We start from the raw sequence: 57,549 nt of genomic DNA on the forward strand, positions 1-57,549 counted from the left end.
TGAGAACTCAACAGTGTGTTAAAAGCCAGTGCATGATGCACAACCCCGTCATTTATGACGGATTCCTTTTTGGTTGGGATTCAAATCATCTTATGGAGAGTTTGATCCTGGCTCAGGACGAACGCTGGCGGCGTGCTTAACACATGCAAGTCGAGCGGAAAGGCCCTTCGGGGTACTCGAGCGGCGAACGGGTGAGTAACACGTGAGTAACCTGCCCCTGACTCTGGGATAAGCCCGGGAAACTGGGTCTAATACCGGATACGACCTGCTCCGGCATCGGATGCGGGTGGAAAGTTTTTCGGTCGGGGATGGGCTCGCGGCCTATCAGCTTGTTGGTGGGGTAGTGGCCTACCAAGGCGACGACGGGTAGCCGGCCTGAGAGGGCGACCGGCCACACTGGGACTGAGACACGGCCCAGACTCCTACGGGAGGCAGCAGTGGGGAATATTGCGCAATGGGCGGAAGCCTGACGCAGCGACGCCGCGTGGGGGATGACGGCCTTCGGGTTGTAAACCTCTTTCAGCAGGGACGAAGTTGACGTGTACCTGCAGAAGAAGCGCCGGCTAACTACGTGCCAGCAGCCGCGGTAATACGTAGGGCGCAAGCGTTGTCCGGAATTATTGGGCGTAAAGAGCTCGTAGGTGGCTGGTCGCGTCTGCCGTGAAAGCCCGCAGCTTAACTGCGGGTCTGCGGTGGATACGGGCCGGCTAGAGGTAGGCAGGGGCAAGTGGAATTCCTGGTGTAGCGGTGAAATGCGCAGATATCAGGAGGAACACCGGTGGCGAAGGCGGCTTGCTGGGCCTTACCTGACGCTGAGGAGCGAAAGCGTGGGGAGCGAACAGGATTAGATACCCTGGTAGTCCACGCTGTAAACGTTGGGCGCTAGGTGTGGGACCCTTCCACGGGTTCCGTGCCGGAGCTAACGCATTAAGCGCCCCGCCTGGGGAGTACGGCCGCAAGGCTAAAACTCAAAGGAATTGACGGGGGCCCGCACAAGCGGCGGAGCATGTTGCTTAATTCGACGCAACGCGAAGAACCTTACCAAGGTTTGACATCACCCGGAAACGTGCAGAGATGTGCGCCTCTTCGGACTGGGTGACAGGTGGTGCATGGCTGTCGTCAGCTCGTGTCGTGAGATGTTGGGTTAAGTCCCGCAACGAGCGCAACCCTTGTTCCATGTTGCCAGCACGCTCCTTCGGGGGTGGTGGGGACTCATGGGAGACTGCCGGGGTCAACTCGGAGGAAGGTGGGGATGACGTCAAGTCATCATGCCCCTTATGTCTTGGGCTGCAAACATGCTACAATGGCCGGTACAGAGGGCTGCTAAACCGCGAGGTGGAGCGAATCCCTAAAAGCCGGTCTCAGTTCGGATTGGGGTCTGCAACTCGACCCCATGAAGTCGGAGTCGCTAGTAATCGCAGATCAGCAACGCTGCGGTGAATACGTTCCCGGGCCTTGTACACACCGCCCGTCACGTCACGAAAGTCGGCAACACCCGAAGCCCGTGGCCCAACCACCTCGTGTGGGGGGAGCGGTCGAAGGTGGGGCTGGCGATTGGGACGAAGTCGTAACAAGGTAGCCGTACCGGAAGGTGCGGCTGGATCACCTCCTTTCTAAGGAGCACTCTCACCCGTCACCACCGTACGTGTGGTGGGGTGACAGCTCACTAGTGGAGCACTGGCTACTCAACCGGTCCCGGTTGTCACCGTGCTAGTACCGCCCGCATCCTCTTCGTGAGGGGTGGGAGTGGGAGCGTGCGGGGGAGGGCCGAGACTGGTTGGACACACTGTTGGGTCCTGAGGGAACGGACTTCGGCAGGCTCGCCCCGGCATGGGGTGGGCTCGCTGGTCTGTGAGACCTCGGCACAGGACCGGAGGGCTCGTCACAGGTGTGGCGGGTGATCTGGTTGCTGTTTGTTGTTTGAGATTTGCATAGTGGACGCGAGCATCTTTGTGGCCAAGTTTTTAAGGGCACACGGTGGATGCCTTGGCATCAGGAGCCGATGAAGGACGTGGGAGGCTGCGTTAAGCCTCGGGGAGTCGCCAACCAGACGTTGATCCGGGGATGTCCGAATGGGGAAACCTAGCACCAGTCATGTGGTGTTGCCTCCGCCTGAATGTATAGGGCGGTTGGTGGTAACGCGGGGAAGTGAAACATCTCAGTACCCGTAGGAAGAGAAAACAAGAGTGATTCCGTGAGTAGTGGTGAGCGAAAGCGGAGGAGGCCAAACCGGGCGTGTGTGATAGCCGGCAGGCGTTGCATGTCCGGGGTTGTGGGACCTTCTTGAAGGAGTCTGCCGATTCGATCGAGCAGTGAGAAATCGATGGGGTAGTCGAAAGCTCTGGGAAGGGCTGCCGTAGACCGTGAGAGCCGGGTAGGCGAAACCTTGTCGACTGCTGGAGGGGATCCCAAGTAGCACGGGGCCCGAGAAATCCTGTGTGAATCTGCCAGGACCACCTGGTAAGCCTAAATACTCCCTGATGACCGATAGTGCACGAGTACCGTGAGGGAAAGGTGAAAAGTGCCCCGGTGAGGGGTCGTGAAAGAGTACCTGAAACCGTGTGCCTACAAGCCGTAGGAGCTTACAGCAGCTTGCTGTTGTGTGATGTGACTGCGTGCCTTTTGAAGAATGAGCCTGCGAGTTATGGTGTGTGGCGAGGTTAACCCGTGTGGGGGAGCCGTAGCGAAAGCGAGTCTGAAGAGGGCGTTTGAGTCGCATGCTGTAGACCCGAAGCGAAGTGATCTACGCATGGGCAGGTTGAAGCTCAGGTAAGACTGGGTGGAGGACCGAACCCACCAGGGTTGAAAACCTGGGGGATGATCTGTGTGTAGGGGTGAAAGGCCAATCAAACTTCGTGATAGCTGGTTCTCCCCGAAATGCATTTAGGTGCAGCGTTGCGTGTTTCTTGCCGGAGGTAGAGCACTGGATGGCCGATGGGCCCGACAAGGTTACTGACGTCAGCCAAACTCCGAATGCCGGTAAGTGAGAGCGTGGCAGTGAGACTGCGGGCGATAAGGTTCGTAGTCGAGAGGGAAACAGCCCAGATCACCGACTAAGGCCCCTAAGCGTGTGCTAAGTGGGAAAGGATGTGGAGTCGCAGAGACAACCAGGAGGTTGGCTTAGAAGCAGCCACCCTTGAAAGAGTGCGTAATAGCTCACTGGTCAAGTGATTCTGCGCCGACAATGTAGCGGGGCTCAAGCACACCGCCGAAGTCGTGGCACTGATGGGACGTGAGTCTTGTTGGTGGGTAGGGGAGCGTCGTGCTGCCGGTGAAGCCGCCGAGTGATCGAGTGGTGGAGGCTGTGCGAGTGAGAATGCAGGCATGAGTAGCGAATCGAGGGTGAGAAACCCTCGCGCCGGATGACCAAGGGTTCCTGGGGCAGGTTAATCCGCCCAGGGTAAGTCGGGACCTAAGGCGAGGCCGACAGGCGTAGTCGATGGACAACGGGTTGATATTCCCGTACCCGCTTCAATGCGCCCATATCGAACCCATTGATACTAAGAGTCCTTAAGTCAGCCGGCCCTTCGGGGCGGGTGTTAGGCTGAACGCTCGGCCTGAGGTGGTAGTAGGTAAGCGATGGGGTGACGCAGGAAGGTAGTCCAGCCCAGGCGATGGTTGTCCTGGGGTAAGCATGTAGGGAGTGGGGTAGGCAAATCCGCCCCGCGCATATCCTGAGATGTGATGCCGAGCCGATTGTGGCGAAGTGGATGATCCTATGCTGCCGAGAAAAGCCTCTAGTGAGTGTTGTGGCGGCCCGTACCCTAAACCGACTCAGGTGGTCAGGTAGAGAATACCAAGGCGATCGGGTGAACTGTGGTTAAGGAACTCGGCAAATTGCCCCCGTAACTTCGGGAGAAGGGGGACCTCTGCTGGTGAACATCCTTGCGGTGGGAGCTGGTGGGGGTCGCAGTGGCCAGGGGGAAGCGACTGTTTACTAAAAACACAGGTCCGTGCGAAGTCGTAAGACGATGTATACGGACTGACGCCTGCCCGGTGCCGGAACGTTAAGGGGACCGCTTAGCCGGCTTTCGAGTTGGCGAAGGTGAGAACTTAAGCGCCGGTAAACGGCGGTGGTAACTATAACCATCCTAAGGTAGCGAAATTCCTTGTCGGGTAAGTTCCGACCTGCACGAATGGCGTAACGACTTCCCCGCTGTCTCAACCGCAGACCCGGCGAAATTGCACTACGAGTAAAGATGCTCGTTTCGCGCAGCAGGACGGAAAGACCCCGGGACCTTCACTACAGCTTGACATTGGTGTTTGGAGCGTCTTGTGTAGGATAGGTGGGAGACTGGGAAGCTCGGACGCTAGTTCGGGTGGAGTCATTGGTGAAATACCACTCTGGTCGTTTTGAATGTCTAACTCTGGTCCGTGATCCGGATCGGGGACAGTGTCTGGTGGGTAGTTTAACTGGGGCGGTTGCCTCCTAAAGGGTAACGGAGGCGCCCAAAGGTTCCCTCAGCCTGGTTGGCAATCAGGTGTTGAGTGTAAGTGCACAAGGGAGCTTGACTGTGAGACTGACGGGTCGAGCAGGAGCGAAAGCTGGGACTAGTGATCCGGCATCGGCGTGTGGAAGCGGTGTCGCTCAACGGCTAAAAGGTACCCCGGGGATAACAGGCTGATCTTCCCCAAGAGTCCATATCGACGGGATGGTTTGGCACCTCGATGTCGGCTCGTCGCATCCTGGGGCTGGAGTAGGTCCCAAGGGTTGGGCTGTTCGCCCATTAAAGCGGTACGCGAGCTGGGTTTAGAACGTCGCGAGACAGTTCGGTCCCTATCCGCTGCGCGCGCAGGAGACTTGAAAGGGGCTGTCCCTAGTACGAGAGGACCGGGACGGACGAACCTCTGGTGTGCCAGTTGTATCGCCAGGTGCATGGCTGGTTGGCTACGTTCGGGAGGGATAACCGCTGAAAGCATCTAAGCGGGAAGCTTGCCTTGAGATGAGGTCTCCCACCCTGTGAGGGGGTAAGGCTCCCGGGAGATGACCGGGTTGATAGGCCGGAGGTGGAAGCGCGGTAACGTGTGGAGCTGACCGGTACTAATAGGCCGAGGACTTGACCACAAAGCTTTGTTTTTCTTGCTCGCGTCCACTAGGCAATTCTGAGACTGCAAACAGTGTTCCTGTTTGTGTGTTTCGGAGGGTTACGGCGGTTATGGCGGGAAGGAAACACCCGGTTACATTCCGAACCCGGAAGTTAAGCTTCTCTGCGCCGATGGTACTGCACTCGGGAGGGTGTGGGAGAGTAGGTCACCGCCGGACAATCTTTAGTTGGGGAGGCCCCGAGCATTGCGCTCGGGGCCTTTCCGCGTTTCCGGGGATGTTTCGACTTCAGGGTCCACGGCGCGATTCTGGCTCTCAAGGCCAGGCCGCTCGGTGATGTCCCGTACGGAGAGCGGTGTGGCCGGGCGGGGTGTGAGTAAGCGGTCGTGGTGGTCAGTAGGGTTGAGGGGTGGACTTTCGTGCGGTTGAACGCGCGATCCTGGATCGGGGCGTCGAGTGGGATTTCGAGCCGACGCTCGACAGGATCGCGGCCCTTCTGGATCTGCTCGGCTCGCCGCAGCGGGCCTACCCGGTCATACACATCGCCGGCACGAACGGCAAGACCAGCACGGCGAGGCTGATCGAGAGCCTGCTGCGTGAGCGCAACCTGCGGGTGGGTCGTTTCACCAGCCCTCACCTGGTGTCGATGCGCGAGCGGATCACGGTCGACGGCGAGCCGCTCAGCGAGGAGCGCTTCGTCCAGGTCTACGAGGAGATCGCGCCCTTCGTGGAGCTGACCGACGCGCAAGGCGAGCGGCGCATCCAGTTCTTCGAGCTGCTCACCGCCATGGCGTTCGCGGCGTTCGCCGACACGCCGGTCGACGTGGCCGTGGTGGAGACGGGGATGGGCGGGTCCTGGGACGCGACGAACGTCGCCGACGGCACCGTGGCCGTCGTCACGCCGATCTCGCTCGACCACACCGACAGGCTGGGCCCCGACATCCCGAGCATCGCGCAGGAGAAGGCCGGGATCATCAAGCCGGGCGCCACCGCCATTTTCGCGCAGCAGGAGCTGGCCGCGGCCGAGGTGCTGATGCGGCGGGCGGCCGACGTGGGCGCGGTGGTCGCGCGTGAGGGCCTGGAGTTCGGGGTGCTCGGCCGCGAGATCGCCGTCGGCGGGCAGCTGGTCACGTTCCGCGGGCTCAAGGGCGTGTACGACGACGTCTACCTCCCGCTCCACGGCGCCTATCAGGCCGGTAACGCCGCCTGCGCGCTGGCCGCGGTCGAGGCGCTGACCGGCGGTGACGACCCGCTCGACGTGGAGCTGGTGCGTGCGGCGTTCGCGCAGGCGTCCTCGCCCGGGAGGATGGAGGTGGTGCGGCGCAACCCGACGGTGGTGCTGGACGCCGCGCACAACCCGGGCGGCATGGAGGCCACGCTCGACGCGATCCACGAGGCGTTCGACTTCCCCAAGCTCGTCGGCGTCGTGGCGGTCATGGCGGACAAGGACGTCGAAGGGCTGCTCGACCTTTTGGAGCCCGTGCTCGACGAGGTCGTCGTCACCCGTAACTCCTCGCCGCGTTCGCTCCCGGCCGCCGAGCTGGGGGCGCTGGCGGAGTCCGTCTTCGGCGAAGGGCGGGTGCGGGTCACCGAACGCCTCGACGACGCCATCGACCAGGCCATCGGCGTCGCCGACGCGGACGGTGAGTTCGCCGGCACCGGTGTGCTGATCACCGGGTCGGTGGTCACGGTGGGGGACGCGCGGTTCCTGTTGAAGGCGGAGGGGGCGTGATGGGCGTGCTCGATTTCCAGGTGACGCCCGGGATGCGGCGGCTGGGCGCGAGCGTGCTGGGCATGGAGGCGATCGTCGTCGCGCTCTTCACCCCTGTCGCGATCACCGTCGGCGGGGTGGCCCCGGCGCTCGCGGTGACGGCCGGGATCGGTGTGGCCGTGCTCTGCGTCGTCGCCACGGGGCTGCTCAGGAAGCCGATCGGTTACGTGCTCGGGAGCGTGGCGCAGGTGCTGGCGATCTGCACCGGGTTCCTGGTGACGACCATGTTCTTCCTCGGGGCGATCTTCGCCGCGCTGTGGATCACTGCGATATTCGTCGCTCGCCGTGTCGAGGGCGTGACTTCCCGCTAAAGTCGGGATTCATGGCCGTCCCCTCAATTCAGCGGTCCCCTGAGGCCGCGCCACCCGCCGCTTCCGCGTGGGTGTCCGACACTCTGCTCGGCCTGCTCATCGTGGTCGCGCTGCCGGTGGCGATCGTCGCCATCCCCAACACCGTGTCCGTGGTCGCGGACCTGTTGCCCGCCGGGATCGACCGGGTCGGGCTCGTGCGCGCGCACGGGCTGGCCCTGCCGGCGATGATGCTGACCGTCCCGCTCGCCGCCCTGGCGCTGCGCCGGGTGAAGGCCGCGCCCGTGCTCGTCGCCGGGCTGGCGCTGCTGGCCGTCGCCGACGCGGCGGGCGGTTACGCGGGCTCGTCCGTCATGGTCGGGGTGCTGCGCGTGGCCCACGGCGTCGGCGCCGGGCTGCTCGTCCCCGCCACGCTGGTCGCGGCCTGGGCCCGGTCGCGCCGGCTGCGCGGCCTGTGGGCCGGCGTGCTGGCCCTGAGTCTGCTGGGCGCGCAGGCGCTGGCGCTCTGGCCGCTGGCGGGCGCGACGGACTGGCGGATCACGCTGCAGCCCTATCCGCTGCTCAGCGGCGTGGCGCTGGCGCTGGCCGCCGTCTACTTCGTGCTCTGGCTGGTGCGCGGGCGGACGTCCCTGCCGCCCGCCGAGCCGGGGGAGCGCCACCGCGTTCTCCTCGCGGCCGCGCTGGCCGCGGGCGTGGCCGCCGTGGCCATCGGCGCGGCGAGCGCGGACTGGAGCGCCCTGCTGATGATCGCGCCGGCGGCGCTCGCCGTCGTGGGGTCGCTGGCGCTGGCGTCCATCGGCACGCGCGAGAGCCGTACGCTCGCGTACGCGCTGGTGGCGGTCGGAGTGGTGGTGCTGCCCACGGTCGCCCAGGTGACGTTCGCGGAGATGGGCGGCATGGGAGGGCCGGGGCTGAAGGGGCTGTGGATCCCGTTCTGCGTCGCCGGGGTCGCGGCGGTCGTCGCGGCGGTCGCGGTCCGCGGGTCGGCCGCGTCCGGCCAGTGGCTCACCCAGGTGGGGCTTCTCTCCATGGTGGCCGGGCTGTCCGCGGTGCGGCTGGTGGTGCCGTCGGCGGAGGGGCTGGTGCTGGCGGTGCCGTTCACCCTGCTCGCGGTCGGCGCGTCCGTGGCGCTCACGGCGGCGCTCTCCGAGGCGGGGGTGGGCGCGGGCCTGTTCGGGCTGGCGCTGTGCTTCCCCGGCGTGCTGGCGGGCTATCTCCTCGGTACGGGGATGCAGAAGGCGCTGCTCGACCAGGGTTCGAGGCAGCAGTTCGTCGACAGTTACGTCGGCGTCCTGCATCTGTGGGCGCTGGTCGCGGGCTTCCTGGTGGTGACGGTCATCGTCCTGGTGTCCGTCATGTCGCGCCGGGATCCGGCGGCGAAGGACGGGAGGGACGCGGTCCCCGACGGCGACCGGGACGGTGACGAGGAGGGTGACCCGGACGGTGACGAGGACGGGGAGACGCCGTCCGACCCGGAGAAGACGGGCTGGGGCGTGCCGCCGGTGCCGCCGCCCGCGCAGTCGCCGGAGAGCCGAGCCTGAGAGTCGAGCCTGAGAGTCGAGCCTGAGCACCCGAGCCTGAGCCGGTCGGGGAAGGGTGACCGGTTCGGGGCGGTAAGCTGTGCGGCAGCTTCGCGTGGCCTGTGCGGCGGAGCGTCCCGGGCCAGGCCGTGCTCGTAGCGCTGCTCGTAGCCCGCATCCGCGACCCCTGTTCGAAGGAGAACTCCAAGTGTCCGAGCGCACTCTTGTCCTGATCAAGCCCGATGGGGTGAAGCGCGGCCTGATCGGTGACGTGATCGCCCGCATGGAGCGCAAGGGTCTCAAGGTCGTGGCGATGGACCTGCGCACCCTCGACGGCGAGACCGCCAAGGCCCACTACGCCGAGCACTCCGAGAGGCCGTTCTTCGGCGAGCTCGTCGAGTTCATCACCTCCGGGCCGCTGGTGGCGATGGTGGTCGAGGGTCACCGCGCCGTCGAGGCGTTCCGCTCGCTGGCGGGGCTCACCGACCCGGTGAAGTCGCCTCCCGGCACGATCCGCGGCGACCACGCGCTGGAGATCGGCGAGAACGTGGTCCACGGCTCCGACTCGCCCGAGTCGGCGGCTCGGGAGATCAAGATCTTCTTCCCGGACCGGTTCTAGGCTTTCCACGCGCATCTGGTGCCCGCAGGCTCGACGCCTCGCGGGCACTCCGCGTTTCCGGACCTACCCGAGGGCGCGGATGGTAGCGCGCAATCCCGGCAAAATCGCGGTGCGCGGAGTGGCTTGAGATTTTTGTGGGGCGCACGGGCTCAGTACGGGAGCTGGTGGGTACGTCACGTTACGATTCGAATTCAGTCCGTAGTCCTTGCGGCATTGGATTGGGTCTTGACTCCGTAGTCCTATGCGAACGTCGCGGGAAGGCTCCGTTCCCCATGGGTAGCAAGCTCGCCTTTCTCGGCCGCGACATGGCGGTCGATCTCGGCACCGCCAACACGCTGGTGTACGTGCGCGGCCGCGGCATCGTGCTCAGCGAGCCGTCAGTCGTGGCCATCAACACCGCCACCGAGAAGATCGTCGCTGTGGGCGTCGAGGCCAAACGCATGATCGGGCGCACGCCCGGCAACATCGTGGCGGTCCGTCCGCTCAAGGACGGGGTGATCGCGGACTTCGAGGTCACTGAGCGCATGTTGCGCTATTTCATCCAACGGGCCCAGAAACGCCGCCACCTGGCCAAACCTCGCATCATCATCGCGGTGCCCAGCGGCATCACCGGCGTCGAGCAGCGGGCCGTCAAGGAGGCGGGCTACCAGGCAGGGGCGCGCAAGGTCTACATCGTCGAGGAGCCGATGGCGGCGGCGATCGGGGCAGGCCTGCCGGTCCACGAGCCCACCGGCAACATGGTCGTCGACATCGGCGGCGGCACCACCGAGGTGGCGATCATCTCCATGGGCGGCGTGGTCACCAGCAGGTCCATCAGAGTCGGCGGCGACGAGCTGGACCAGGCGGTGATCACGTACGTGAAGAAGGAGTTCTCGCTCATGCTCGGCGAGCGCACCGCCGAGGAGATCAAGATGACGGTCGGCTCCGCCTGGGCCGACGGCGACGAGGCGCACGCCGAAGTCCGCGGCCGTGACCTGGTCAGCGGCATGCCGAAGACGATCATCGTGTCGGCCGAGGAGATCCGCAAGGCCATCGAGGAGCCGGTCAACGCCATCGCCGACGCGGTCCGGTCCACGCTCGACCAGTGCCCGCCGGAGCTGTCCGGCGACCTGATGGACCGGGGCCTCGCCCTGACCGGCGGCGGCGCGCTGCTCAAGGGCCTGGACGAACGGCTCAGGCATGAGACGGGCATGCCCGTGCACCTGGTGGACAACGCGCTCGACTCGGTCGCGCTCGGCTCGGGGCGGTGCGTGGAGGACTTCGACGCGCTGCAGCAGGTGCTGGTCCCGGAGTCGCGACGCTGATGAGGGACTCGCGCCAGGCACGGCTGATCCTGGGAACGCTCCTGACGGTGGCGCTGGTCATCCTGACCGTCGACCACCGCATGGGGGAGAGCTCGCCGCTGCGGCCGCTGCGCGCGGCCGGGTCGTGGGCCTTCGGCACGGCGGAGCGGGCGGGGGCGGCGGTGATCCGGCCGGTGACCGGGTTCGTCGAGGCCCTGGCCGCCGCGCCGAGCGCCCAGGAGGACCTGGCCAGGCTCCGCGAGGAGAACGCGAGGCTCCGGTCCGACCTGGCCGCCGGCAGGGTCGACGCCGAGCGGTCCACACAGCTCAAGCGCATGCTCGGGCTGGCCTCGGTCGGCGGCTACAAGGTGGTGCCGGCCAACGTGATCGCCCGGCGTGGCCAGCCGGGGTTCGAGGAGGCGGTCGAGATCGACGCCGGCGCCGACGACGGGGTGCGGGCGGACATGACCGTGCTCAACGGCGACGGGCTGATCGGCCGGGTGGTGCACGCCGGCCCGCGCACGTCGAGCGTGATGCTGCTGAGCGACCCCGCCTCGGCGGCCGGGGCGCGCATGGAGAAGGGCAGGGAGATCGGCGTGGTGCACGGCGTGGGCGAGCACGGCCGGCTGCTGCGCTTCCAGCTCCTCGACGCGACGGCGCCGGTGACGCGGGGCACCCGCCTGGTCAGCTTCGGCTCCCACCGCGGCGCGCCGTACGTGCCGGGGGTGCCCATCGGGGTGGTCGAGCAGGTGGAGACGGCGGCGGGCGAGCTGACGAGGACCGCGTACGCGCGGCCGTACGCCGACCTGACCGCGCTGGACGTGGTCGGCGTGGTGGTGCGGCCGCCGGCGCGTGACCCGAGAGACGCCGTGCTGCCGCGCAGGGAGGGGACGGAATGACCGCTGTCGTGGCGGTGCTGGCGGCGCTGCTGGTGCAGTTCATGCTGGTGAACCGGCTGCCGCTGCCCGCGGGCGGAGCGCCCGACCTGGTGCTGCTGGCCGTCGTGGGGGCCGCGATGGCGCGCGGGCCCGCGGCCGGGGCGGCGCTCGGCTTCGGCGCGGGGCTGCTGGTCGACCTCGCGCCGCCGACCGCGCACGTGGCGGGGCTGTACGCGTTCGTGTTCGCGCTGGTGGGCTATCTGGCGGGGCGGGGCGTGGGCAACCGGGTCGTCACCGTCGTGCTGTGCGTGCTGCTCGCCCCGCTGCTGGCGGCGGCGGTGAGCGGGCTGCTGTCCGACCCGAGGGTCACGGTCACGACCCTCACCCAGCAGGTGCCGGTCACGGTGGCCTGCACGCTCGTCATCGCCCCCGTGGTCGTCTGGCTGGCCTCGCGAGGGACGAGGGAGAGGTACGCGCTGTGAACCGCATGCGGACCCGGCTGCTCGTCGTGCAGGTCCTCGTGCTGCTGTTGCTCGCCGCGCTCGCCGTGCGGCTCTGGCAGGTGCAGGTCGTACGCGGCCCGGAGTTCGTCAACCGGGCCACCGAGACCCGCACCAGGACCGTCATCGTGCCCGCGGTGCGCGGGCAGATCCTCGACTCCTCGGGCCGCCCGCTGGTGCGCAACAAGTCCCGGCTGGTCGTCTCGGTCGACCGGACCCGGCTGATGCGCATGCGCGACAGCGGGGCCAAGGTGCTGGGCCGGCTGTCGGAGGTGCTCAGCCGGCCTGTCGCCCAGTTGCAGAAACGGATCACGCCGTGCGGTCCCGGCGTGCCCAAGCCGTGCTGGACCGGCTCCCCGTACCAGCCGGTGCCGCTCGACGAGAAGGTCGACACCCGCGAGGCGCTGCAGATCCTGGAGCAGCAGGAGAAGTTCCCCGCCGTGTCGGCGGAGATCGAGGCCATCAGGGAGTACCCGCTGGCCGACGCCGGGGCGCAGATGCTCGGCTACCTGTCCCCGGTGACCGAGGCGGAGCTGGAGAAGAGGGTCGGGCTGAAGGCCACGTTCTCGGGCGTCGACCTGGCCGGGCGTGACGGCCTGGAGTACGTCTACGACCACGAGCTGCGCGGCAAGGCGGGCATCCGCCGGGTGCAGGTCGACCGGATGGGCAAGCCGCTCGGGGTGGAGAAGGAGGTGCCGTCCGTGCCCGGCCACCACCTGGTGACCAGCATCGACGGGCGCATCCAGGCCATCACCGAGGCGGCGCTGCGCCGGGCGATGAAGGCCGCGCCGGGCGCCGACGGGGGCGCGGCCGTGGTGCTCGACGCGCGCACCTCCCGGGTGCTCGCGATGTCCAGCGCGCCCGGCTACAACCCGTCGGTGTGGGCGGGCGGCATCTCCGAGCGCACCTACCGCCACCTGCTGTCGGAGAAGTCCGGCAAGCCGCTGACGTCACGGGTGATCAACGGGCAGTTCGCGCCGGGCTCGACGTTCAAGGTGTCGTCCGTGGCCGCGATGCTGCGGGCCGGCTACCCGCTCGGCGGCACGTACAGCTGCCCCGGCTCGGTCATGATCGGCGACCGTGCCTTCAACGGCTTCCGCGGCATCCCCCTGGGCACGCTCACCCTCCACACGGCGCTGGTGAAGTCGTGCGACACGATCTTCTACAAGGCCGCGTACGAGCAGTACCTGAAGGACGGCGGGCGGACGCCGAAGAAGCACGTCCAGGAGGTGTTCGCCAACACCGCCAGGAAGTTCGGCTTCGGCGCCCCGACCGGCGTCGACCTGCCGGGCGAGTCGGCCGGGCGGATCCCCGACCGCCGCTGGAAGAAGGAGACCTGGGCGCTGACCAGCGGCGAGAACTGCAAGCGGGCGCAGACCGGCTACCCCGAGGTCAAGGACGGCGCCCGGGCGGCGTTCCTCAAGCGGCTGGCGCACGAGAACTGCGCCGAGGGGTTCATCCTGCGGCCCGGCGACTCGGCCAACTTCAGCATCGGCCAGGGCGACGTGCTGGTGACGCCGCTGCAGCTGGCTCGCGCGTACGCGGCGCTCGCCACCGACGGCAAGCTGCGCAGCCCGCGCATCGGCTGGGCGCTGGTGCGGCCGGACGGCAAGGTGGTCCACACCGTGCCGGTGCCGGTCGTCGGCGAGCTCCCGGTGACGGACAAGGAGCGGCGCTACATCAAGAACGCGCTCAGCCAGGTCCCCTCCGACGGCACCGCGGCGGGGGCCTTCGCCGGGTTCCCCATGGACCGGTGGCCCGTCGGCGGCAAGACGGGTACGGCCGAGGTGTGGGGCAAGAAGGACACCTCCTGGTTCGCCTCGTTCGCGCCCACGCGCAACCCGCGGTTCGTCGTGGCCGTCATGGTTTCCCAGGGTGGTTTCGGCGCGTCGGCCGCCGCTCCCGCCGCCCGTGAGATCTACGAGGGCATCTTCGGCGTCAAGCGGCCCGCCGCGGCGCCGGAAGGCAAGCCGGTGTCGGAGCTGCCGGTCTTCCGGCCCGACGGGACGGTGGTGCCGGGATGACCGGTGGCGCGATGGCGCCCGGGCGGCGCTCGTTCACCCGGCGCGTGTTCGGTCCCGAATCGGCGGTGTGGCGGCTGGACGTGGTGATGCTGGTCGCCGTCCTCGCGCTGGTCGTCATCGGCTCCCTGCTCGTCTGGTCGTCCACCCGTACGTGGGCGCCCGGGTCGACGGGGCTGCTGTGGAAGCACCTGCTCAACCAGGTGATCGGGCTGGCGCTGTGCGGCGCGGTGGCCATGACGGACTACCGCGCGGTGCGGGCCTACGCGCCGATGGTGTACCTGGTCTCGCTCGTCGGCCTCGGCCTCGTGCTGAGCCCGCTGGGCGCCACCATCAACGGGTCCCACTCGTGGATCCTGCTCGGCGGCGGGTTCGCGGTGCAGCCGTCGGAGTTCGCCAAGGTGGGCCTGGTGCTGATGACCGCGATGCTGCTGGCCCAGCCGGCGGAGGGCACCGACCGGCCGCGCGGGCTGGACGTGCTGCTGGCGCTGGTGGCCGCCGGGATCACGCTGGTGCTGGTGATGCTCCAGCCCGACCTCGGCACCGCGCTCGTGCTGGCCGCCGTCACCGCGGCGGCGCTGATCATCGCCGGGGTGCGCAAGCGGCTGATCGTGCTGCTCACGCTCGTCGGCGCCGCCGGGATCTTCTGCGTCTTCTTCTTCGAGATGCTGGAGCCGTACCAGGTGGCCCGGTTCACCGCGTTCGTCGACCCGAGCGTGGACCCGCGCGGCGTCGGCTACAACAGCACCCAGTCGCTCATCGCGATCGGCTCGGGCCAGCTGTTCGGCAAGGGGCTGCTGGGCGGCGGCCAGACCACCGGCAGGTTCGTGCCTGAGCAGCACACCGACTTCATCTTCACCGTGGCCGGCGAGGAGTTCGGCTTCCTCGGCTCGGTCACCGTCGTGGCGCTGCTGGGGCTGGTGCTGCTGCGCGGGCTGTGGATCGCGCGGCACTGCACCGACCGGTTCGGCACGCTGATGGCGGGCACGATCGTGTGCTGGTTCACCTTCCAGATGTTCGTGAACGTGGGCATGACGATCGGCATCATGCCGATCACCGGCCTGCCGCTGCCGTTCGTCTCCTACGGCGGCACCTCCACCTTCGCCAACCTCATCGGGGTCGGGCTGCTGCAGGCCATCCACGTGAGGCAGCGTGCGTTCGGCTGAACGGCCGCGCGCCGCTACCCTGGGTCGTATGACTGCGGAGTCGATTTTCCCTCGCCTGGAACCGCTGCTGCCCAAGGTGCAGAAGCCGATCCAGTACGTCGGGGGTGAGCTCAACTCGACGGTCAAGGAGTGGGACTCCGCCGACGTGCGCTGGGCGCTGATGTACCCCGACGCCTACGAGGTGGGGCTGCCCAACCAGGGCGTGGCCATCCTGTACGAGATCCTCAACGAGCTGCCCGCCACCCTGGCCGAGCGCACCTACGCGGTCTGGCCGGACCTGGAGGCGCTCATGCGCGCCGAGGGCGTGCCGCAGTTCACCGTCGACGCCCACCGGCCGGTGCGCGCGTTCGACGTGTTCGGCGTCTCGTTCTCGACCGAGCTCGGCTACACCAACATGCTGACCGCGCTCGACCTGGCCGGAATCCCGCTGGTCGCCGCCGAGCGCGGCGACGACGACCCGATCGTGCTCGCGGGCGGTCACGCCGCCTTCAACCCCGAGCCGATCGCCGACTTCCTCGACGCGGCCGTGCTCGGCGACGGCGAGCAGATCGCGATCGCCATCACCGAGGTCGTCCGGGAGTGGAAGGCCGAGGGCCGGCCCGGCGGGCGCGACGAGCTGCTCATGCGGCTGGCCGAGTCCGGCGGCGTCTACGTGCCCAAGTTCTACGACGTCGACCACCACCCCGACGGCCGCATCAAGCGGGTCGCGCCCAACCGGCCCGACGTGCCGTGGCGGGTCCACAAGCACACCGTCATGGACCTCGACGAGTGGCCCTACCCGAAGAAGCCGCTGGTGCCGCTGGCCGAGACGGTCCACGAGCGGTTCAGCGTGGAGATCTTCCGCGGCTGCACGCGCGGCTGCCGCTTCTGCCAGGCAGGCATGATCACCCGGCCGGTGCGGGAGCGGTCGATCACCACGATCGGCGCCATGGTCGAGCACGGCGTCAAGGAGTCCGGCTTCAACGAGGTCGGGCTGCTGTCGTTGTCGTCCGCCGACCACAGCGAGATCGGCGACCTGGCCAAGGGCCTGGCCGACCGCTACGAGGGCACCAACACCTCGCTGTCGCTGCCCTCGACCCGGGTCGACGCGTTCAACATCGACCTGGCCAACGAGTTCTCCCGCAACGGGCGGCGCTCCGGCCTCACCTTCGCCCCCGAGGGCGGCTCCGAGCGCATGCGCAAGGTGATCAACAAGATGGTCACCGAGGAGGACCTCATCCGCACCGTCACCACCGCCTACTCCCAGGGCTGGCGGCAGGTGAAGCTCTACTTCATGTGCGGGCTGCCCACCGAGACCGACGAGGACGTGCTGGGCATCGCCGACCTGGCCAAGAAGGTCATCAAGGCGGGCCGCGAGGCCACCGGCTCGCGCGACATCCGCTGCACCGTCTCCATCGGCGGCTTCGTGCCCAAGCCGCACACCCCGTTCCAGTGGGCCGGCCAGGCCGACCACGAGACCGTCGACCGGCGGCTCAAGGCGCTGCGCGACGCGCTGCGCGGCGACAGGGAGTACGCCCGGGCCGTCGGCTTCCGCTACCACGACGGCAAGCCGTCCATCGTGGAGGGCCTGCTGTCGCGCGGCGACCGCCGGGTCGGCGCCGTCATCCGCGCCGTCTGGGAGGACGGCGGCCGCTTCGACGGCTGGAGCGAGCACTTCTCCTACGAGCGGTGGATGTCCGCCGCCGAGCGGGTCGGCGTCGACGTCGACTGGTACACGACCCGCGAGCGCGAGGAGAACGAGGTCCTGCCGTGGGACCACCTCGACGCCGGGCTCGACCGCGAGTGGCTGTGGCAGGACTGGCAGGAGGCCGTCTCCGGCGGCGAGGTCGAGGACTGCCGCTGGACCCCGTGCTACGACTGCGGCGTCTGCCCCACCATGGGCACCGAGATCCAGATCGGGCCGACGGGCCGCAAGCTCCTTCCCCTCACGGTCGTCTGACGACGCACCGGGTGCGCGGCCGGTGTCTCGCCGTACATGCTCCTGTACACGCGGGTGCCCGGGCGGCTTATCCTGTGAGAAGAAACTCTGACAAGGGAAGGACGACAAGGCTCTGAAACCTGTTCCCGACGGGCCACCGCCCGCGCCGACGGCACAGCGCCTGCGTGTGCGCTACGCCAAGCGCGGACGTCTGCGCTTCACCAGCCACCGCGACATCTCGCGGGCCGTCGAGCGTGCGGTCCGCCGTGCCGGCATTCCGGTGGCCTACAGCGCGGGCTTCTCGCCACATCCGAAGATCTCCTACGCGGGAGCGGCGCCGACAGGCGTCGCCAGCGAGGCCGAATACCTCGAGATCGGCGTCACGACGCCGTGCGACCCCCGGCAGGTCAAGATCGACCTCGACGGGTCGCTGCCGCCGGGCCTGGACGTGCTCGACGTCGTCGAGGCCGGCCCCGGGGCGCTGGCCGACCGCCTGGAGATCTCCGAGTGGGAGGTGCGACTGCCCGGTGCCGACCGCGAGCACGCCGACACGGCCGTGCAGAAGTTCCTCGCGGCCGGTCACGTGGAGGTCGAGCGCCTCACCAAGAAGGGGCTGCGCCGCTTCGACGCGCGCGAGGCCGTGCTGAGGCTCACGGTGCTGGAGGGAACAGACAGAACAGCAGCTCAGGTGCCCGGACAGTCGTGTGTCATACTGCGCATGGTTGTTCGGCACATGACGCCTGCCGTTCGACCCGACGATGTGCTCACAGGGCTGCGCCTTGTGGCCGACTTCGCGCCGCCGGTTCCCCCCGAGGTGACCAGGCTGGCGCAGGGGCCGCTCGACGCCAGCACCGGTGCGCTTGCCGACCCGCTCGACCTGGACCGCGACACGACGCGCGGCGGCGAGGCGGGACCGGCGGGTGAGCACGTCGCCGGTTAAGGGGAGCGCCCCACGGGGCGTGACCGGCAGACAGGACTTGGCGCCACGCCTCCGGGTGTGGCGGACAACGAGACACGAGAGCTCCCGTGCGGCGCGGCGACGCGCCCGGGGGCTGACGGGAGAGCGCCCGCATGCTCGACGAGAACGAGCCCAACGCCGGGGCCAACGGCCCTGACGGGGAGACAACAGAACAGACCCGGGTGACCAGGCGCCGCGGCGCTGCCAAGAGGCCGGCGGGTCCCCCGCCGGAGATCCCGGAGAACGGGCCGTCCGCCCCGGTCACCGTCGTGGCGGCGCAGGCCGCGCCGTCGGTGACGGAGGGGCGGTCGCTGCCCACCGTGGCGGCGCAGCGCGCGGCCGGCGAGCCTGACGAGTCCGTCCTCGCCGCGGCTCCGGTGAGCCCGGCAGAGGAGGCGGCGGCCGTCGCCGTCGAGGAGGCCAAGCCGAAGCGCGCCACGCGGACCCGGTCGGCCGCCACGACGTCCCGCCGACGCAAGAAGACCGCCGAGGAGGCGGAGACCGGCGTCTCCGAGGCCCCGGGGACCGCAGGCGTGCCCGGTGCCTCCGAGGCCCCGGGTGCCCCGGACGCGGCCTCCGGCGTTCCCGGAGTGTCCGAGTCCCAGAAGAGGGCTCCCGAAACGGCGGGCGCGGCTTCCGGGGCCGACGGGACCCTGGAAACGGCCGAGGCGGCACGTGACGGCGCCGGAGCGGCGGCCGTCGCCGCCCCGGGCACGGCGGAGGCGGCCGGGTCGCCGGCCCCCGCCGAGCCGGAGGCGCCCGCCAAGCGGCGGCGGTCCCGTAAGAAGGCGGAGGAGAGCGAGGCCGGGCAGCCCGCCACCGGGACGGAGGGCGCGGTCGCGCCCGCCGCCCCCGACCGGGCCGTGGCCGCGCAGGTGGCCGCCGGGGCGGGAGAGGCCGCGGCCGGGCGCGACGGTTCCGCCGACGAGCAGGAGGAGATCCTGGAGATCCTGCCCGAGGACGAGCCGCTCGACGACGAGCCCGCCGGGGAGGACCTCGACGAGGACGACATCAAGGTCAACCTGCTGGCCGACCCGTTCGGGCTGAGCGCCCGCCGCGGGGGCGACGCCGCGGGCACCGCCTTCCGCCGCCCGGCGGCCATCTTCGCGCCGCTGTTCCAGGCGCCCGACCCGGCGCAGGCGCAGCCCGTACGGCCGGTCGAGCCTGAGCCCGTGGCGGAGGCCGCGGACGAGGCGGACGAGGCGGACGACGAGATCGTCGTGGAGAGCGCCGAGGACGACGCCGACGCCTCCGACGAGCAGGAGGAGCCCGGCGGCCGGCGCCGTCGCCGCAGGCGCGGCGGGCGCGGGCGCGGCAAGGCGCGCGAGCGTGACGAGAACGAGGACGGCGACGAGGGCGACGACCAGGACGAGTCCGACGAGGACGGCGAGGAGGAAGGGCAGGCCGAGGAGTCGCAGGAGGACGAGTCCTCCTCCACCTCGCGCCGCCGCCGTCGCCGCCGCCGTCGCGGCGCCGACGAAGACGCCCCCGAGCCGACGCCCGACGACCCGCCGAACACGGTGGTGCGCATCCGCGCGCCCCGCTCCGGCAGGGCCGCCGCCCACGACACCTCCGCCGACGGCGTGCAGAGCGTGCGCGGCTCCACCCGGCTCGAAGCCAAGAAGCAGCGCCGGCGCGAGGGCCGCGAGCTGGGCCGCAGGCGTCCGCCGATCATCACCGAGTCGGAGTTCCTGGCCCGCCGCGAGTCCGTCGACCGGATGATGGTGGTGCGCCGCCAGGGCGACCGCACGCAGATCGCGGTGCTGGAGGACGGCGTCCTCGTCGAGCACTACGTCAACCGCGAGGCCAGCCAGTCCTACGTCGGCAACGTCTACCTCGGCAAGGTGCAGAACGTGCTGCCGTCGATGGAGGCGGCGTTCGTCGACATCGGCAAGGGCCGCAACGCCGTGCTGTACGCGGGCGAGGTCAACTTCGACACCGCCGGCATGGAGGGGCAGCCCAAGCGGATCGAGTCGGCGCTGAAGTCGGGCCAGTCGGTGCTGGTGCAGGTCACCAAGGACCCGATCGGCCACAAGGGCGCCCGGCTGACCTCGCAGATCAGCCTGCCCGGCCGCTACCTGGTGTACGTCCCGGACGGGTCGATGACCGGCATCAGCCGCAAGCTTCCCGACAAGGAGCGCACCCGGCTCAAGAGCATCCTGAAGAAGGTCATGCCGGAGAACGCCGGGGTGATCGTGCGCACCGCCGCCGAGGGCGCCTCGGAGGAGGAGCTGGCCCGCGACGTGGCCCGCCTGTCGGCGCAGTGGGAGAACATCCAGAAGAAGGCCAAGTCGGCCAGCCCGCCCGAGCTGCTGTCGGCCGAGCCCGACCTGACCATCCGGGTGGTGCGCGACGTCTTCAACGAGGACTTCAGCTCGCTGGTCGTGCAGGGTGGCGATGCCTGGGAGACGGTCGACGAGTACGTCAAGTACGTCGCCCCGCACCTGACCGAGCGGCTGACGAAGTGGGACGGCGACCAGGGCGACGTGTTCGCGTCGTACCGGATCGACGAGCAGCTCGGCAAGGCCATGGAGCGCAAGGTGTGGCTGCCGAGCGGCGGCTCGCTGGTGATCGACCGGACCGAGGCGATGACGGTCGTCGACGTCAACACCGGCAAGTTCACCGGCCAGGGCGGCAACCTGGAGGAGACCGTCACCCGCAACAACCTGGAGGCGGCCGAGGAGATCGTGCGCCAGCTCCGGTTGCGCGACATCGGCGGCATCATCGTCATCGACTTCATCGACATGGTGCTGGAGTCCAACCGCGACCTGGTGCTGCGGCGCATGCTGGAGTGCCTGGCCCGCGACCGGACCAAGCACCAGGTGGCCGAGGTGACCTCCCTGGGGCTGGTGCAGATGACCCGCAAGCGGGTCGGTCAGGGCCTGCTGGAGGCGTTCTCGACGCCGTGCGAGTGCTGCAACGGGCGCGGCCTGATCGTCTCCACCGAGCCGGTCGAGGGCAAGCCGGAGCCGCGCGGCACGCAGGGCAAGATGGCGGTCGAGAAGGCCGTCACCGACAAGGTCTCCGCCGCGAAGGACGCGACGAACCGTGATACGGTGACCGGTGCGCTCGACGACGTCCCGCAGGAGGACGACCAGGCCGGCCAATCTTCCGGCAGGGGGCGGCGACGCTCCCGCCGAGCCAAGTCCGCCGAGTGACCGCTCGGCGGGCGATCCGATGAATCGTCCGGTTCGCCAGGGGCACGGATCATCCGGTACCCTTGTGGATCGGTGCGTCAGGTGGCGTGCCCTGTTGGCGCGCCCCTCGGTTCGTCGGGTTCGGATGAGCCGGATGTCGGGCGCAGCATTCGGAGTCAGTGGTCGTCCCCTCGGGGCGGCCGGTGCATCGACAACAGCTAGTCAGTAGAAGGGTTCCGCGGTGTACGCGATCGTTCGTTGCGGCGGCAGGCAGCAGAAGGTCTCCGTCGGTGACGTCCTCGAGGTGGACAAGGTCGCCGGCGAGGTCGGCTCTTCGGTTTCGCTGCCGACGGTGCTCGTCGTCAACGACGGCGATGTGACCACGGAGGCGGGCCGGTTCACGGTCAGCGCCGAGATCCTCGGTGAGACCAAGGGTCCCAAGATCCGCATTCTCAAGTACAAGAACAAGACCGGTTACAAGAAGCGCCAGGGTCACCGTCAGCGGTACACCCAGGTGAAGATCACCGGTATCGACCAGGCCTGATCGGGAGTTTGAGAGATGGCACACAAGAAGGGCGCGTCGTCCACCCGCAACGGCCGCGACTCCAACGCCCAGCGCCTGGGCGTCAAGCGCTTCGGCGGCCAGCTGGTCAACGCCGGCGAGATCATCGTCCGTCAGCGCGGCACCCACTTCCACCCCGGTGACAACGTGGGCCGGGGCGGCGACGACACGCTGTTCGCGCTGACCGCCGGTCACGTGCAGTTCGGCACCAAGCGCGGCCGCCGCGCCGTGAGCATCGTCCCCGTCGCGGAGTAAATCTCCGGCGAAACGGGTTGTGACAAGGGGTGGATCGCCTGCCGATCCACCCCTTGTCCGTTGTACGAGACCTTCCCGCCGCTGGACGGCCGTGGCGGGAGGGCGGTCCGCGAGGGCCGGAGTTCGATGAAGTGCCCGTGAGCGGGCCTGTGGAGGAGAAGAGCTGAATGCCGGACTTCGTGGACCAGGTGATCCTGCATGTCAGGGCCGGTGACGGGGGGAACGGCTGCGCCTCCATCCACCGGGAGAAGTTCAAGCCGCTCGGCGGCCCCGACGGGGGCAACGGCGGGCGCGGCGGCGACGTGATCCTCGAAGTGGATCCCAACACCGCCACCCTGCTCGACTACCATCGCCGCCCGCACCGCAAGGCCGACAACGGCAAGCAGGGGCAGGGCTCCAACCGCGACGGCGCCAACGGGGCGGACGTGGTGCTGCCCGTGCCGAACGGCACCGTGGTCAAGGACGCCGCGACGGGCGAGGTGCTCATCGACCTCATCGGCGCCGGCACCCGCTACGTGATCGCCGCCGGCGGGCACGGCGGGCTCGGCAACGCGGCGCTGGCCAGCACCAGGCGCAAGGCGCCGGGGTTCGCGCTGCTCGGTGAGCCGGGCGACGCGCTGGACGTGATGCTGGAGCTGAAGAGCGTCGCCGACGTGGCGCTGGTCGGCTTCCCCAGCGCCGGCAAGTCGTCGCTGATCGCCGCGCTCAGCGCGGCCAAGCCGAAGATCGCCGACTATCCGTTCACCACGCTCATCCCCAACCTGGGCGTGGTCACCGCGGGCGACACCGTGTTCACCGTGGCCGACGTGCCCGGTCTGATCCCCGGCGCGTCCGAGGGCAAGGGGCTCGGCCACGAGTTCCTGCGCCACGTCGAGCGGTGCGACATGCTCGTGCACGTCATCGACTGCGCCACGATGGAGCCGGGCCGCGACCCCGTCACCGACTACGAGGTGATCGAGGCGGAGCTGCACGCCTACGGCAAGCTGGAGGGCCGCCCGCGCATGGTCGTGCTCAACAAGGCCGACGTGCCCGACGCCCGCGACCTGGCCGACCTCGTACGCCCCGACTTCGAGGAGCGCGGGCTGCAGGTGTTCACCGTGTCGGCGGCGACCCACGAGGGGCTGCGCGAGCTCACGTACGCGATGGGCGAGTGGGTGGCGGCCGCCCGCGCCGCCAAGCCCGTCGAGGAGCCGACCAGGCTCGTCATCAGGCCCAGGCAGTTCGGCGAGGCCGGGTTCAAGGTCCGCAGGGTCAACGACGACCTGTTCCAGGTGACGGGCGAGAAGCCCGAGCGGTGGATCAGGCAGACCGACTTCACCAACGACGAGGCCGTCGGCTACCTGGCCGACCGGCTGGAGCGGCTCGGCGTGGAGGAAGAGCTCGCCAAGGCCGGCGCCAAGGCCGGGGCCGAGGTGGTGATCGGGCCGATGGAGGGCGGCTACGTCTTCGACTGGCAGCCGACGCTCAACGCCGAGGCGGTCCGTCAGGGGCCGCGCGGCACCGACAGCCGTCTCGGATGAACCGTTCCGCGGGCTCGGATAGGGTTTGGACGTGCGGGAACAGATCTGCTCAGCGTCGAAGGTCGTCGTCAAGGTGGGCTCGTCGTCGCTGACGACGCCGCAGGGCACGATCGACGTGGACCGGGTCGACGCGCTCGTGGACGTGCTCGCCGCGCGCCGCCGGGGCGGCACCCAGATCGTGCTGGTGTCCTCGGGCGCCATCGCGGCGGGCCTGGGCCCGCTGGGGCTGCCCGCCAGGCCGCGCGACCTGGCCACGCAGCAGGCGGCGGCCTCCGTCGGGCAGGGCGTGCTGGTCGCCCGCTACACCTCCTCCTTCGCCCGCTACGGGCTGCGCGTCGGCCAGGTCCTGCTGACCGCCGACGACATGATGCGGCGCACCCACCACGTCAACGCCCAGCGCACCCTCGACCGGCTGCTGGAGCTGGGCATCGTGCCCATCGTCAACGAGAACGACACCGTCGCCACCGACGAGATCCGCTTCGGCGACAACGACCGGCTGGCCGCGCTGGTCAGCCACCTCATCCGGGCCGACGCGCTCATCCTGCTGTCGGACGTGGACGCGCTCTACGACGGCCCGCCCAGCAGTCCGGGGGCGCGCCGGCTCGCCGAGATCCGCGGGCCGGAGGACCTGGTCGGCGTCCAGCTCGGCAGGGGCGGCGCGGTCGGCACCGGCGGCATGATCACGAAGGTCCAGGCGGCCAGGATCGCCACCGGCGCGGGGGTGCCGGTCGTGTTGACCGCCGCCGCCCACGCCGCGCACGCGCTGGCCGGGGACGACGTCGGCACCTTCTTCCACCCCCAGGGCCGCCATCCCGGCACCCGCCTGCTGTGGCTGGCCCACGCCACCACCGGGCGCGGCCGGCTCCACCTGGACGCCGGCGCCGTCGAGGCCGTCGTCACCCGGCGCAAGTCGCTGCTCCCCGCCGGGGTGACGTCCGTCGAGGGCGAGTTCGCCGCGGGCGACCCCGTCGACCTGTGCGGACCGCGCGGCCGGGTGGTGGCGCGCGGGCTGGTCAACTTCGACGCGGGGGAGATCCCCGACCTGCTCGGGCGCTCGACCCGTGAGCTGGCCAGCGAGCTCGGCCCGGAGTACGAACGCGAACTGATCCACCGTGACGACATCGTCATACTGGAGTCCCACACCTGATCCGCGACGAGGAGCACGTGATGTCCGAAGAGTTCCTGAAGGTCGCCCACGCGGCGCGAGAGGCCGCCGCCGAGCTGGCCCCCCTGCCGCGGGCGCCGAAGGATCGGGCCCTGCGCGCCGTCGCCGACGCCCTGGTCGCCCACGCCGCCGAGATCGTCGAGGCCAACGCCCAGGACGTCGAGCAGGCCAGGACGCGGGGCACCGCCGACGCCATGATCGACCGGCTGCGCCTGGACGCCGGGCGGGTGGCCGCCATCGCCGAGGCGGTGCGCCAGGTCGCCGACCTGCCCGACCCGGTGGGCGAGGTGGTGCGCGGCTCCACCCTGCCCAACGGGCTGGAGCTGCGCCAGCTCAGGGTGCCGCTCGGCGTCATCGGCATCATCTACGAGGGCCGGCCCAACGTCACCGTCGACGCCGCCGCGCTCTGCCTCAAGAGCGGCAACGCGGTGCTGCTGCGCGGCTCCTCCAGCGCCTACCACTCCAACACCGCCCTGGTGCGGGTGATGCAGGAGGCGCTGGCCGCCACCGAGGTGCCGTCCGGGGCCGTGCAGCTCGTGCCGGGACTCACCCGCGACTCGGTCAAGGAGCTGATGCGCGCCCGCGGGCTGGTCGACGTGCTCATCCCGCGCGGGGGCGCGTCGCTGATCAACTCCGTGGTGGAGGAGTCCACGGTGCCGGTCATCGAGACCGGGGTGGGCAACTGCCACGTGTACGTCGACGCGGACGCCGACCTCGGCCTGGCCGTGGAGATCCTGGTCAACGCCAAGGCGCAGCGGCCGTCGGTGTGCAACGCGGCGGAGACGTTCCTGGTGCACGCCGACGCGGCCGACGCGTTCGTGCCCAGGGCGCTGGAGGCGCTGCGGGCGGCCGGGGTGACCGTCCACGGCGACGAGCGGGTGGCCCGTTACGGCGAGGTGGTGCCCGCGACCGAGGACGACTTCACCGCCGAGTACCTCTCGCTCGACATCGCCGCGGCGGTCGTCGACTCGCTGGAGGACGCCGTGGCCCACATCCGGCGCTACGGGTCCGGCCACACCGACGCCATCGTGACCCGGTCCCAGCGGGCGGCCCGGCGGTTCGTGGCGCTGGTCGACTCGGCGGCGGTGGCGGTCAACGCCTCCACCCGCTTCACCGACGGCGGCGAGTTCGGGTTCGGCGCGGAGATCGGCATCTCCACGCAGAAGCTGCACGCGCGCGGCCCGATGGGCCTGCCCGAGCTGACCTCCACCAAGTGGGTCTACACCGGCGAGGGCCACCTGCGCACCGCCGAGGGCACGGTCATCGCCGGGTCAGGATAGTGACGGGATCGGGTCGCGGGCGGCGTGTCGGCCGCCCGGGCCCGTCGTGGGCCGCCTTGACTGGCGCTCATGGAGATCGTGATCGCACTCGCGTTCGTGGCCGGCGTGCTGTTCGGCGCCGACCGGCTGATGCTCTGGCTGGAGCGCCGCGGCCACGTCAACTGGCGCAGGAAGGGACGCAAGCACCTGCGTCACCACTCCCGGGCGGAGCTCGACCAGCTGCTGTCGTGAACACACCATCCGGATAATTGTTCGGCGTGCCTCAGGCGTCGACAGGGGTCACAGCGCTAGGGTTGTGTCCCTTATGGGCGCGCCGAGCGGGGAGGGACGGTGAGCAAGCTCGGCAAGGTCGGGCCGTACACCTTGCTCGAGCGGCTCGGCCGGGGCGGTATGGGCGAGGTCTACCTCGCCAGCGCCCGCCGTGGCGACCGCGTCGCGGTCAAGGTCCTGCACGACCTGACCGAGGACGACTCCGCCCGCGTCCGGCTCGAACGCGAGGTGCGGGCCCTGCGCCGGGTGGAGAGCCCGTACGTGGCGCGGGTGCTCGACGCCGACCTGTCCTGTGACCGCCCCTACCTGGTCATGGAGCACATCGAGGGCGCCACCCTGCTGGAACGGGTCCGCCAGGACGGCGCGCTCGACCTGGCGGAGCTGGTGATGCTCGCCCAGGGCATCGCCGTCGCGCTGTCCATCATCCACGCCGCCGGGGTGGTGCACCGCGACCTCAAGCCGGGCAACATCATCATGGGCGCCGCCGGGCCGGTGCTCATCGACTTCGGCATCGCCCAGGTGCACGACGCCACCCGCCTCACCATGACCGGCACCTTCCTCGGCACCCCCGGCTACACCGCCCCCGAGATCTTCGCCGACGAGCAGGTGGACTCACCGGCCGACGTGCACGCCTGGGCGGCGACAGTGGCGTTCGCGGCGACCGGGCGGCCCGCCTTCGGGCGGGGGACCGCCGAGGCGCAGATGTACGCGGTGCTCAACGGGCAGGCCGACCTCAAGGGCGTGCCGGTGGAGCTGCTGCCGCTGGTGCGGGCCGCGCTGCACCGGGAGCCGGGCAAGCGGCCCACGGCGGCGCTGCTCGCGGACCGGCTGGCGCGGCTGGCCAAGGCGAACGGGTTCGGCGACCCTGACGGCGGTGAGCCGGTCGACGACGCGCGCGCCGACGGCGGCGTTTCCGCGCCCCGTGGCCGCGCCTCCGAGCCGGGGCGCGGCCGGGCGGGCGACACGCCGCCGCCGCGCTCCCGCGCCGCCGAGGGGGCGCGTGGGCGCGCCGGAGAGGTGCCCGCGCCGCGCGGGCGGCCGGGTGACGGTGCCCCGGCTCGGTCCCGTACGGGTGAGGGAGTGGCGTCGCGGGGTGAGGGTGCGCGCGGGCGGTCGAATGACGGCGTGCCGCCGCGGTCCCGTACGGGTGAGGGGGTGGCGTCGCGGGGTGAGGGTGTGCGCGGGCGGCCGGGTGACAGTGTGCCGCCGCGGTCCCGTACCGGAGAGGGGGCGGTGTCGCGGGGTGAGGGTGTGCGCGGGCGGCCGGGTGACAGTGTGCCGCCGCGGTCCCGTACGGCTGAGCCCGCGTCGCGGGGTGAGGGCGCGCGGGGACGCGCCGGAGAGGTGCCCGCGCCGCGCGGACGGGCGGGAGACGAGGCGACGGGCCGCGCGCGGGGCGAAGGGACGGCAGGGCGCGGGCGCGGCGACGTCGCGGCGGCGGCCGGGACCGGCGGCCCCGCCGGGCGGGGCAGCACCGGACGCGGAAGGGCCGCGGAAAGCGCGGCAGGGCGCGGGCGCGGTGAGGGCGCGGTGCGCGGGAGAGTCGCGGAAGGGGCGGCAGGGCGCGGGCGCGGTGAGGGGGCGGTGCGGGCCAGGGCGCAGACCGCGGCGCGGGTCCGCACCAGGGCGGCCGGCGCGGCCAGGACCGCCAAGGGCGCCGCGAGCAGGGCCGACGGGGCGACCACGCTGCCGGCGGGCAACACGGCGCTGCTGCTGCTCGCCGTCCTGGCGGTGCCGTGCGTGGTGGCGTCGGTGATGTGGCCGATCGCGTCCATCGTCATCACGGCCGCGTTGGTGGTGCTGACCAGGGCGCTGTGGATGAGCCACTACCTGGTCCGCAACCGCGCGGAAGGGTGGCTGCGGGCCGTGGTGCGGACGGTCACGTTCCCGTTCGCGCTGACCGGGGCGCTGGTGAGCGCCGCCGTCTGGCCGGGGGCGCCCGTCGTCGTCGCGGCCGGTGGCGCGCTGTGGCTCACCGGCGGTGATCAGATCGACACCGCGACCTGGTGGCAGCAGCCCGCTCCGGTCACCGCCGCCGCCGTGGTGTTCGGCATGCTGTGCGGTGGTATCACCGGGCGCGAGATCGAGCGGGTCGGCGCCCGGCTGCCCGACCTGCGCAGGGAAGGGCTGCGCGCACTGGCCGTGCTGGGCGGGTTCGTCGCCCTGTGCGCGGCTGCCGTGCGCGCGATCGCCCTGCTGCTGTGACGGTCAGCCGTCGCGGCGCGCGAACCGGTTGAAGATCCGCTCGCCGGCGTTGACCGCGCCCTCGGCCACGTCGCGCAGCACGCCGATGAACGGGTCCTGGGACTCCGACCAGGACCGGCGGTAGGACTCGGCGGCGGCCCTGACCTCCTCGCTGACGCGGGCGTTGGCGTCGTCCTCGCGGCGGGGGTAGTCGCCGCCGATGATGCGGTCGTACTCGCCGCTGCGCTGCCACTTGTCGAGCTCGGCGACGCGCACCACGGCGAACGGGTGGGTGGTGCCGAGCAGGTTGAGCACCTTGAGGAAGCCGTCGCGCAGGTCGCCCGCCGTGTCGTACTCGGCGTACTGCGCCAGGAACGCCTCGATGTTCATCTCGTGCGTGTAGTCGCCGCCGGCGAGCTTCATCAGCGCGCGCTTGGCCGCCTCCGGGTTCTGTCCGGTGAGCAGGCCGCCGCGGTCGGAGGAGAGCTCCGACTTGCGGTACCACTCCTCCAGGCCGGCCACGATCGCGCGCAGGCCGATGTAGCCGAGCGGGATCCAGGCGACGCGGGCCGCCAGCCGGGTGAGGATGTCGAGCATGGTGCGGTAGACGGCGTGGCCCGACAGGATGTGGGACGTCTCGTGGCCGATGACGAAGCGCTGCTCCTCCTCGTTCATGAGGTTGAGCAGGCCGGTGGTGACGACGATGAACGGGTCGTCGAAGCCGATGGCCTTGGCCTGGACCTGCGGGTCCTGCTGGACGTAGATCTCCGGGATGCGGTGCAGGTCGAGGACGTAGGCGGCGTCGCGGCCCATGTCGTAGAGGGAGCGGAACTGGGTCTCGCTCACGCGCACGGCCGAGGCGAGGTACATGAGCCGCAGGCGCCGCTCGCTGACTAGGCCGGACATCTGCTTGAGAACCGTGTCGAACCCGCTCAACTTGCGCAGAGCGACCAGGGCCGACCGGTCTGCGGGGTGTTCGTAGGCACGGGACGAGATGCCGGGTAGTTGGACGCGGCTGCGGTCCGGGGTGGTCGTCATGCCCGGCATGCTACGTCCGCAACGGGGGCGGTGCGCGGTCATCGTGCGGGGGGTCGCGCGGGGGGTGCCGTGATGTCGGGCGAGGGCTGCCGCGTAAGGTCCGTTTCATGATGAACGCGCCTGGTATGCAGGGGAAGCGACGCGTGGGAGTCATGGGCGGGACCTTCGACCCGATCCACCACGGTCACCTGGTCGCGGCCAGTGAGGTGGCCCACCATTTCGAGCTGGACGAGGTCGTGTTCGTGCCCACGGGACGGCCGTACCAGAAGTCCGAGCGCGAGGTGTCCGCGGCCGAGGACCGCTATCTGATGACCGTCATCGCGACCGCGTCCAATCCGCGCTTCTCCGTCAGCAGGGTCGACATCGACCGCCCCGGGCCGACCTTCACCATCGACACCCTGCGCGACATCTCCCAGATATACGGGCCGCAGGTGGATCTGTACTTCATCACCGGCGCCGACGCGCTCGGCGCGATCCTCGGCTGGCAGAACGCCGACGAGCTGTTCCAGCTCGCCCACTTCGTCGGATGCACCCGGCCGGGCCACCACCTGCACGACCCCGGGCTTCCCGAGGGCCGGGTGACGTTGCTGGAGATCCCGGCGCTGGCCATCTCGTCGTCGGAGTGCAGGCAGCGGGTGGCCAAGGGGGAACCCATCTGGTATCTGGTGCCCGACGGGATCGTCCAGTACATCAACAAGCGTGACCTCTACCGTGCCCACGACTGAAGTGATCGCGCCACCCGTGGGGCAGGACGGCCGCAACGGGTACCCTCCATATAGGGCATGTTGCCGACACAGGAGGACCGACCCGCACCGTGACAGCATCTGACACAGCCGTCCAGCTCGTGCGCCTCGCCGCCGAAGCCGCCGCCGACAAGCTGGCCGACGACATCCTCGCCTACGACGTCAGCGAGCAGCTCGTCATCACCGACGCCTTCCTGCTCTGCTCCGCCAACAACGACCGCCAGGTCCGCGCCATCGTCGACGAGATCGAGGACAGGCTGCGCACCCACGCCGACGCCAAGCCGGTGCGCCGTGAGGGGGAGCGCGAGGGCCGCTGGGTCCTCCTCGACTACATGGACATCGTGGTGCACGTCCAGCACGAGGAAGACCGCACCTTCTACGCCCTGGAGCGGCTGTGGAAGGACTGCCCGGCCATCCCCCTGCCGGAGAGCGTCATGCAGGCCAACATCCAAAGGGCGCGCAGTTGAGCAAGCGCATCGTCTGCCTCCGGCACGGGCAGACCCTCTGGAACGTCGAACACCGCTTCCAGGGTCACTCCGACATCCCTCTCGACGAGACCGGTGTCGCGCAGGCGACCAGGGCGGCGTCCCTGCTCGCCGCGCTGCGGCCCACCCTCCTCGTGTCCTCCGACCTCCAGCGGGCCCACGACACCGCCCTGGCCCTCGGCCGCGTCGCCGGGCTCGACGTCGTGGTCGACAAGGACTTCCGCGAACGCGGCGGCGGCGAGTGGGAGGGCCTGACCCGCGAGGAGATCGCCGAACGCTGGCCGCGCGAGTACGTCGCCTGGGAGGCCCCGGGCGGCGAGGCCGTGACCGACGTCGCCGCCCGGGTCGCCGCCGCCATGCGCCGCTGGGCGGCCAGGCTCGACGACGACGGGCTGCTGGTCGTGGCCTCCCACGGCGCGGCGCTGCGGCTCGGCATCTGCGAGCTGCTCGGCCTGCCGCAGGAGCTGTGGTCCGCGCTCGGCGGCCTGGGCAACTGCTCGTGGTCGGTGCTCCAGGAGGGCCGTTCGGGATGGCGGCTGCTGGAGCACAACGCCGGCACCCTCCCCGAGCCCATCAGCAGCGACGACAGCCCCGACGCCGAGGGGCGCCGGCCCGCGTGAACGGCCGCTCGCCTCACGCGAGCGGCCCTCCCCCCGTCGCCCCGCCGTGATTAGGCGAATGGCGGAGATGGCTATATGCTCTCCGAGGCCCGCCTGCGAGCGGCGACCAGGGGCTATGGCGCAGTTGGTAGCGCGCTTCCATGGCATGGAAGAGGTCTGGGGTTCGAATCCCCATAGCTCCACCCTCACCCGCACCCTCGGAGGGCGGCACCGGCCGCCCTCCCGCTCCACCGCTCAGTGCCCGAAGACGAAGCCCTCGGCGCGGAGCCTGGCCGAGCTCACCGGCACCGTCGGCGTCCTGATCTCGCCGCGGAAGGTCAGCGGCGGCCACCCTCCGGCGGCGCAGATCTCGCCGAACACCTCCGCGTTCGTCCGGGGCGCCTCGCCGTCGGGGACGGCGTTGTAGATCCCGGTGAGCTCCCGGCTGACCACGAAGTCGAGGGCGGCGGCCGCGTCCCGGTAGTCGATCCGGTAGAGCAGCGCGTCGGCGGAGAAGGGGACGCTCCCGCCCAGCACCTCGTGGGCCAGCTTCACCCGGGCCGGGTAGTCCATGTCGCGCGGATGCCCGTACACGTCGGGGATGCGCACGACCGCGCCGCCGGCGGTGGCGAGCACGGCGGTCTCCGCCTCGGCGAAGTTGCGCGGCGAGGCGTCCGGGTCGTCGGTCACGGGCGTGTCCTCGTCCACCACGTCGCCCGTGCCCGCGCCGTACACGGACACCGAGCTGGTGAAGACCACCCGGGGGTGCGCCGCGGCGGCGGTGCGGGCGCTGGCGGTCAGCGTGTCCGCGTACTCGGCGACCCGCTGGGCCGCGTCGAACGAACGGTTCAGGCGCGGGCTCACGGTCAGGACGACGGCGTCGGCGCCCTCGGTCACCCGCTCCACCGCCGCTCGGTCGCTGCCCCGCAGGACCGCCACCTCCGAGCAGACCTCCCCGAGCTCCTCCACCCGACCGGTCGTGGTGGTGGTCCCGGTCACCTGATGGCCCGCGGCGGTCCAGCGGCGGGCCAGCTCCGTGCCGACGTTGCCGCAGCCGATGATCACATAACGCACGTCACGACCTCCTAGGGAAACGCTGTTTCACTTTGCCCCATGAGCCGCCCCGGCCGCTACCGCCGAGCGGGATCCGCGCCGCCCGGTTCGGCGAACGGCGCGCGGTCGCGGCCGCCGGGTGGTACGCCGGAGAGGAGAGGCGTCAGCGCGGCCCGATGGGAGGAACATGGACGGTCGGCTCGAAGAGGCGCGGTTGCACCAGGTCGTGGACGGGGTGTTCGCGTGGGTGCAGCCGGACGGGACCTGGTGGGTCAACAACGCCGGCGCCGTCGCCGGTGACGGGGCGGTGTTCGTGGTCGACACGTGCGCGACCGAGCAGCGGACCCGGCGGTTCCTCGGGGCGCTGGACGAGGCCACCGGGGCCGCGCCGGTGCGGACGGCGGTCAACACCCATCAGCACGGCGACCACGCGTACGGCAACAGCCTGCTTCCCGAGAGCGCCGTCCTGTTCGGGCACGAGGCGATGCGGGAGGCGCTGCTGGCCGACATCGCCATCGACGGCTGCCCGCCGTTCTGGACGCCGGTGCCCGACTGGGGGAATGTCACCCGGCGGGTCCCGGACGTGGCCATCCGCGGCGAGGTGACCGTGTACGCCGGCGGGCGGCGGGTCGAGCTGCGCCATCCCGGCCACCCGGCCCACACGCCTGGCGACGTGGTGGCGTGGCTGCCGGAGGAACGGGTGCTGTTCACCGGCGACCTGGTCTTCAACGGGCTGACGCCGCTGGTCATGATGGGGTCCGTACGAGGTGCGCTGGAGTCGCTGGACTGGCTGGCGGCGTTCGGGGCCGAGCACGTGGTGCCGGGGCACGGGCCGCTGGCCGACGCGGCGTCGCTGCCGGGGATCCTGGCGGCGCACGAACGCTACTACCGGTTCGTGCTCGACGTCGCGCGGGAGGGACGCGCGAGCGGGCTCACGCCCCTGGCGGCGGCCCAGGAGGCCGACCTCGGCGAGTTCGCCGGGTGGGACGACGCCGAGCGGCTGGTGCTCAACCTGCACCGGGAGTACGCGGAGGCCGATGGGGGAGAGGTGGACCTGCTCGCCGCCTTCGCCGACGCGATGACGTACAACGGCGGGCCGCTGCCGACCCGGGTCTGACAGGCGGCCCGGACGCCGGGGCCGGGTGCGAGGTCACCCGGCGGTCCCACCGCGATAGCGGCGGACGACCAGCTCGGCGGTGGCGGCGACCCGCTCGCGCAGCTCCGCGGGAGAGAGCACCTCGGCGTCCGCGCCCAGCCGGAGGAACTCGGGAACCGCGTGCCCGATCGACTCGATGGGCAGCGTCACCGTGGTCCAGCCCTCCTCGTCGGGCGGTCCGGCCGTCTGCTTCGCCGCCGCCACCACGCCGGGGGTCATCAGGTCGCGCAGGCGTTCCAGACCGGCGGGCGACAGCCGGACCACCGCCTCGCCCCACCGCAGCCGGGCCTCGAACTCCGCCAGGTAGTCCCGCCAGTGAGCGGCCAGGTCGAAGCCCTCAGGCCGGGCGATCCGGCCCGGCAGCGGATGCAGCTCCAGGATCTGCGACACCCGGTACGTGCGCACGTCCGCGCCGCAGCGGGCCACCAGGTACCAGCGCCCGGCCTTGACCACCAGCCCGTACGGCTCCAGGCGGCGCTCCACCTCCCGTGGCGCCCGCCAGCGGCGGTAGCGGACCTGCAGCGGGTGCTCGTTCCACACCGCCTCGGCCACCGCCGGCAGGTGGGTGAGCGGCTCGGAGTCCCGGTACCAGGCCGGGGCGTCGAGCAGGAACCGCTCCTGGATCCGGCCGGCCCGGTCGCGCAGCTCCACCGGCAGCGCCGCCATCAGCTTGAGCTGGGCGGCCGCAACCACCGCGCCCAGCCCCAGCTCGGCCGCCGGGCCCGGCAGCCCGGCCAGGAACAGCGACTCGGCCTCGTCGGCGGTCAGCCCGGTCAGCCTGGTGCGGTAGCCGTCGAGCAGGCGGTAGCCGCCGCTCGGGCCGGCGTCGCCGTAGAGCGGGATGCCCGCGGCGTGCAGCGACTCCACGTCGCGGTAGATCGTACGGACCGACACCTCCAGCCGGTCGGCCAGCTCTTTGGCCGTCATCCGGCCCCGGGTCTGCAGGAGCAGCAGGATCGAGACGAGGCGGGAGGCGCGCACGTCACTGACACTACATGTCAGTGACCCGCCCGTACGGTCGGCGCATGAACGACTTCGACTTCCTCATCGGCACCTGGGACGTGGCCAACCGCCGTCTCGTCAAGCGGCTGGCCGGCAGCGACGACTGGGACGAGTTCCCCGGCAGGTCGGTCTGCACCCGCCACTTCGGCGGCGGCGCGAACGTCGACGAGATCAGCTTCCCGACCCGCGGCTTCAGCGGGCTGACGGTGCGCGTGTACGACCCGGCCACGCGGCTGTGGTCCATCTACTGGGCCGACAGCCGCACCGGCACGCTCGGCCTGCCTCCGATGGTGGGCGGCTTCGACGGGGACCGGGGCGAGTTCTACGCCGACGACGCGCACGAAGGGACGCCGGTGCGCTGCCGGTTCCTGTGGACCGTGCTCGGTGCGGACGCGTGCCGGTGGGAGCAGGCGTTCTCCGTCGACGGCGAGCGGACCTGGGAGACCAACTGGACGATGGACTTCACCCGGGCCTAGGAGCTCGCCGTGAGCAGCACCGCCACGGCCACCGCCACCACCAGCAGCAGGAGCCCGCCCACCACGTACAGCCACCGCCAGCCCGGCCTGGCCGCCCGGCTGGGCTCGTACGAGACGTCCGGCAGCAGGTCGGGCGTGTAGTCCAGGCGTTGCGTCCGGTCGCTGTCCTGGGACGGCGCGGTCTTCCCGGACGGGGTCGCGTTCCCCGGGTCCGGTGGCGTGTCGCGGCGTCGCGGCGGCGGGGCGGGGGCGTCCCGGCGATGCCTGATCGTTCTGTCGTGGTCGGGGCGGCCGGGCTGATCTGGGTTCATGGGTCCCTCGAACCAACGGCGATGGGAAGTCTCTCCAAGATTGTCACATTCGGCGGCTTTGTCCCGTCCGTTCGCCATGACATCAGTAGTGGTTACGGGAGCGAGCGGACGGCTCGGCCGGGCGGTGACGGCCCGGCTGGCGGCCGAGGGATACGAGGTACGGGCGCTCAGCCGTACCCGCAGGGCGGACGCCGGCGGGGTGCGGTGGGCCGTCGCGGACCTGGCCACGGGGCGGGGCGTGGCCGAGGCGGTGGCCGGCGCGGACGCGATCGTCCACCTGGCGTCGGCGCCCTACCGGGGCCGCTACACGCGCCGGGTGGAGCTGGACGGGACCGGCGCGCTGCTGGCGGGGGCCCGCGCGACGGGGACCGGGCAGCTGATCTACCTCTCGATCGTGGGCGCGGACCGGGTGCCGTGGGGCTACTACCGGACCAAGCTGGCGGCCGAGCGGCTCGTCCGGGACGGCGGGGTGCCGTGGACGACGCTGCGGGTGACGCAGTTCCACGAGTTCGCGGCGGAGATCCTCGCCGGGATGGCCCGCCTGGGCGCGGTGGTGGCCGACCCGGGGATTCCCGCCCAGCCGGTGGACGTGCGGGACGTGGCCGGGCACCTGGCGTCGCTGATCCGGCGGGGGCCGTCAGGTGAGGTCGAGGAGTACGGCGGGCCGGAGGTGCTGACCATGGCGGAGGCGGCCCGGCTGTGGCTGGACTCCCGGCGCTCGCGCCGGCCGCTGCTGCGGATGCGCGTGCCGGGCAGGCTGGGGCGGGCCTTCCGGGCTGGGCACCTGACCACGTCCGCCAGGCCCGCAGGGGAGATCACCTGGCAGGACTATCTGGCGGGTCAGGACGAAGGGTCTCCCCGATAGGGGTGCGGCTGCTGCCAGGCGGGCGCGGCGGGCTGCCGGGCCATCCCGGGGCGGTGGGCGACCACGGCCCAGATCAGCAGGCTGAGGCCGGTCAGCGTCAGCACGAACGACAGCAGCGTCAGCACCGCCATGACGCCGGCCGCCCCGGGCAGGCCGAGGCTCTGCACGATCACGTTGAGGAACAGCGCCTGGCCGAGTTGCAGCAGCCCCTGCAACAGGAGGGCGACGCAGCCGAGCAGGCCGAGCGTCGCGGCGCGGCCGTGGACGCGCCGGCCCATGGCCGTGAGCGCGATGCCGACCACGGGAACCGCGCACAGCGTGACGGCGAGAGCGATGTTGAGGAGGTTCCAGGAGGGGTCCAAGCCGCGATCTCCGTTCCTCAGGGGGTCCGGCGCTGAGGGGTGGCCGGGGGGCGGGCTCGCCGCACCGCTTCGATGATCGGATCCAGGTCCAGTCTGCCCCGGTAACGTACGCCGTTGATGAACAGAGTGGGAGTGCCCCGTACACCGCTCTCCAAGCCTGAACGCTCGTCGCGCTCGATCCTGGCGGCGCGGGGGGCGATCGGGGCCGACAGGTCGACCTCCAGCTCGGCGGCGTAACGCGCGAGATCCTCGTCGCCGAGGGCCTGCCGGTTCGAGTAGAGCAGGTCGTGCATCTCCCAGAACCGGCCGTCGCGGGCCGCCGCCTCGGCCACCAGCGCGGCGGGCATGGCGCGCGGATGCATCTGGCGCAGCGGGAAGTGACGGAACACGAACCGCACGTCGGGATGGCGCCGCCGCAGCTCCTCCAGGATCGGGTGGAGCCGCCCGCAGTAGGGGCACTCGAAGTCGCCGTACTCGACGACGGTGACGGCCGCGTCGGCCGGGCCGCGCACGTGGTCGTCCGGGCCGACCGGGGTGCTGAGCAGCTCCGGCAGGTCCTCCTCCGGCTCGGCCGGGGCGCCGGGCGGGGCGCAGACGCCGCCGCGGTTCCACGCCAGCTTGAAGATGATCCAGCCGAGCAGCGCCGACGTGATCGAGCCGGCGAGAATGCCGATCTTGGCCTCGCTGATCAGGAGCGGGTCGTCGAAGGCCAGCTCCACGATGAACAGCGAGACGGTGAACCCGATGCCGGACACCGCCGCGCCGCCCAGCACCTGGCCCCACACCAGGTTGCCCGGCAGGACGCCCCAGTTGAGCCGGAGCGGCAGCCAGGTGCCGAGGGTGATCCCCAGCAGCTTGCCGGCGACCAGTCCCAGTGCCACCCCGATGGAGATGGGCGAGGTCATCGCGGCGCTCAGCGTCTCGCTGTCCAGCCGGATCCCGGCGTTGGCCAGCGCGAAGATCGGCACGATCACGTAACTGCTCCACGGATGGAGCCGCAGCTGCAGCCGCTCGTTGACGGAGACCGACATGCGCACCAGCCGCGTCGCCTCCACGGCGGCCCGCGGGTTGGGCGCGTACGCCAGCTCCTGCACCGCCTCGCCCGCCCGCAGGAGCTTCTGGTCGCTGGGCGCGTAGACGAACACCAGCACGCCGAGCGCGATCCCGACCAGCGTCGGGTGCACGCCGCTCTCCAGGGTCGCCACCCAGAGCGCGAAGCCGAGCACGATGTACGCGGGCGCGCGCCAGATCCGCAGCCAGCGCAGCAGCATGATCGCGGCGAGCAGCCCGGCGGCGGTGACCAGCGCGGGGACCGAGAGGCTCGCCGTGTAGAAGATCGCGATGATCATGATGGCGAGGACGTCGTCGACGATCGCCAGCGTGAGCAGGAAGGCCCGCAGCGGGTCCGGGCAGCGCGCCCCCACCACGGCGAGCAGCCCCAGCACGAACGCGGTGTCGGTGGCGATCGGCACGCCCCAGCCGACGGCGCCGGGGCCGCCCGCGTTGAGCATCAGGTAGATGCCGGCGGGGACGATCAGCCCGCCGAGCGCCGCGAGGGCGGGCACGGCGATCAGCCGGCGGTCGCGCAGCTGCCCGAGGCGCATCTCGTAGGAGATCTCCAGGCCGATGACGAAGAAGAAGATCGCCATCAGCCCGTCGTTCACCCAGTGGCGCAGGTCGAGCGAGAACGTGGCGTCGCCGAACGTCAGCCCGACCGGGATGTGCCAGAACGCCTCGTAGGTGTCGCCCCACGGCGAGTTGGCCCACAGCATGGCCAGGACGGTGGCGGCGAGCAGCAACGTGGTGCTGCCCGCCTCGGTCTTGAAAATCGCCCTGAGCACGGTGGGCTCACCCCCTCCGCACGATCTTATGATTCCCGCGCAGGTGCCCGGACTGCGAAGGGCCGCCTCGAACAGGCCAAGGACGACGCGGCGGACCGACAGCGGATATCTGGGCCTTCTCAGGGTGGCTTGCTCTGGTTAACGTGCCACAGCAACTTGAATCAGGGGAAACAGTCCCAACCAGATTCCTTGCGGAGGAGCCGAATGCGCTTCCACCTCCCCAAGGGCGTGGCCCGAGCCGGCACCCTGGCAGCGGCCCTCGCCCTTCCTCTCACCCTGGTCGCCCCGGCACAGGCGGACCCCGATCCGAGGCGCCTGGCCGGGTCGGTCAAGGCCCAGCCGGTCGTCCGCCACCTGGAGGCGTTCCAGCGGATCGCCGACGCCAACGGCGGCACCCGCGCCTCCGGCACGCCCGGGTACGACGCCTCGCGCGACTACGTGGCGGACAAGCTGCGCAAGGCCGGATACAAGGTGACCATCCAGTCGTTCGAGTTCCCGTTCTTCATCGAGAACTCGACGGCCACGATGGCGCGGATCTCGCCGAACCCGCGCACCTACGCCCCGCCGCCGGACGGCAGCTCGGTCGGCGAGTTCGCGACCATGACGTACTCCGGCGCCGGGGACGTGACCGCGACCCTGCAGAACGTGGACCTGCTGCTCCCGCCGCCCGCCGCCCCTGGCTCGACCTCGGGCTGCGAGGCGGCGGACTTCGCCGGCTTCACGCCCGGCAACATCGCGCTGATCCAGCGCGGCGGCTGCGACTTCCGGGTCAAGGCGGAGAACGCCCAGGCGGCGGGAGCCGTAGGCGTGATCATCTTCAACGAGGGCCAGGAGGGCCGCACCGCCACCGTGCAGGGCACGCTCGGCGAGCCGACGGTGACCATCCCGGTGGTCGGCGCGAGCTTCGAGGTCGGCGCGGACCTGGCCGCCGCGACCACCGTGGTGCGCCTGGCCACCGACACCGAGAGCGAGATCCGCACCACCTCGAACGTGATCGCCGACTCCCGGTCCGGCGACCCGGGCAAGGTCGTCATGTTCGGCGCGCACCTCGACAGCGTCACCGCCGGGCCCGGCATCAACGACAACGGCACCGGCAGCGCGGGCATCCTGGAGACCGCCCTGCTCGTGGCCAAGCTGCCGACGGTCAACAAGCTGCGCTTCGCCTGGTGGGGCGCCGAGGAGCTGAACCTGATCGGCTCCGAGCACTACGTGGCGAACCTGGCTCCCGCGGAGCTCGCGAAGATCAAGATGTACCTGAACTTCGACATGATCGGCTCGCCGAACTACGCCTACAAGATCTACGACGGCGACGACTCCGACGCGACCGGCGAGCCCGCGGGCCCGCCCGGCTCCGACGAGATCGAGGCCACCTTCGAGCGGTACTTCGACACGCTGCGGCTGCCGCACGGCGGCACCGACTTCGACGGCCGCTCCGACTACGGGCCGTTCATCGCTGCCGGCATCCCGTCGGGCGGCCTGTTCACCGGCGCCGAGGGCGTGAAGACCGAGGAGGAGGCCCGGCAGTACGGCGGCACGGCGGGCGTCGCCTACGACCCGTGCTACCACCGGGACTGCGACACGATCGCCAACGTCAGCACCGAGGCGCTGCTGGTCAACACCGGCGCGATCGTGCACTCGGCGGTGACGTACGCCTACGACCGGAGCCTGCCGGGCGCCACGGCCGCCCGCGCGGGGGCCCCGCTCCGGGCGCACGGCGAGGCGGGCGCCGGGCACCACCACGCCATCACCCGCTGACCCGCGGGACGGGGGAGCGGCGTCCGGCGCCGCTTCCCCGTCAGGTCGCGGCGCCGCGGGTGGGCGCGTCAGCCTTCCAGCGAGTCCAGGTAGGCGGCGGCCTCCTCGACGCGGTCCTCGCCGAACACCCGGACGCCGTGGCGCTCCAGCAGCGCCGTGGTCACGCCACGGCCCGGGGCGCGGCGGCCGGTGAAGGCGCCGTCGTAGACGGTCAGGGAGCCGCACGACGGGCTGCCCTCCTTCAGCACCGCCAGCCGGGCCCCGGCCGACCGGGCCGCCGCCAGCGCGGCCCGCGCCCCCGCCAGGAACTCGGCGGTCACGTCGCGGCCGTCGGCGGTCACCACGCGGGCCCGCCCGTCCAGCACGGCCGCCCCGCCCGCGCCGCCCTCGATCTCGGCGGCCGGCCGGGGCACGGGCAGCCCGCCCTGCACCTCGGGGCAGAACGCGACCAGCCGCCCCTCGCGCCGCCAGGCCGCCAGCCGCTGGTCGGAACTGGTCTTGGCCCCGCCGTCGTAGCGGACCCGCCGGCCCATCAGACACGCGCTGACCAGGATCCTCTCCATGCCCTCGATCCTATGGTCGCCGGGTACGGGACGGAATCGAGGCCGGCCAGGGCGGGCGATAGCCTGTGCAGCGATGAACACCACCGTTGCCACGATCGTCATCGTCGGCGCGCTCCTGCTGGCGCTGGCGAGCCTGATCACCGCCATCCGCGACCGCCCGATGGGCGTGATCCTGCTGTCCGGGTTCGTCCTGCTCGAAGTGGCGGTGCTGGTCCAGGCGGGGTTCATGATCGCCGCGATGGCCGGCGGCGAGGGGCCCGCGGACGAGACGGCCACGATCTACGGCTATCTCGCCGGCCAGGTGCTCATCCCGCCCGCCGGGGTGTTCCTCGCGCTCGCCGAGCGCAGCCGCTGGGGCCCGGCCATCCTGGTCGTGGCGGGCTTCGCGATCGCGGTGATGACCGGGCGGCTGCTGCAGGTCTGGCAGGGCGTCGCGTGACCGGTGAGGCCGGCCTCGGCTCCGGCCCCGGCCGGGCGCTGATCGCCCTCTACGGGGTGTTCGCGCTGGCCGCCGGCGCCCGCGCCGCCGTGCAGATCGCCACCAGGTTCGCCGAGGCGCCGCTGGCCTACGCGCTGTCGGCGTTCGCCGCGCTGGTCTACGCGCTGCTCACGGTCGCGCTCGTGCGCGGCGCCCGCCGGCTCGCGCTGGTCTCGCTCTTCATCGAACTGGCCGGGGTGCTCGTCATCGGCACCGCCAGCCTGCTCTGGCCGGCCGCCTTCCCCGACGAAACCGTATGGTCCGGATACGGCAAGGGTTACCTGTTCATCCCGCTGGTGCTTCCCCTCGTGGGCCTCTATTGGCTGTGGCGCCGACGTTAGCGGCGCTATCTCGCGGGCAGCACGGTGTTCCATGAGTACGATCGAGCACGCTGTAGAGGTCAACGCTCCGATCAGGGCCGCGTACAACCAGTGGACCCAGTTCGAGAGCTTCCCCGAGTTCATGGAAGGCGTCGAGTCCGTCAAGCAGATCACGGACACGCGCACCCACTGGATCACCGAGATCGCCGGGGTCAAGCGGGAGTTCGACGCCGAGGTCACCGAGCAGCACCCCGACGAGCGCATCGCCTGGCGGTCGGTCGAACGGCCGCACCAGGCGGGCGTCGTCACCTTCCATCGGCTCACCCCGGAGACCACCAGGGTGACCCTCCAGATGGAGTACGAGCCCGAGGGCTTCGCCGAGAAGGTCGGCGACTGGCTCAACATCGTCCAGACGCGCGTCAAGGGCGACATGGAGCGCTTCAAGAAGTTCATCGAGTCGCGCGGCGGCGAGACCGGCGCCTGGCGCGGCGACGTCCCCGGCCCCCATCAGCACGGCTCCGGGCTCGGCGGCGACGACCATCCGGTGCCTCCGGGCACGGTCGGCGGCGACCGTACGATGCCCCCCGGCACCGTCGGCGGCGACCGTACGATGCCCCCCGGCACCGTCGGCGGCGACACCGGCCTCCCCGGCGACGCCGGCACGCTTCCTCCCCCCGGTCCCGTCCCGCCCCGGGACGAGCCCCCGCAGGGCCCCCGACCGGTTCTGTAACCCCGGCATCTCCGCAAAACCCCCGAACTTTCGGGGGTTTTTGCGTTGTCTGGGGTGGTTACGTCAGACAACTGAGCATTTGGTGTGTTCACTGGGATGTGTGGAATAGATGTCGCTCGTGTTGCTGTTAAGCTAACCATTCATCCTATGACTTGATGAGTGGAGGAATTCGCGCGGCATGAGTGTGCTCACCCCGGAGGAACGGACCAGAACCAGTCCTCTCGCCTGGCTCCTCGTGCTGGGGATCGTCCTGGCCGCGCTGAACCTGCGCACCGCCGTCAGCAGCGTCGGCCCGCTGCTGGACCAGCTGTCCGCCTCGCTCGGCATGTCGAGCATCGGCACCGGCCTGCTCACCACGCTTCCCGTGCTGGCCTTCGCCACCGTCGGCGCGATCACGCCCACGCTGGCCCGGCGCGTCGGCGAGCACCGGCTGCTCCTGCTCTCCCTGGTCACGCTGGGCGCGGGCATGCTGGTGCGGGTCCTGGTCGACTCCGCGCCGGTGTTCCTGCTGAGCAGCGCCGTCGCGCTGTCGGGCGGCGCGGTCGGGAACGTGCTCATCCCGACGCTGATCAAGCGTCACTTCCCGGCCCGTACCGGGACCATGACCACCGTCTACACCACCTCGCTGGCCGTCGGCACCATGCTCGCGGCCGCGGCCACCGTGCCGATCGAGCAGGCCTCGGGGGACTGGCACGTGGCGCTCGGGGTGTGGGCGGCGCTGGCCGCCGTCTCCGCCCTTCCGTGGCTCGCGCTCCTGCGCAGCGAGCCGGAACGGGACCACGGCCGGCCGGGCTCCGGCCTGCGCCGGATGGCACGGAGCAGGCTGGCCTGGGCGATCGCCGTCTACTTCGGCACCCAGTCGATGATCGCCTACATCATGTTCGGCTGGCTGGCCGCCATCCTCACCGACGGCGGATACTCGACGAGCCAGGCGGGCGTGATCCTCGGCGCCTTCACCGCGCTGAACATCCCCGTCTCCCTCCTCGTCCCCGCCGTCGCCGCCCGCTTCCGCGACCAGCGGCCGGTGGTGGCCGGCCTGGTGATCGCCTACACGGTGGGGTTCCTCGGGCTGTGGCTGGCCCCCGCGTCCACCGCGCCCGTCTGGGTGGTGCTCGTGGCGATCGGCATGGGGTCGTTCCCGCTGGCGCTCACCATGCTCGCCGTGCGCACCCGTACGGCGGAGACGACCGCGGCCCTGTCGGCCTTCGGGCAGAGCGCCGGATACCTCATCGCCGGCGCCGGGCCGCTGCTCGTCGGCGTGCTGCGCCAGGTGAGCGGCGGCTGGACGCTCCCGTACCTGCTGATCTTCGTCGTGCTGGCCGTGCAGCTGTTCACGGGCCTGTACGCGGGCCGCGACCGCTATGTGGAGGACGAGCGGCGCGTGTCTCTGCCAGGATGACGTCTGTGAACTCGACAGTTGTCACCTTCCCTTACGGTCATGTCAGTGGCCGTTCAGAGATCGTCGGGGCCGTTCCGGTGGGGGAGCGGCACGGCCTCGTCGTCGCCGAGACTCCGTTCCATCCCCTGGACCACACCTGGCCCGACCAGCCCGCCGATCGCGGCGTCATCGGCGGGCTGCCGGTGCTCGACTGCGTGACCGGCGCCCGCGAGCCCGGCGGCGAGGTGCTCCTGGGCGCCGGCATCCCCGTGCGGCGCGGCGCCGACGGCTGGGACTGGCTGGTCGTCCACGTCACCGAGACCCCGCTGGACGTGGGCGCCGAGGTCGCGCTGGAGATCGACGCCGGTCACCGGGCCGCCCTGTCGGCCGGTCACACCGCCTGCCACCTGGCCGCGCTGGCGCTCAACGCCACCCTGGCCGGCCGCTGGCGCAAGGAGCCGGCGCGCGACCGGCTCGGCAACCCCGACTTCGACCAGAGCGCCATCACCCGCTCCAGGATCGTCCCGTACGGGAGCCTCGACGAGTACCGGCTGGGCAAGTCGCTGCGCAAGAAGGGGTTCACCGCCGACGGGCTCGACCTCGCAGAGACGGCGCGCGAGGTCACCGAGCGGCTGAAGGCATGGGTGTCGGCCGACGCCCCCGTCCGGCTCGACGTGCCGGGGCCGGAGCTCACCGCCCGCCGCACCTGGCACTGCGCCCTGCCCGAGGGCGAGGCGTCGATCCCGTGCGGCGGCACGCACGTGCGGCGTACGGGGGAGCTGGGCGAGATCACGGTCACCCTGGAGGCCGGGGAGCAGGCGCTGACCATGCGCACCACCGTCACCCCGGCCTGACCGGGCGGCGCTTCGGGTGAGGCGCGTGGTGACACGGGTGGGCGGAAAGTCGGATACACTTGGCGACGCATCCGCAAGGGGCTATGGCGCAGTTGGTAGCGCGCTTCCATGGCATGGAAGAGGTCTGGGGTTCGAATCCCCATAGCTCCACCTTTTTTCGTCACCTGACCCCTGTCGTCACCGGCAGGGGTCTTGGTATGAAAGGAGCCTTCCGTCCCCCGAGGGAGGCTGTCGCCGTGGATCTCATCCCTGTGGAGTTCGAGGCGTTCGACAAGCGCATCGCGACCGTCGGCGGTGACAGGTACGTCGAACGCCTGTACCGGGGGACCCGCTGGGCGGAGGGGCCGGTCTACTTCCCCGCGGGCCGCTTCCTGGTGTGGAGCGACATCCCCAACGACCGGCTGCTGCGCTGGGACGAGCAGACGGGCGCGGTGGCTCCGTTCCGCCAGCCGTCCGGCTACGTCAACGGCAACACCCTCGACCGCGAGGGCCGGCTCATCTCCTGCGAGCACGGCGCCCGCCGGGTGACCAGGACCGAACACGACGGCTCGGTCACCACCCTGTCCGACAGCTGGCGGGGCAGGCGGCTCAACAGCCCGAACGACGTGGTGGTCCGCTCCGACGGCTCGATCTGGTTCACCGACCCGCCGTACGGCATCCTGGGCGACTACGAGGGACACCGGGCCGAGCAGGAGATCGACGGCTGCCACGTCTACCGCATCGACCCGGTCACCGGCGAGACCGCGATGGTCGCCGGCGACTTCGCCCGGCCCAACGGCCTGGCCTTCTCCCTGGACGAGAGCCAGATCTTCATCGCCGACACGCAGGAACGCCACCTGCGGGTCTTCGACGTCCGCGACGACGGCACCCTGGCGGGCGGCCGGGTGTTCGCCGAGCACGAGGGCGACGGCGGCTTCGACGGCCTGCGCCTGGACTCCGACGGCCGCGTGTGGGCGGCCGTCGGGTCCTCGGTGCACTGCTACGACCCCGACGGGACCCTCCTCGGCAGGCTCAACCTGCCGGAGAGCGTCTCCAACCTGGTCTTCGGCGGGCCCAAGCGGAACCGGGTCTTCATCACCGCGACCACGTCGCTGTACTCGGTGCTGCTGAGCATCCGCGGCGCCCGCCCCGTCTGGGCCTCCTGACCCGTCACTGGAAGGCCCAGGCGAACAGGTGCAGCTCGCCGTCCTCCGCCGGGGCGAACGTCAGGCTCGCCACCTTCTTGGCCGGGTCCAGGGCGATCGGCCGGGCCGCGAACACGTGGGCGCCGATGGGCTGGAAGGGCCACGAGCCCCAGTAGAGCCGCATCGGCGTGGAGGCGACCACCTCGTTGCCGAAAGCGGGCGGCTCGCCGCCGAAATCCAGGATCCACTCGCTGAGCCCCAGCGTGCCGGTGCTGGTCGAACCGTCGGTGTAGGTGACCGTCACCTTGGACTCCGGCCAGCCGTTGACGCCCGCGCCGAGGAACGCCAGCCTGCTCGCCCCGGCGGGCGCGGCCACCTCGATCGGCCCGGTGCCCGGCCGCACGTTGTCCCACTCGCCCGGCCTGCGGTCCGGCCAGGTGAAGGAGAAGCCCTTCCAGGAGACGGTGCCGCCCGGCTCGATCCCGGCGTCGGCCAGGGCCTGCGCCGAGTAGCTGAACCCCGGCCCGTCGATGTTGGCCTCGTCCGGTTCCGCGGCGTCGCCGATGCCGGCGTTGTTGTGGTGCCACGCCGGCGTGCCGCGCGCGGCCACGTTCAGCCGCACGCCGCCGGTGGCCCGGCCCGCCGTGATCGGCACGGTGTGGAAGCCGAGGGGCACGCCCGCGGCCACGGTGATCGTCACCTTGCGGGTCACGGCGCCCCTGGCCGGCACGGACACGGTTCCGCTCGACGGCGTGACCGTGATCCCGGCCGGCGGGTCGGCCCGCCACGCGACCGTGGCCGCGCCGCCCGTGGAGCGCACGGTGAGGTCGGCCTGGAAGGCGCCGCCTGGCTCCACCGGCCCGGTGCCCGGGTTGAGCCCCAGCAGGTACGGCTCGGCGCCCTCGCCGAACGACGGCGGCGCGTCCGCGGGGTTCGCGCCGAACGCCCGGTTCGGCGACGACCCGACCGTGAAGTCCAGCCGCCCGCCCCGGGTCGCGAACGACTCGGGCAGCCACGCCCGCGAGGTCGCGGCGCCGTTCACCCGCAGCGCCCTGATGTAGCCGGCCCCGGCGCCGGGCGCGTTGACGACGATGTCGCCACCTGGGCGCCTGATCGTGATCTTGTCGAACAGCGGGGTGTTGACCAGCAGCTCCGCGCGGCCGGGGATCGCCGGGAACAGCCCCATCGCCGACCACACGTACCAGGCGCCCATCGTGCCGAGGTCGTCGTTGCCGACGAGCCCGTCAGGGCCGGGGCCGAACAGCTCCTTCTGCGTCCGCCGTACCACTTCCTGCGTCTTGTACGGCTGCCCCGCCCACGCGTACAGCCACGGCGACTGCAGCGCCACCTCGTTGCCGAGATAGGCGTACGGCCGGTGGGGGCCGGCGTTCAGCTCGGTGAAGTACTTGTCCAGCCGGGCGACGGCCGCGTCCGCGCCGCCCATCGCGGTGAACAGGCCCTGCGGGTTGTGCGGCACCAGCCAGTGGTACTGCGCCCCGTTGCCCTCCATGTAGACGTCCGCCGCGCCCGGGTCGAACGGCGCGGTGAACGAGCCGTCGCCCAGCCGGGGCTGGACCCAGCCGCCGGCCGGGTTGAAGAGGTGCTGCCACGCCTGCGCCCGCTTCATGAACTCGGCTCGCGTGCCCTGGTCGCCGAGCCGCGAGGCGAGCTGCGCGATGCCGAAGTCCGCGATGCCGTACTCCAGGGTCGAGGCCGGGTCCGACGGCTTGTACCCCTTGGCCATGTAGGCGGCGTTGCCCGGCCGCTCGTCGTAGTCCAGCAGCGGGTGGCCGATGTCCATGGGGCCCACGCGCCGGGCGGCGGCGGCCATCGCCTTCAACGCCCCGGCGGCGTCGAAGTCACGCGCGCCGAACGCGTACATGGTGGACAGGATCACGTGGTACGGGTCGCCCACCATGACCCCGGTGACCGCGTTCTGGTGCGACCAGCGGTCCCACACGTTGCCGAGGTCCTGCGCGTTGCGGTACATCGACCGCGCGATGTCGCTCGCCACGTCCGGCGCGAGCAGGGCCAGCAGCTGCACCTCGCTGCGGTAGACGTCCCAGCCGGAGAAGGTCGCGTAGTGGTGGTGCCCCGGGCTCACCTTGCGCGGCTCGTGGTCGAAGCCGACGTACGTGCCGTCCACGTCGTCGAAGACGTACGGCTGGAGCAGCGCGTGGTAGAGGTTGCTGTAGAAGGTGCGCCGCTGGGCCTCGCTCCCGCCGGTGACGGACACCTGGCCGAGGCGCTCGTTCCAGACGGCGTCGGCCTCGCTCGCCACCTGCTCCAGGTTCTTGGCGCCGATCTCCGCGCGCAGGTTGTTCCTGGCGCCCTCGACGCTCACGTACGACAGACCGACGCGCATCTGCACCGGCGTCGCGGGGTCGAACTCCAGGTACGCCCCCGAACCGGGGCCGTTCACCACCACGTCGTCGGAGGTGACGACGTGGCCCTTCACCTTGCTCTTGGAGGCGTTGGCGACGGTCCGCGCGCCGGGCAGCACCTGGTCGTCCTTCCAGGTGCCGAAGCCGGTGACCGGCCGGTCGAAGGTGGCGTGGAAGTAGACCTTGTACCGCGTCGGCGGGCCGCAGAACCCGCCGGTCAGCACCCACCCCTCGACGGTGTCGCCGGTGATGCGGGTCTCGCCGTCGTCGACGCCGTTGATCGAGCCGCTGGTGTTCAGCAGCAGGGTGGCCGGCTTGTCCTTGGGGAAGGTGAAGCGGCCGACGCCCGCGCGCGTGCTGACCGACAGCTCGGTCTTGACGCCGGTGTCGAGGGTGACTCCGTAGTAGCCGGGTGAGGCGGTCTCGTTGGCGTGCTGGAAGCCCTGGACGTAGTCCATCCCGTGCGTCGCGGGGGAGCGGCCGATCCGGCCGGAGAAGGGCATCACGGGGAAGTCCTGGGCGCCGGTGCAGCCCGGCCCGGAGATGTGGGTCATGGAGAAGCCCCGCAACCGGTCGTCCTCCCAGCGGTAACCGCCGCCCGCGTCCTCCACGGTGTCGGGGCTCCACTGCATCATCCCGAAGGGCAGGACGGCGCCGGGGAACGTCATGCCCCCGCCTCCGCCGTGGCCGAAGTCGGCCGCCGCCTCCTTCGTGCCGTGGAAGACGTTGACCAGGGCGGCCGGAGATCGTGGCGCGGCGGCTCCGGGGTCTTCGGCAGGGGTGGTCCCGGCCGGGAGCATCGTCGCGGCCAGCAGCGTGGTGACTAACGGTAACGACCATAACGACATGGCGCACACCTTTCGAGGGTGAGGTCGTGCTAACGAAACTGCTCGCCTCCTCCCAGGTCAACGAGCGAAAACGGCGCGCACAAGTTGCCATCCGCGAGGTGTGAATAGGGGTTGGCCGTCACCGCCCGCGTTGGCACATTCGAGGTGCCGCGGGCCGGGATCCGCGGCGACCGCCGAGCGCAGGGGATCAGGATGACCGTCTTGCCCACGATGACGGACGAGCCGAGGGCGAGCCGCGCGCTGCCCGCCGACGATCCGCGTGATCCGTCGGCCAGGCTGGGGAGACTGCTGGATCCGGGCACGCCCGCCGTGCTCCACCCCGACGACGACAGCGGCGTCACCGCGGTGCGGGGGCGGGTGGACGGCAGGCCCGTCATCGCCTTCTGCACGGACGCCAGGAGGATGGGCGGCGCGCTCGGCGCGGCCGGGGCGCGGCACATCGTGACCGCCACCGACACCGCGGTGGCCGAGGGCTGCCCGGTGATCGGGCTGTGGCACTCCGGCGGCGCCAGGCTCGCCGACGGCGTCGAGTCGATGGACGGCGTGGGCCGCATGTTCGCCGCGATGACCAGGGCCTCGGGCGTGGTCGCGCAGATCTCGGTCGTGCTGGGCCCGGCCGCCGGCGCCGCCGCGTACGGCCCGGCCCTGACGGACGTGGTCGTCATGGCGGACTCCGGGCGGGTCTTCGTGACCGGTCCCGACATCGTGCGCAGCGTCACGGGCGAGAAGATCGACATGGCGGCGCTCGGCGGTCCCGAGGCGCACGGCCCCAGGTCCGGGGTCGCGCACGTGCCGGCCAGGGACGAGGACGACGCCTGTTTCCGCGCCCGCCGCCTCGCCGGGCTGCTGGGCGGCGGGCGGGGCCGGTTCGACACGGCCGCGCTGCGCGAGCCGAGAGATCTGCGCGCGCTGCTGCCCGACTCGCCGCGCCGGGCGTACGACGTGCGGCCGCTCGTGCACGCCCTCGTGGACGGCGGCCCGGACGGCGGCCCGGACTTCGAGGAGCTGCAGCCCCGCTGGGCGGCCAACGTGCTGGTCGGGCTCGGCAGGCTCGGCGGCCGGCCGGTCGGGGTGCTGGCGAACAACCCCATCCGCAAGGGCGGCTGCCTGGACTCGCTGTCGGCGGAGAAGAGCGCGCGCTTCGTCCGCATGTGTGACTCCCTGGGAGTTCCGCTGATCGTGCTGGTCGACGTCCCGGGCTTCCTGCCGGGCGTGGGCCAGGAGTGGGGCGGCGTCGTGCGGCGCGGGGCCAAGCTCCTGCACGCCTTCGCCGAGTCCGTGGTGCCGCGCGTCACGCTGATCACCCGCAAGGCCTACGGCGGGGCGTACATCGCGATGAACTCCCGCTCGCTCGGCGCCACCGCGACCTTCGCCTGGCCGGACGCCGAGGTGGCCGTCATGGGCGCGGAGAGCGCCGTCGGCGTGCTGCACCGCAAGGCACTGGCCGCGGCCCCCGACGACGAGCGCGAGGCCCTGCGCACCCGGCTGGCCGAGGAGCAGCGCAGGACCGCCGGCGGCGTGGCGCGGGCGATGGCCCTCGGCGTGGTGGACGAGGTGATCGCCCCCGAGACCACGCGGCTGCGGCTGGCCCAGGTGCTGGACCGGGCCGCGCCGGCCCGCGGGCGCCACTCCAACATCCCGCTGTGAACGCCTGCCGCGACCACCCGCGAACGGGCGCCGGCGACGCCCCTACGACCCGCCGGAGAGCCCGGCGGGCAGGTCACGCCGCCGGGAGACGTCGAGCTTGCGGTAGATCCGCGTCAGGTGCTGCTCCACCGTGCTCACGGTGATGAAGAGCTTGCCGGAGATCTCCCGGTTGGAGTAGCCCTCCGCCGCCAGCGCGGCCACCCGGTGCTCGGCCTCGCTGAGCGTCGCCGCGGCTTCCGGCGTCCCGTTCCGCGTCCCGTCCGCGCCGTGCCCGTGGCTGACGCGGCCGTGGTGCCGGGCGGAGGAGGTGACGGCGATCGCGCCCCGTGACGGCGAGCGGAGCAGGGAGTCCGCGTGACATTCCCGCGCCAGCGCGCCGGCCCGGCCACCCAGCATCCCGGCCCTGCGGTGCTCGCCGATCGCGTGGTACGCCTCGGTCAGGTCGACCAGCGCCCTGGCGTGCTCGTACCGGTCGCCGCCCGCCTGCAGCAGGTCGGCGGCGCGGCGCAGGAGCATCACGCGGTGCCGCACCTCGCCCGCGGCGGCGAGCAGGCGCAGCGCCATCCCGTGCACGCGCTTGGACCGCTCGCCGCACCCGGCGAGCTGGGCCTCGATCAGCCCGCGCGCCTCCTCGGCCTCGCCGAGCCGGATCAGCGCCTCGGCCGCGTCGAGCCGCCACGGGACGAACTCGGGCACGTCCAGCCCCCAGGCCCCGGTGAGCTCGCCGCACATCCGAAGGTCGCGCAGCGCCCGCCGGGGCTGGCCCGACATGAGCGCGAAGCGCCCCTTGCCGTAGAGGTACTGGGCGGCGAACCGGGTCTCCAGCATCGCCTCCGGCACCGGGAGGGCGGCCTGCGGCAGATAGTCCGGGTGACGGCCCATCGCGGCTCCGGCGGTCAGCAGGATGCCCAGCGGCGCGCCGATCGCCACCCCCCAGCTCTCCGGCGAGATGAGCTCCAGGGCCCGCTGGGCGTCGCGGGCCGCCGCCGCCAGGTCCCCCCGGCGCAGCGCGATCTCCGCGCGGATCGCCGACAGCCTGGCCTGGCGGCTGGGGGCATGCCGGTCGGCGGCCTCCGCGACGAAGGCGTCGCACCACGTCACCGCCCGGTCGGCCCGGTCGCTGTAGATCAGGGTCAGCAGCGCGCACTCGACCGTGTCCATGGACATCTCGTCCAGCCGGGAGCCGCGCAGGATGCGCTCGGCCGCGGTCACCAGCTCCTCCTGCGGGCCCTCGCGCAGCGTCGAGGCCAGCGCGTCGGCGGACTCCAGCCGGCGGTCGCCGCCGAGGGAACGGGCGACGGCGCTCGCCTGCTCGGGCATGGGCTCCGGCAGGTGCGGCAGGAAGGCGGGCCAGCTGCTGCGCAACCAGGCGCGGGCCGCCTCCAGCTCCACCACCGCCTCCCGGTCCAGCTCCTCCCGGCCGCCCAGGCGGCTCAGCACGTCCCTGGCCTCGGCGGCGTGGCCGTGCCACAGCAGCGCCCTGGCGAGCACGACGGCGTCGCCGTCGCCCAGGTGGCCGTGGCGCAGCGCCTCGGTCAGCTCGGTCAGCTCGGCCAGATGCCCCGGCGGGGTGCCGGGATCGATCCGCCACTTGGCCCGGACCAGCGTGGTGGCGATACGCGCCCTGCGCCGCTCGTCGCGGCACTCCTGCCAGGCCAGCGTGAGGTACTCGATCGCCGACTCCACGCCGTCGTCGCGCAGCGCCTGCTTGGCGGCCTCCTCCAGCACCGACAGCGCCCACGGGTCGCCCGCGCGGCCGGTGCGCAGGAGGTGGCCGGCCACGACGGCGGCGGGCGCGCTCTCCAGGTAGGTCAGCTCGGCGGCCCGGCGGTGCAGCGCGGCCAGTTCGCCGCCGTCCAGCCCGGCCAGCACGGCGGACGCGGCGACCTGATGCCGGAAGCGGCCGCCGGCGAGCAGGCCGGCCCCGGTCAGCGCCCGCACGGCCCTGGCCGTGGCGGCCTCACCCTGGCCGAGCAGCCGGCCGGCGGCGCCGGGCTCGCCCATCACGGCCAGCGCGCGCGCCATCGGAAGCAGGCCGGGGTCGGCGCGCTGGAGACAGGCCAGCACCGCGTCCGCGTACCGCTCACCGGGTTCGCCGGTGGCTCCGAGGTCCTCCAGCGCCGCGTCCGCCAGCAACCGGTTGCCGCCGCTCAGCTCGTGACACCGGGTGGCGAAGAAGCCGGCGGCCTGCCCGCCCGCCCGCTCCCGGACGCGCGCGGCCACGCCCTCGGCCGACAGGTGCGCCAGTCTGACCTGCCGGCAGTGCGGCTGCCGCTGCACCTCCGTGCGCAGAACGTCCTGGGGGTGGGCGCAGTGGTCCGGGGCGCTGAGGACCAGCATGATCCGGGCGTACTTCACCCGTCGCGCGAGGTAGGACAGGCAGAGCTGCGAGGCGTGGTCGGCGTGGTGGACGTCGTCCACGGCGATGACGAGCGGGCGGCGCTCCGACAGCTCCCGCAGCACCGCGCAGAGCGCGTCCACGAGCCGCGCGTTCACCGGCTCGAAGGACTCCGCGCCCGGCGAGGGCGTGCGGGCGCCCTCGCGCAGCAGGTCCAGCGTGGCGGCGCGGTGCTCGTCGGTGGGGGCGTTCTGGGCGAGCTGGGAGAGCACGCCGAACGGCAGGTCGCGCTCCGCGCGGGAGCCCGTCGCGGAGAGCGGGAGCGCGCCCTGGTCGAGCGCCCGGTCGGCGAAGTCGTGCAGCAGCTCGCTCTTGCCGGTGGCGACGGCACCCGTCACCAGCGCGATCCGGCCCCTGCCCGCCGTCGCCTCCCGCAGCAGATCCATCAGCAGGGCCGTGTCCTGCCGCGCGTCGTCCGGAGCCATGATCTTCCTCTCTCTCGTCCCGGCGGGAGGCCGGGACTCAGTAGGGCAGCTTGCGGCCGGATGGCGTCCGCAGGTCGAGCGCGTCCCGGGCGGTGGGCCGTGGACGCGGGCGTCTGGTCCTGATCTGTGACACGGCCTGCTCCTCTGCGCTCAGTCGCCGGCGGCGACCAGGTGGGGACGTCCGACGACGGGGCGGGGACGCTCAGGCGGCTGGGGCGGCCGGTCGGCCCTGGCCAGCCGGCGGCCCGCCGCGCGTACCGCCGCGAGCGCCGCGCTCGTCACGTCCGCGCCCACACCCGCGCCCCACGCCACGGCCGCGCCCCCGCCGCACTCGGCGTAGACCACGACGTCCCCGTCCTCGCGCCCGTCGAAGAGCGGCAGCTCCGCGGTCAGCTCCTCCTCCAGCGGCGGCGCCGTGCGGTGGACCGCGCGGAGCCGCACGCCCCACGGGGCGAGCGCCGCGCCCAGCCCGCGCACGGCGTCGGCGCGCGGCCCGCTCATCTCCACGCCGCCGTCGACGTGGAGCGTGGCCGGGAGCGGCGTCCTGCCGATCGCCAGCGGCGCGGCCGGGTCGCCCTGGTACAGGTACTCCTCGCGGAACATCGCGCCGATCCGGCCCGGGGACAGCTCGCCCTCCAGCGCCTCGGTCCGCGCCTGCACCCGGGCGGCCAGGTCGATCTGGAGGCCGCGCGGCAGGTTGAGCCCGTGCCAGGCGCTCATCACGTACGCCACGCCGCCCTTGCCCGACTGGCTGTTGACCCGGACCACCGCCTCGTAGGTGCGGCCCACGTCCTTGGGGTCCACGGGCAGGTACGGCACGCGCCACGGCAGCTCGGCCGGGTCGACGCCGAGGTCGGCGGCCCGTCGCTCCCGTTCGTCGAAGCCCTTCTTGATGGCGTCCTGGTGCGAGCCGGAGAAGGCGGTGTAGACGAGGTCGCCGCCGTAGGGGTGGCGGGGGTGCACCGGCAGCCGGGTGCACTGCTCGACCGTGCGGCGCACGGCGTTGATGTCGGAGAGGTCGATGCCGGGGTCGATGCCGTGCGAGAACAGGTTCATGGCCAGCGTGACCAGGCAGACGTTGCCGGCGCGCTCGCCGTTGCCGAACAGGCAGCCCTCGATCCGCTCGGCGCCGGCCAGCAGGGCCAGCTCCGCCGAGGCCACGCCGGTGCCCCGGTCGTTGTGCGGGTGCACCGACAGGCACACGTGTTCGCGGCGGGACAGGTTCCGGTCCAGCCACTCGATCTGGTCGGCGAAGACGTTGGGCAGCGAGCGCTCGACCGTGGTCGGGAAGTTGAGGATGATGCCCCGGCCCGCCTCCGGCTGCCAGACGTCCATGACGGCCTCGCACACCTCCAGGGAGAACTCGGGCTCGGTCTCGTTGAACAGCTCGGGGGAGTACTGGTAGCCCAGGTCGCAGTCGCCCAGGACGCGCTCGGCATGCTCCACCAGCACCTGGGTGCCGCGGACCGCGAGGTCGCGGCAGCCGTCGCGGCCGAGGCCGAAGACCAGGCGCCGGAACAGCGGGGAGGTGGCGTTGTAGATGTGGACCATCGCCCGCGGCGCGCCCTTCAGGCAGTCCACGGTGTCCCGGATCAGCTCCTCGCGCGCCTGGGTCAGCACGGTGATCCGCACGTCGTCGGGGATGAGGTCGCGCTCGATGAGCAGCCGTACGAAGTCGTGGTCGTCGCGGCTGGCCACCGGGAAGCCGACCTCGATCTCCTTGTAACCCATGGTGACCAGAAGGTCGAACATCATCAGCTTGCGCTCGGGGGTCATCGGACGGGCCAGGGACTGGTTGCCGTCCCGCAGGTCGGTGGAGAGCCACCGGGGGGCCGAACGGATGCGCTTGCTGGGCCAGGTCCGGTCAGGCAGGTCGAGAGGGACGAATCCGGTATAGCGTTCGGCACCCTTCATGGCGAATTTCCTTCCTGATGACGTCCTGTTCTGGAATATGCGACGGGGATGGATCGCCGGCCGTCGAGGGTGGATACCGGTGGAGTTGCCGATATTTCAGGATTCATCGGGGAAATCGCCCTGAGGCCGTCTCAGGGGCGAGTGCGCTCCGGGTCGGGGTCGTCGTTCTCCGGGTGCGATGGCGAAACTATAGGGGTCGCCAGGGCGGGACAAGCGGGTGCACCATGAGTTCCTGGCAGGGATCCAAGGGGGCACCTCGGGGTATCGAAAGGCGCAGTGCCCCTACAACTTCCGGAAAGCCCCTCTTACCGACCCCATGTACTGACGGTCACAATCCGCCTATGTCAGGTATATGGACCCAGGTCGCGCCCCTTCCCGCCGGCGCTCGCGTGGTGGCGCTGTGCCTCGCCGAATCCCGTCCGTCCGTGCTGGCCGTCTCGTCGCTCCGCTACCTGACCGGGGTCGCCCTGGCCCTGCCGATAACCTCGATCGCCGATTCCGTCATGGTGGTCCAGGGCGGCGTCGCCTGGGTGACCTCGATCTTCGCGATCTATCTGTTCAACGGCGTCACCGACACCGTCGAGGACCGGATCAACGGCTCCGGCCGCCCGATCGCCAGGGGCGACCTGCATCCGCGCACGGCCGCCGCCGTGGCCGCCGCCGCGGCGGCGCTGGCGCTGCTCGCGACCGCGGGCCTGCCGCTCGCGATGACCTGGATCATCGCCGTCAACCTCGGGCTCGGCTACCTCTACTCGGGACCGCCCTCCCCGCTCAAGGCGAGCCCGGGCGGCACGGTGATCGTCCTCATGCTGTCGGGGCTGCTGTCCTACCTCGCCGGGTTCACCGTCGCGACGGCAGGGGCCGGCCTGGTCGCGCCGACCGAGCTGGTCGTCTTCACCACCGCCGCGATCTGCTGGATGGTGCTGGTGGGCGTGCCCGCCAAGGACCTGTCCGACATCCCGGGCGACGCGGCGGCCGGGCGGCGCACGCTGGGGGTGCGGATCGGCGAGTCCGCCGCGCGCCGGGTGATGGTGACGGCGGCCGTCGGGCTTCTCGTGGCCTTCTGCGTGGCGGTCGCGGTCCTGGACGCGCGGCTCGTCGGCGTGCTGGTGGCGATGGCGGCCGGGGTGGCGGCCGTGGTGGTCGCGGGGACGCGCCCCGCCGGCCAGGGGCGGGGCGGCTCCGACCGCCGGGCGAGGCGGAGATCTTACGAGGCATTTATGGCTACGCAACAGGCGGTTCATATTACGGCGGTTCTGTCGAATATATAACCGTTTATGTTGCGCATGCGCCTCGGTTGATCGATAGTGGGAGACGTGCTTGCACTCGGCCCGCGGGCGGAGGAGGCGTCGGTGGAAGGGGAATCCCAGGCGGCCGAAGATCCGGCGAGATGTGTCGAGGCGTGTCGTGACGAAATCCTCACGGAATTCGAGTCGACCCTGCTGACCACGGGAAACGCCGCCTTCGCCGCCTCCCAGGCCCGGCGTCAGGCCCTGACGACCGCACAGTACGTCCTCGACGACGTGGCTGCCACGTTGCGCGCGGGAAAGATACAGGTGAGCAGTCTGTACAAACATCACGCGCGGGAAGTGGGAAACGCGCGCGCCGCAGGTGGAGTTCATCCCGCGGCTTCTCTTGAGGCGGGCTCACTTTTCTTTCGTACGGCTGTCCGTCATCTCTCCGCGCGAATCGCCGCCGACAGCGAGGCCCCCGAGGGGACGCTGGCGCTGGCGGTCACCGGCATGGAGGAGAGCCTGTCCCGGCGCGTCCGTGAGGCGTCGGAGACCTATCACGGCTTCCTGCTCAACCAGGTCCACCAGGCCCAGGAGGACGAGCGGCGGCGCATCGCGCGGGAGCTGCACGACCGGATCGGCCACGGCATGAGCGTCGCCCATCAGCAGCTGGCCCTGGCGGAGGCCTACCACGCCACCGATCCGGCACGCGCCCTGGCGAAGATCGCGATAGCCCAGCAGGCCGTTCAGGAGATCATGGAGAATCTGCGGCAGATCACCTCCGAGCTCCACCCGGCCACGTCCGTGGGCAGCCTGGAGAAGTCGCTGCTCGCCTTCCTGGAGACCGTCGACAGCGACCGCGCCTGCGTCGGCCTCGACGTCAACGGCGACGAGTCGTGGGCGGACCCGAGGTGCATCGACCAGGCGTTCCTCATCGTCCGCGAGGCCGCGCGGAACGCGCTCAGCCACGCCGGTGCGGCCACGCTGTTCATCCGGGTGGACATCGCCCCCCACGCGCTGATCGCCTCGGTGCTCGACGACGGCCGCGGCTTCGACCTGGTGACCGCGCGCAAGCACGGCGGGGTGGGTCTGGCCTCCATGCAGGAACGGGCCGCGCTGCTCGGCGGCCGCGTCACCATCTCCAGCAAGCCGCGCGGCGGATGCCTGGTGGAGCTGTTCATCCCGCTGAAAAGGCAGAGCGACGGCCCC

45 protein-coding genes, 2 tRNA genes and 3 rRNA genes (1 of these 50 only partly in view) are annotated in these 57,549 nt (G+C 71.3%); 40 read left to right on the forward strand and 10 right to left on the reverse strand.

What is annotated here, in order from left to right; translation table 11 throughout:
- Window positions 1-89: 89 nt before the first annotated feature.
- The 22 genes from ACQEUU_RS35180 to ACQEUU_RS35285 all read left to right on the forward strand — a co-directional run bounded on the left by ACQEUU_RS35180 (window position 90) and on the right by ACQEUU_RS35285 (window position 28,380).
- Window positions 90-1,613, forward strand: a 16S ribosomal RNA gene (locus ACQEUU_RS35180).
- A gap of 341 nt (window positions 1,614-1,954) precedes the next feature.
- Window positions 1,955-5,065: ribosomal RNA gene (locus tag ACQEUU_RS35185) — 23S ribosomal RNA — on the forward strand.
- A gap of 81 nt (window positions 5,066-5,146) precedes the next feature.
- A 5S ribosomal RNA gene (rrf, locus tag ACQEUU_RS35190) occupies window positions 5,147-5,263 on the forward strand.
- Together the 16S, 23S and 5S rRNA genes form the textbook arrangement of a ribosomal RNA operon.
- A 190-nt stretch (window positions 5,264-5,453) precedes the next feature.
- Window positions 5,454-6,776 carry a bifunctional folylpolyglutamate synthase/dihydrofolate synthase gene (locus tag ACQEUU_RS35195; protein ID WP_433074532.1) on the forward strand — a complete coding sequence of 441 codons (1,323 nt, stop codon included), beginning with the start codon at window positions 5,454-5,456 and terminating at the stop codon, window positions 6,774-6,776.
- The gene (locus ACQEUU_RS35200) at window positions 6,776-7,126 is read left to right on the forward strand and encodes a DUF4233 domain-containing protein (RefSeq protein WP_433074535.1); all 351 of its coding nucleotides are present in this window, start codon (window positions 6,776-6,778) and stop codon (window positions 7,124-7,126) included. Before ACQEUU_RS35195 ends, ACQEUU_RS35200 begins: the two co-directional genes overlap by 1 nt.
- Before the next feature lie 71 nt (window positions 7,127-7,197).
- Complete coding sequence (locus ACQEUU_RS35205) at window positions 7,198-8,664, forward strand: hypothetical protein (protein ID WP_433074538.1); 1,467 nt, start codon at window positions 7,198-7,200, stop codon at window positions 8,662-8,664.
- Window positions 8,665-8,851: 187 nt separating this feature from the next.
- Complete coding sequence (ndk, locus tag ACQEUU_RS35210) at window positions 8,852-9,262, forward strand: nucleoside-diphosphate kinase (RefSeq protein ID WP_433074541.1); 411 nt, start codon at window positions 8,852-8,854, stop codon at window positions 9,260-9,262.
- 272 nt (window positions 9,263-9,534) lie between these two features.
- On the forward strand, window positions 9,535-10,566 hold the full coding sequence (locus tag ACQEUU_RS35215) for a rod shape-determining protein (protein ID WP_270159620.1): 1,032 nt from the start codon (window positions 9,535-9,537) through the stop codon (window positions 10,564-10,566).
- A complete protein-coding gene (gene mreC, locus ACQEUU_RS35220; RefSeq protein WP_433074544.1) occupies window positions 10,566-11,444 on the forward strand; it encodes a rod shape-determining protein MreC in 879 nt (292 codons plus the stop codon). Before ACQEUU_RS35215 ends, mreC begins: the two co-directional genes overlap by 1 nt.
- Window positions 11,441-11,905 (forward strand): rod shape-determining protein MreD, encoded by a 465-nt coding sequence (mreD, locus tag ACQEUU_RS35225; RefSeq protein WP_433074547.1) that lies wholly within the window; start codon window positions 11,441-11,443, stop codon window positions 11,903-11,905. Before mreC ends, mreD begins: the two co-directional genes overlap by 4 nt.
- Before the next feature lie 5 nt (window positions 11,906-11,910).
- Window positions 11,911-13,947, forward strand: coding sequence for a penicillin-binding protein 2 (gene mrdA / locus ACQEUU_RS35230; protein WP_433075446.1), 2,037 nt, complete (start codon window positions 11,911-11,913; stop codon window positions 13,945-13,947).
- Complete coding sequence (gene rodA, locus ACQEUU_RS35235; RefSeq protein ID WP_433074550.1) at window positions 13,944-15,110, forward strand: rod shape-determining protein RodA; 1,167 nt, start codon at window positions 13,944-13,946, stop codon at window positions 15,108-15,110. The genes mrdA and rodA overlap by 4 nt, the downstream gene beginning before the upstream one ends.
- 28 nt (window positions 15,111-15,138) lie before the next feature.
- Complete coding sequence (locus ACQEUU_RS35240) at window positions 15,139-17,049, forward strand: TIGR03960 family B12-binding radical SAM protein (protein ID WP_433074553.1); 1,911 nt, start codon at window positions 15,139-15,141, stop codon at window positions 17,047-17,049.
- A gap of 166 nt (window positions 17,050-17,215) precedes the next feature.
- Window positions 17,216-17,968 (forward strand): TIGR03936 family radical SAM-associated protein, encoded by a 753-nt coding sequence (locus ACQEUU_RS35245; RefSeq protein ID WP_433074556.1) that lies wholly within the window; start codon window positions 17,216-17,218, stop codon window positions 17,966-17,968.
- 131 nt (window positions 17,969-18,099) lie between these two features.
- Entirely contained in the window at window positions 18,100-21,144 is a 3,045-nt protein-coding gene (locus tag ACQEUU_RS35250) for an Rne/Rng family ribonuclease (protein ID WP_433074559.1), read from the forward strand.
- A gap of 220 nt (window positions 21,145-21,364) precedes the next feature.
- Window positions 21,365-21,667 (forward strand): 50S ribosomal protein L21, encoded by a 303-nt coding sequence (gene rplU / locus ACQEUU_RS35255; RefSeq protein WP_270159450.1) that lies wholly within the window; start codon window positions 21,365-21,367, stop codon window positions 21,665-21,667.
- A gap of 15 nt (window positions 21,668-21,682) precedes the next feature.
- Complete coding sequence (rpmA, locus tag ACQEUU_RS35260) at window positions 21,683-21,940, forward strand: 50S ribosomal protein L27 (protein WP_068925700.1); 258 nt, start codon at window positions 21,683-21,685, stop codon at window positions 21,938-21,940.
- A 167-nt stretch (window positions 21,941-22,107) separates the two neighbouring features.
- Complete coding sequence (gene obgE, locus ACQEUU_RS35265) at window positions 22,108-23,460, forward strand: GTPase ObgE (protein ID WP_433074563.1); 1,353 nt, start codon at window positions 22,108-22,110, stop codon at window positions 23,458-23,460.
- A gap of 31 nt (window positions 23,461-23,491) precedes the next feature.
- Window positions 23,492-24,607, forward strand: a complete 1,116-nt coding sequence (proB, locus tag ACQEUU_RS35270; protein WP_433074566.1) for a glutamate 5-kinase — start codon at window positions 23,492-23,494, stop codon at window positions 24,605-24,607.
- Window positions 24,608-24,627: 20 nt separating this feature from the next.
- Complete coding sequence (locus ACQEUU_RS35275; protein WP_433074569.1) at window positions 24,628-25,905, forward strand: glutamate-5-semialdehyde dehydrogenase; 1,278 nt, start codon at window positions 24,628-24,630, stop codon at window positions 25,903-25,905.
- A gap of 69 nt (window positions 25,906-25,974) precedes the next feature.
- Window positions 25,975-26,136, forward strand: coding sequence for a hypothetical protein (locus ACQEUU_RS35280; RefSeq protein ID WP_433074572.1), 162 nt, complete (start codon window positions 25,975-25,977; stop codon window positions 26,134-26,136).
- 99 nt (window positions 26,137-26,235) lie between these two features.
- A complete protein-coding gene (locus ACQEUU_RS35285; RefSeq protein ID WP_433074575.1) occupies window positions 26,236-28,380 on the forward strand; it encodes a protein kinase domain-containing protein in 2,145 nt (714 codons plus the stop codon).
- A gap of 3 nt (window positions 28,381-28,383) precedes the next feature.
- Here ACQEUU_RS35285 and ACQEUU_RS35290 read toward each other — a convergent pair whose 3' ends face one another.
- A complete protein-coding gene (locus ACQEUU_RS35290; protein WP_433074578.1) occupies window positions 28,384-29,397 on the reverse strand; it encodes a M48 family metallopeptidase in 1,014 nt (337 codons plus the stop codon).
- 107 nt (window positions 29,398-29,504) lie between these two features.
- Here ACQEUU_RS35290 and nadD point away from each other — a divergent pair, with 107 nt between their 5' ends.
- From nadD to ACQEUU_RS35310, 4 genes are all read left to right on the forward strand, one after another.
- Window positions 29,505-30,122: a nicotinate-nucleotide adenylyltransferase gene (gene nadD, locus ACQEUU_RS35295; protein ID WP_433074581.1), complete on the forward strand. Its 618-nt coding sequence runs from the start codon at window positions 29,505-29,507 to the stop codon at window positions 30,120-30,122.
- 89 nt (window positions 30,123-30,211) lie between these two features.
- Complete coding sequence (gene rsfS, locus ACQEUU_RS35300; protein ID WP_433074584.1) at window positions 30,212-30,607, forward strand: ribosome silencing factor; 396 nt, start codon at window positions 30,212-30,214, stop codon at window positions 30,605-30,607.
- The gene (locus ACQEUU_RS35305; protein WP_433074587.1) at window positions 30,604-31,245 is read left to right on the forward strand and encodes a histidine phosphatase family protein; all 642 of its coding nucleotides are present in this window, start codon (window positions 30,604-30,606) and stop codon (window positions 31,243-31,245) included. Before rsfS ends, ACQEUU_RS35305 begins: the two co-directional genes overlap by 4 nt.
- Before the next feature lie 109 nt (window positions 31,246-31,354).
- Window positions 31,355-31,427 (forward strand) — tRNA-Ala (locus ACQEUU_RS35310).
- Between the two features lie 52 nt (window positions 31,428-31,479).
- On the opposite strand, the gene ACQEUU_RS35315 is transcribed toward ACQEUU_RS35310, so the two are convergent.
- A complete protein-coding gene (locus tag ACQEUU_RS35315) occupies window positions 31,480-32,298 on the reverse strand; it encodes an NAD-dependent epimerase/dehydratase family protein (RefSeq protein WP_433074590.1) in 819 nt (272 codons plus the stop codon).
- A gap of 166 nt (window positions 32,299-32,464) precedes the next feature.
- Here ACQEUU_RS35315 and ACQEUU_RS35320 point away from each other — a divergent pair, with 166 nt between their 5' ends.
- Window positions 32,465-33,394, forward strand: coding sequence for an MBL fold metallo-hydrolase (locus ACQEUU_RS35320; RefSeq protein ID WP_433074593.1), 930 nt, complete (start codon window positions 32,465-32,467; stop codon window positions 33,392-33,394).
- Window positions 33,395-33,427: 33 nt separating this feature from the next.
- On the opposite strand, the gene ACQEUU_RS35325 is transcribed toward ACQEUU_RS35320, so the two are convergent.
- Window positions 33,428-34,414, reverse strand: a complete 987-nt coding sequence (locus tag ACQEUU_RS35325) for a helix-turn-helix transcriptional regulator (RefSeq protein ID WP_433074596.1) — start codon at window positions 34,412-34,414, stop codon at window positions 33,428-33,430.
- A 44-nt stretch (window positions 34,415-34,458) separates the two neighbouring features.
- Between ACQEUU_RS35325 and ACQEUU_RS35330 the strand changes: the two genes are divergently transcribed.
- Complete coding sequence (locus tag ACQEUU_RS35330; RefSeq protein WP_433074599.1) at window positions 34,459-34,911, forward strand: hypothetical protein; 453 nt, start codon at window positions 34,459-34,461, stop codon at window positions 34,909-34,911.
- Here the strand turns inward: ACQEUU_RS35330 and ACQEUU_RS35335 are convergent.
- Window positions 34,908-35,222, reverse strand: a complete 315-nt coding sequence (locus tag ACQEUU_RS35335) for a hypothetical protein (protein ID WP_433074601.1) — start codon at window positions 35,220-35,222, stop codon at window positions 34,908-34,910. The two genes, ACQEUU_RS35330 and ACQEUU_RS35335, sit on opposite strands and share 4 nt — an antisense overlap.
- 76 nt (window positions 35,223-35,298) lie before the next feature.
- On the opposite strand from ACQEUU_RS35335, the gene ACQEUU_RS35340 reads away from it, so the two are divergent.
- On the forward strand, window positions 35,299-36,087 hold the full coding sequence (locus tag ACQEUU_RS35340) for an SDR family oxidoreductase (protein WP_433074604.1): 789 nt from the start codon (window positions 35,299-35,301) through the stop codon (window positions 36,085-36,087).
- Here ACQEUU_RS35340 and ACQEUU_RS35345 read toward each other — a convergent pair.
- Both ACQEUU_RS35345 and nhaA read right to left on the reverse strand, forming a co-directional pair.
- Window positions 36,063-36,449, reverse strand: coding sequence for a hypothetical protein (locus ACQEUU_RS35345; protein ID WP_433074607.1), 387 nt, complete (start codon window positions 36,447-36,449; stop codon window positions 36,063-36,065). The two genes, ACQEUU_RS35340 and ACQEUU_RS35345, sit on opposite strands and share 25 nt — an antisense overlap.
- A 17-nt stretch (window positions 36,450-36,466) precedes the next feature.
- Window positions 36,467-38,290 (reverse strand): Na+/H+ antiporter NhaA, encoded by a 1,824-nt coding sequence (nhaA, locus tag ACQEUU_RS35350; protein ID WP_433074610.1) that lies wholly within the window; start codon window positions 38,288-38,290, stop codon window positions 36,467-36,469.
- Window positions 38,291-38,494: 204 nt separating this feature from the next.
- Between nhaA and ACQEUU_RS35355 the strand changes: the two genes are divergently transcribed.
- Window positions 38,495-40,045 (forward strand): M28 family metallopeptidase, encoded by a 1,551-nt coding sequence (locus ACQEUU_RS35355; protein ID WP_433074613.1) that lies wholly within the window; start codon window positions 38,495-38,497, stop codon window positions 40,043-40,045.
- A 68-nt stretch (window positions 40,046-40,113) separates the two neighbouring features.
- On the opposite strand, the gene ACQEUU_RS35360 is transcribed toward ACQEUU_RS35355, so the two are convergent.
- Window positions 40,114-40,608, reverse strand: a complete 495-nt coding sequence (locus tag ACQEUU_RS35360; protein WP_433074616.1) for a DUF523 domain-containing protein — start codon at window positions 40,606-40,608, stop codon at window positions 40,114-40,116.
- Between the two features lie 73 nt (window positions 40,609-40,681).
- Here ACQEUU_RS35360 and ACQEUU_RS35365 point away from each other — a divergent pair, with 73 nt between their 5' ends.
- From ACQEUU_RS35365 to ACQEUU_RS35395, 7 genes are all read left to right on the forward strand, one after another.
- A complete protein-coding gene (locus ACQEUU_RS35365; RefSeq protein ID WP_433074618.1) occupies window positions 40,682-41,047 on the forward strand; it encodes a hypothetical protein in 366 nt (121 codons plus the stop codon).
- Window positions 41,044-41,427: a hypothetical protein gene (locus ACQEUU_RS35370; RefSeq protein WP_433074621.1), complete on the forward strand. Its 384-nt coding sequence runs from the start codon at window positions 41,044-41,046 to the stop codon at window positions 41,425-41,427. Before ACQEUU_RS35365 ends, ACQEUU_RS35370 begins: the two co-directional genes overlap by 4 nt.
- 31 nt (window positions 41,428-41,458) lie before the next feature.
- On the forward strand, window positions 41,459-42,136 hold the full coding sequence (locus ACQEUU_RS35375) for an SRPBCC family protein (RefSeq protein WP_433074624.1): 678 nt from the start codon (window positions 41,459-41,461) through the stop codon (window positions 42,134-42,136).
- A gap of 178 nt (window positions 42,137-42,314) precedes the next feature.
- Window positions 42,315-43,535, forward strand: coding sequence for a CynX/NimT family MFS transporter (locus ACQEUU_RS35380; protein WP_433074627.1), 1,221 nt, complete (start codon window positions 42,315-42,317; stop codon window positions 43,533-43,535).
- Between the two features lie 5 nt (window positions 43,536-43,540).
- Window positions 43,541-44,368 (forward strand): metal-dependent hydrolase, encoded by an 828-nt coding sequence (locus ACQEUU_RS35385; protein WP_433074630.1) that lies wholly within the window; start codon window positions 43,541-43,543, stop codon window positions 44,366-44,368.
- Between the two features lie 77 nt (window positions 44,369-44,445).
- Window positions 44,446-44,518, forward strand: a tRNA-Ala gene (locus ACQEUU_RS35390).
- An 86-nt stretch (window positions 44,519-44,604) separates the two neighbouring features.
- Window positions 44,605-45,513: an SMP-30/gluconolactonase/LRE family protein gene (locus ACQEUU_RS35395; protein WP_433074633.1), complete on the forward strand. Its 909-nt coding sequence runs from the start codon at window positions 44,605-44,607 to the stop codon at window positions 45,511-45,513.
- Window positions 45,514-45,517: 4 nt separating this feature from the next.
- Here the strand turns inward: ACQEUU_RS35395 and ACQEUU_RS35400 are convergent, their stop codons facing one another.
- Window positions 45,518-48,724: a GH92 family glycosyl hydrolase gene (locus ACQEUU_RS35400; RefSeq protein ID WP_433074636.1), complete on the reverse strand. Its 3,207-nt coding sequence runs from the start codon at window positions 48,722-48,724 to the stop codon at window positions 45,518-45,520.
- 192 nt (window positions 48,725-48,916) lie between these two features.
- On the opposite strand from ACQEUU_RS35400, the gene ACQEUU_RS35405 reads away from it, so the two are divergent.
- Entirely contained in the window at window positions 48,917-50,371 is a 1,455-nt protein-coding gene (locus ACQEUU_RS35405) for an acyl-CoA carboxylase subunit beta (RefSeq protein WP_433074639.1), read from the forward strand.
- Between the two features lie 42 nt (window positions 50,372-50,413).
- Here ACQEUU_RS35405 and ACQEUU_RS35410 read toward each other — a convergent pair whose 3' ends face one another.
- Together ACQEUU_RS35410 and ACQEUU_RS35415 are read right to left on the reverse strand one after the other, a co-directional pair.
- Window positions 50,414-53,194: a helix-turn-helix transcriptional regulator gene (locus ACQEUU_RS35410; RefSeq protein WP_433074642.1), complete on the reverse strand. Its 2,781-nt coding sequence runs from the start codon at window positions 53,192-53,194 to the stop codon at window positions 50,414-50,416.
- A gap of 150 nt (window positions 53,195-53,344) precedes the next feature.
- Window positions 53,345-55,108: a 2-isopropylmalate synthase gene (locus ACQEUU_RS35415; protein ID WP_433074644.1), complete on the reverse strand. Its 1,764-nt coding sequence runs from the start codon at window positions 55,106-55,108 to the stop codon at window positions 53,345-53,347.
- Window positions 55,109-55,449: 341 nt separating this feature from the next.
- Here ACQEUU_RS35415 and ACQEUU_RS35420 point away from each other — a divergent pair, with 341 nt between their 5' ends.
- Both ACQEUU_RS35420 and ACQEUU_RS35425 read left to right on the forward strand, forming a co-directional pair.
- Window positions 55,450-56,379, forward strand: a complete 930-nt coding sequence (locus ACQEUU_RS35420) for a UbiA family prenyltransferase (protein ID WP_433074647.1) — start codon at window positions 55,450-55,452, stop codon at window positions 56,377-56,379.
- Between the two features lie 471 nt (window positions 56,380-56,850).
- Window positions 56,851-57,549, forward strand: partial view of a sensor histidine kinase gene (locus tag ACQEUU_RS35425; protein WP_433074650.1) — the 5' portion only. The gene runs 12 nt beyond the window's last position; the window shows 699 of its 711 coding nt (coding positions 1-699); its start codon is at window positions 56,851-56,853; its stop codon lies beyond the right edge, outside the window.

Origin of the sequence: Nonomuraea sp. CA-218870 (genome assembly GCF_050936535.1) — a bacterium.
Taxonomy (GTDB): Bacteria; Actinomycetota; Actinomycetes; order Streptosporangiales; family Streptosporangiaceae; genus Nonomuraea; species Nonomuraea corallina.

What these genes read in the sequence shown, in the direction of transcription:
- ACQEUU_RS35240 (WP_433074553.1), top strand. Translation starts at nt 15,139, where the DNA reads ATGACTGCGGAGTCGATTTTCCCTCGCCTGGAACCGCTGCTGCCCAAG.
- ACQEUU_RS35360 (WP_433074616.1), bottom strand. Translation starts at nt 40,608, where the DNA reads ATGGAGAGGATCCTGGTCAGCGCGTGTCTGATGGGCCGGCGGGTCCGC.
- ACQEUU_RS35375 (WP_433074624.1), top strand. Translation starts at nt 41,459, where the DNA reads ATGAGTACGATCGAGCACGCTGTAGAGGTCAACGCTCCGATCAGGGCC.
- ACQEUU_RS35400 (WP_433074636.1), bottom strand. Translation starts at nt 48,724, where the DNA reads ATGTCGTTATGGTCGTTACCGTTAGTCACCACGCTGCTGGCCGCGACG.
- ACQEUU_RS35335 (WP_433074601.1), bottom strand. Translation starts at nt 35,222, where the DNA reads ATGAACCCAGATCAGCCCGGCCGCCCCGACCACGACAGAACGATCAGG.
- ACQEUU_RS35380 (WP_433074627.1), top strand. Translation starts at nt 42,315, where the DNA reads ATGAGTGTGCTCACCCCGGAGGAACGGACCAGAACCAGTCCTCTCGCC.
- ACQEUU_RS35405 (WP_433074639.1), top strand. Translation starts at nt 48,917, where the DNA reads ATGACCGTCTTGCCCACGATGACGGACGAGCCGAGGGCGAGCCGCGCG.
- ACQEUU_RS35215 (WP_270159620.1), top strand. Translation starts at nt 9,535, where the DNA reads ATGGGTAGCAAGCTCGCCTTTCTCGGCCGCGACATGGCGGTCGATCTC.
- ACQEUU_RS35200 (WP_433074535.1), top strand. Translation starts at nt 6,776, where the DNA reads ATGGGCGTGCTCGATTTCCAGGTGACGCCCGGGATGCGGCGGCTGGGC.
- ACQEUU_RS35365 (WP_433074618.1), top strand. Translation starts at nt 40,682, where the DNA reads ATGAACACCACCGTTGCCACGATCGTCATCGTCGGCGCGCTCCTGCTG.
- rpmA (WP_068925700.1), top strand. Translation starts at nt 21,683, where the DNA reads ATGGCACACAAGAAGGGCGCGTCGTCCACCCGCAACGGCCGCGACTCC.
- mreD (WP_433074547.1), top strand. Translation starts at nt 11,441, where the DNA reads ATGACCGCTGTCGTGGCGGTGCTGGCGGCGCTGCTGGTGCAGTTCATG.
- ACQEUU_RS35410 (WP_433074642.1), bottom strand. Translation starts at nt 53,194, where the DNA reads ATGGCTCCGGACGACGCGCGGCAGGACACGGCCCTGCTGATGGATCTG.
- ACQEUU_RS35420 (WP_433074647.1), top strand. Translation starts at nt 55,450, where the DNA reads ATGTCAGGTATATGGACCCAGGTCGCGCCCCTTCCCGCCGGCGCTCGC.
- ACQEUU_RS35250 (WP_433074559.1), top strand. Translation starts at nt 18,100, where the DNA reads ATGCTCGACGAGAACGAGCCCAACGCCGGGGCCAACGGCCCTGACGGG.
- ACQEUU_RS35415 (WP_433074644.1), bottom strand. Translation starts at nt 55,108, where the DNA reads ATGAAGGGTGCCGAACGCTATACCGGATTCGTCCCTCTCGACCTGCCT.
- mrdA (WP_433075446.1), top strand. Translation starts at nt 11,911, where the DNA reads ATGCGGACCCGGCTGCTCGTCGTGCAGGTCCTCGTGCTGCTGTTGCTC.
- ACQEUU_RS35330 (WP_433074599.1), top strand. Translation starts at nt 34,459, where the DNA reads ATGAACGACTTCGACTTCCTCATCGGCACCTGGGACGTGGCCAACCGC.
- ACQEUU_RS35275 (WP_433074569.1), top strand. Translation starts at nt 24,628, where the DNA reads ATGTCCGAAGAGTTCCTGAAGGTCGCCCACGCGGCGCGAGAGGCCGCC.
- mreC (WP_433074544.1), top strand. Translation starts at nt 10,566, where the DNA reads ATGAGGGACTCGCGCCAGGCACGGCTGATCCTGGGAACGCTCCTGACG.
- nadD (WP_433074581.1), top strand. Translation starts at nt 29,505, where the DNA reads ATGATGAACGCGCCTGGTATGCAGGGGAAGCGACGCGTGGGAGTCATG.
- rodA (WP_433074550.1), top strand. Translation starts at nt 13,944, where the DNA reads ATGACCGGTGGCGCGATGGCGCCCGGGCGGCGCTCGTTCACCCGGCGC.
- obgE (WP_433074563.1), top strand. Translation starts at nt 22,108, where the DNA reads ATGCCGGACTTCGTGGACCAGGTGATCCTGCATGTCAGGGCCGGTGAC.
- ACQEUU_RS35290 (WP_433074578.1), bottom strand. Translation starts at nt 29,397, where the DNA reads ATGACGACCACCCCGGACCGCAGCCGCGTCCAACTACCCGGCATCTCG.
- ACQEUU_RS35320 (WP_433074593.1), top strand. Translation starts at nt 32,465, where the DNA reads ATGGACGGTCGGCTCGAAGAGGCGCGGTTGCACCAGGTCGTGGACGGG.
- ACQEUU_RS35355 (WP_433074613.1), top strand. Translation starts at nt 38,495, where the DNA reads ATGCGCTTCCACCTCCCCAAGGGCGTGGCCCGAGCCGGCACCCTGGCA.
- ACQEUU_RS35340 (WP_433074604.1), top strand. Translation starts at nt 35,299, where the DNA reads ATGACATCAGTAGTGGTTACGGGAGCGAGCGGACGGCTCGGCCGGGCG.
- ACQEUU_RS35280 (WP_433074572.1), top strand. Translation starts at nt 25,975, where the DNA reads ATGGAGATCGTGATCGCACTCGCGTTCGTGGCCGGCGTGCTGTTCGGC.